Below are 57486 nucleotides of genomic sequence, written 5' to 3'. Positions count from 1 at the left end.
ATGGGGCGTCAGCCCGACTGGGTGAAATCCGTGGGCGACGCCTTCCTGGCGCAGCCGGACGGGGTGATGGATTCGGTTCAGCGGCTGCGCACGCAAGCGCAAAAGGCCGGCAACCTGAAGAGCACGCCGCAGCAGACGGTGAAGTCCACGACCACCGACACCAACAAGACGGTGGTGGTGATTGAGCCGACCGACCCGCAAGTGGTCTATGTGCCCAGCTACAACCCGACGGTGGTGTACGGGGCGTGGTCCTATCCGTCGTATCCGCCTTATTACTATCCCCCGCCTCCGGGCTCGGTATTTGCGACCGCGCTTGTATCCGGCATCGGGTTTGGCCTGGGGGTGGCGGCCGTGAATTCGATGTGGGGCGGATTCAACTGGGGACACAACGACGTTGATATCGACGTGAACCGCTACAACAACATCAACGTCAATAACCGGATCGACAACGCCAGAAACAACAACGTGTCGTGGCAGCACAACCCGGCCAACCGCGGCAACACGCCCTATGCGGATGCGGGCAACCGCCAGCGTTTCGACAGCCAACGCCAGGCGGGTTTGCAGAACCGTCAGGCAGCGCAGGGTCAGAGGCAAGGGCAGGGGCTTGGGCAGAGCCAGGGCGGCCGCGCTGCCGGCGCCGCGCCCGCTGCGAATTCCCGGGAAGCCGCACGTGACCGCGCCGCGCAGTCTTTCGAGGGGCGCACGGGGCAATCGATAGCCGGTCATGAAGAACGGGGCGGGGCACGCGGCCAAGGCGCAGCGGGCCGGGGCGGCGAGGGCGCAGCCGGGCGAGGCGGCGAGGGCGCCGCAGGTCGAGGCGGCCAGGCTGCGGCGGGCCGGGGTGGTGAGGGTGCGGCAGCCCGGGGCGGTGACGCCGCGGCGAGCCGTGGACAAGGCGCCAACGCAGGCGCCGGGCAAGGCTCCCGCGACCGGGCGCAAAGCGGCGCCAACCACACACCACGTTCTTCCAGCGTTTCCACGCAGGACCACCAGGCAGCGGCCCAACGCCAGCGCGCGGACGAATCCGCCGCCCGCGATCGTGCCCGCGCCTCCAACAGCAGCAGCGCGCTGCACGACGCCGGCAACGGCGACCGGATGCGCCAGCAGAGCCAACGCAGCGAGATGAATCGGGGCGGCGGCGGTGGCGGACATCGGGCTAGCGGCGGCGGCGGACGTGCGGGTGGCGGCGGCGGCGGTCATTTCGGCGGCCGGAGGTAAGCACCATGGACAAGGGAGCTTTCATGACGAATGCCTGGGTTCTTGCCCGTACGCTAAGCGCCGCAACATTGTTGGCGCTGGGCTTGGCCGCGCCGGCGGCGGCGCAAAGCGTGTATCCGACGTCGCAGGCCGCGGCCGACGCCTTCGCCGACGCGCTGGCCACCAGCGATTCCGCCGCCATGGCCAAGGTGCTGGGGCCAAACCATAACCAGATCGTGCCGGGCGGCGTGGCGCAGGACGACATCTACCGATTCCTGTCGGCCTGGGCAAAGACGCACGAGATCATCGCCGACGGCGGCCGTTCCTGGCTGGCGGTGGGAGATTCCGGCTGGACGATGCCCGTGCCGATCGTGCAGTCGGGCAAGGGTTGGCGTTTCGACCCGGCAGCGGGCAAAGCGGAAATCCAGCGCCGCACGATTGGCCGCAATGAATTGAGCGCCATCGAAGCCTTGAAGCAATTGCAGGCGGCGCAGACCCGGTACATGCAGGGCGTGGGCCAGGGCCGTTATGCGAGCCGCCTCGTCAGCCGGCCCGGCAGCATGGACGGCCTGTACTGGCCCGAAGTGCCCGGCGCGCCCGAGCAGGCGTTTGGGCCGGACGCGCTCGTCATGGGGCCGGAAACGCCGGTGGCGGATGCCTATTCCGGTTATCGCTTCAAGGTGTTGCCGGGCAGCCAGGACACGGCTTACCGCATCGTCGCGTGGCCCGCGCAGTACGGACGCACCGGCATCGGCACCTTTGTCATCGGCCCGCAAGGCGGGGTGCTGGAATCGGACCTGGGGCCGTCATCCGCATCCCGTGCAGCGGCCTTGCGCGAACGCGATATCACCGCTGGCGCGTGGGTCGACGCTGACGCGCAACCCGTTGGAACCAAATGATTTTTTGGCGATTCGGGGGACGCTTCGGGCAGGGGTTGTTGCTGGACGGCAACAGGCGCATTCGTTTGTCGCCAAACCCCTGCTTGTTGCCCTTTTGAAAGGCCGCTGTGCCTAAAATGGCGACCATTGGGATCGGTGCCCGATCCTTACTTGCCGGACCTTGAAATTGAATCTCATGCATTTTGTCCGCTACGCCCTGGCAGGCGTGGGGATGGCGCTTAGCGCAGCGGCGGCATCGGCCCCGATTTTCGTCCTGAATTCCCTGGACGCCAACGTCAGCATCATCGACCCGGTCACCTACAAGGAAGTGCGGCGCGTGCCCACCGGCAAAGAGCCGCATCACCTGTACCTGACGCCTGATGAGAAGTCGCTGATGGTGGCCAACGCTACCGGCAACACCATCACGATGATGGACCCCAAGACGGGTGAAGTGCAGCGCACGCTGACCGGCATCGTCGACCCCTACCAGTTGCAGTTCTCGCCGGACATGAAGTGGTTCGTCACGGCGGCCAACCGCCTGGATCACATCGACATCTACGCCTGGCAGCCGCAGCAAAAGGGCGCCGAGCTGAAACTCGTCAAGCGCGTACCGGCGGGCAAGACGCCCAGCCACATCATGATCGACAAGAAAAGCACCACGGCCTACGTGACGCTGCAAGACAGCGACCAGCTGATCGCCATCGATCTGGCCACGCAGACGCCCAAGTGGACGGTGTCGGTGGGCAAGACGCCGGCCGACGTGTTCCTGACGCCCGACCAGAAGACCCTGCTGGTGGCGCTGACGGGCGACTCCTTCGTCGAAGCCTATGACGTCAGCAACGGCCCGGCCAAGCTGGTCAAACGCATCCCGACTGCGGCCGGCGCACACGCGTTCCGCGCGCAGGGCGACAAGCGCCACCTGTTCGTCAGCAACCGCACCGCCAACTCCATCAGCCGCATCGACATGCAGACGCTGACGGTTGCCGATACGTTCCCCGTGCCGGGCGGCCCGGACTGCATGGATGTGCTGGCCGACGGCAAGACGCTGCTGGTCACGTCGCGCTGGGCGCGCAAGCTGACGGTGGTGGACCTGGAGCAGAAGAAGGTCGTGAACCAGGTGACGGTGGGCAAGTCGCCTCACGGCGTCTGGACGCTGAACCATGCGCCAACGCGTTAAAGGCCCCCACGCCGCGCCCGCTGTCGCGAGCATGCTGCCCCCCAAGGGGGCTTTTTCGCCTTGGGGCGGCCCGGCGGCGAAAAGCGTTCTGGCCATCTGTCTCGCTATTGCCGTCCCGATGGCAAACGCCGCCCCGGTGCAGGCCACCTGCGACAAACCCGTCTACCTGACGTTCGACACCGGCCACATGGGTGTTGCGCCGTTGATCGCCGACGTGCTCAACCGCCATCACGTGAAGGTCACGTTCTTCCTGGCCAACGAACGCACGAAGACCGAGGGCTCGAGCCTGGACGACGTGTGGGCGCCGTGGTGGAAGGCGCGCGCGGCCGAAGGCCACGCCTTTGGCTCGCACACCTATGACCACGTCTACTGGCAGGGCGACCTGCCCGGCGGCAAGTTCCGCGTGAAGCCCAGCGCCGGCCCCGACACGGGCAAGACGGCGCAGTGGACGGCCGAGCAGTACTGCGCCGAGATCAAGCGTTCCGCCACCCGTTTCCATCAGATGACGGGCCAGAACATGCTGCCGATCTACCGTGCGCCGGGCGGCAAGACCTCGCCCGCCTTGCTGAAGGCGGCCAAGGCCTGCGGTTACGAACACGTGGGCTGGGCGCCTGCCGGCTTCCTGGGCGATGAGTTGCCCAGCGACAAATTCCCCAATGCCAAGCTGCTGGACCAGGCGCTGCGCACCATCAAGCCCGGCGACATCCTGTTGGCGCATCTGGGCATCTGGTCGCGCCAGGACCCCTGGGCGCCCGCCGTGCTGGAGCCCTTGATTGTGGGCTTGCAGCAGAAGGGCTATTGTTTCGCTACCTTGAACACGCATCCCGCTTATCGCGATTGGATCGCTACGCATCATTGATTATGGATACGCTTAGTCAATTCTTCGGGGCTTGCCAGCAATGGCTCTTCGAGACGCTGATCCAGCCCGCTCTGTTCCATTTGGGGCTGAGCAACTTCATCGAAGACGGCTACGACGCCACCATGTGGCTGCTGGTCGGCCTGGTGCAGATCGCCGTCCTGGTGCTGGTGTTCGGCCCGCTGCAACGCCTGCGGCCCGTTGAAGCCGTCACCGACCGCCGCCAGATCGGCATCGACGTGCTCTACACGCTGATCCATCGCCTGGGCGTGTTCCGGCTGGCGCTGTTCTTCACGATCGATCCCTTCTGGGACAGCGTGTTCGGCCAGTTGCACATCTGGGGCTTTGCGCCGTTTCAGCTGGACCAGTACTGGCCCGGCGTTACCGACAAGGCCTGGGTCAGCCTGATCATCTACCTGCTGCTGTTTGACGCGGTCGATTATTTCTACCATCGCGCGCAGCATCGTTTCGGCTGGCTCTGGGCGTTGCACGCCGTGCACCACAGCCAACGCCAGATGACGATCTGGAGCGACGACCGCAACCACTTGCTGGACGACATGCTGCGCGACGTGCTGGTCGTGTTCGTGTCGCAACTGGTGGGCGTGCCGCCCGCGCAGTTCGTGATGGTGGTGGCCATTACTCAGCTGGCGCAAAGCTTTTCGCACGCCAACCTGCGCATGCACTTCGGCGCGATTGGCGAACGTTTGCTGGTCAGCCCGCGCTTTCACCGCCATCACCATTCCATCGCCTACGACGCCTCGTCGCCGGGTCCGGTGGGCGGCTACAACTTCGCCGCGCTGTTCCCCATCTGGGACGTGCTGTTCCGTACCGCCCGCTTCGGCGTGGGCTACGGCCCCACGGGCATCCACGACCAGCAGGCGGAATTGGGCGGGCGCGATTACGGCCGCAGCTTCTGGTCGCAGCAATGGCTGGGATTGAAACGCATGGTGGGCCGCGACCGCGAGCCCGCATCGGCGCCACCCGCGCCTCCTGGCGCGGCAGAACGCGCTTGAGTGCGCAACAGGTTGGTAGGGGCGACGCCATTTGGCGTCGCCTTTTTTTGTTTTTGGGGTGATGGGCGGGACTGAAAAAGCAGGACAGAAAAAGTGGGACTGAAAAAGCGTGACTAAGAAGTCGGGCTACGAATCAGAGTTCTCCAATAGTTTTTTTCTGGGGTTGATAGCACCCTGGCGCGTTGAGATTAGCTCGCGCAAGGCTACGCAGTCTTCCATGGCCATGTGCGCGCACACTTGGGAGCCCGCCATGACCGACAACGCCCCAACCGCACGGCGTTACGCCCCGATGTCTTTCGACGCCCGGGGCCAGCCCTTGTTCCACTGGAGACTCACGCCTACGGCCCTCTGCGATCCGGTCATCCTCCTGGTTCCGCCAGCTGCAATACTGCCGGTCATATTCATCCCAGGCATCATGGGGTCGAATCTGAAGTCAGCGCCAGATGCGGGCGAGGCCGGCGAACCGGTGTGGCGTCTGGATGCGGGTCTGGCAGGCAAGCCTTTGGGGCTGTTCAAGCGTTGGAGCGATGAGTACGCGGGTACACGCCAGACCGTTTTGCATCCCAAACGGGTCGCGGTGGACCCCGACGGAGCCGTCCCCGCACGGGGCGCGGGTTCCGTGATCGAACCTCCTGGCGAATCCGCGGCGCAACGCAAAGACGCGGTCATCGCCCGCTATCGTGAAAGAGGCTGGGGGGAGGTCAGCGAAAGCAGCTATCACGCGTTCTTGCTGTGGCTCGAAGACACCTTGAACAGCGCCTACCTGCCGCATCAGTGGCCGGCGTTCCAACTGAAGTCCATGCATCTGGACATGCCCGACAATGGCTCGCCCCACCCGATCCTCAAGCCCGGGCTCGATGTGCCGCTGGCAGGGCTGGGTGAACGGCTTCTGCGTGAGTTGCCGCATCTGAAGACGGACGAGCTGTCGGCGCGTGCGGCGTACCGGATGCCGGTCCACGCGTTTGGCTACAACTGGCTTGAGGACAACGAAGACGCGGCGGCAAAACTGGCCGTGCGGATCAATGAGATACGACGCCAGTACGGCGGGAACTGCCAGCAAGTCATTCTGGTCACGCATTCCATGGGAGGGCTGGTGGCGCGTCGTTGTGCGCAGTTGCCTGGCATGGCCGACGTGATCGCGGGCGTGATGCATGGCGCTATGCCGACCAATGGCGCCCCGGTGGCGTACCGCCGATGCAAGGTGGGAATGCAGCAAGAAAGCGCGATGGCCGGCGCGGTGATCGGCAGGACCGGCAAGGAAGTCACCGCCGTCTTTGCCCAGGCGCCCGGTGCGCTGCAATTGCTGCCCACCAAGCGCTATGCCTTGGGCTGGCTGCGCTTGCGGGACCAGCACTACGCGCCCGCCATGCCTGCCCGCCCCGAAGCGGACCCGTATGCCGAAATCTATCTGCGCCGTGATCGCTGGTGGGCGTTGCTGCGCGAGGAATGGCTGGCGCCTGAGGAGGGGACCCCTATCGAATGGGTCGACTACGCCGGGAACATCAGGGAGGCGAAGCGGTTCCACGAAAAGATAGGTGGCGCCTATCACCCCAACACCTATGTGTATTACGGGGCTGACGACAAACAGCCGAGTTTCGAAACCATTACCTGGCAAATGCACCCCGGTCGAGGCTACCCGGAGAGGCCCTTGGGCGTACCGCCGGACGCCTTCGTGGTATCCACCATGCAGATGGTGGATGTGCGGGATGAAGGGTCCAGCCCCCTGTACGTGGGGGGAGGGCGCGCTGAACACGCCGCGCGTCTCAGAGGGGAATGGCCGACCCAACCCATGGAAGTCAGCCATTGGGAACTGCACTGCTCCATGCAGGATGGCAGCGGCGACGGCACGGTTCCCGTCAGCTCGGGCAAGGCGCCTGCCATGCAGGCACGCGAGGGCCAGGTGCGGGCGCAAGTCGGCGTCACCGGCTTTGACCACGAGGGCGCATTCGGCGTCGTGCAGACGCGGCACTTCACCCTGTACAGCCTGATAAAGATTGCAGCCCAAGCCAAGCGTCCGCTATGCGCCGCCTGATCCCGCTGCTCTGCCTATTGTTGGGGCTGGCCGCTGGCGCGATGGCCCTATTCCACTTCAAGGAGAAGCCCGCCATGACCGCGATCACCTTACCCATGCAGACTTGGTCGGTGGGCAGGCTGTTGATCGAACTTCCCGTCAACTGGGGGCCGCCTTCCAGCAGTCGAGCCATCCTGTATTACGGACTGGGCGCTGATCACAAACGCGTCGAAGTCGATCTGCTGGGGCAGGACATCACGCAAGCGCAATTCGACGAGGCCTTGGCGGAACGCGCACAGCGCATCCGCGCCGAGGTCAGTTCAGCAACCGGAAAGTCCATGCTTCTGGGCGCGCAGGAGTTATCGCCGGGCACGTGGCTGCTCCAATTTCACAAGAGCAGGGTGGGCACGTGGTCGCAAACCTATGAATTGCATCTGCTGGTGAAAGGCACGCACGTCTTGCTGGCGGCAAACTCGTATGAGGGTTCGAACCCACAAGTGGAATCGCGGCTCGCCGAACTGGCCCCGCAGGTGGTTGCGGTTGGCCAAGCAGAAACGGCGGGTCCCGGGGTGTCGTTGGGGCCTGTCATCATCCGCGGCACGCATGACCATGAAATGGGCATTGTGAGCTTCATGGCGCGAGGTTCGAACGTGAAGTTGCAGATCACATTCAGTGCCGTCACGCCCGATCAGTCGCCACGCGTCATCGCCCGCATGGTCCGAAACTTTAAGACGTTTCGCGCGGAAAACCATGACTTGCTGCGCAAGGGGCCAACCACCCTGGCGGGCAACCCGGCCGAAGAATACCTGTTGGGATACGAGGCGGAAGACCATCGCGAGCTGCTGTTTGTGGCCGAAAACTACCGCGACAACGGTTCCTTGGCGAACCCGTCGATCAATTTTCGTTTGACGGCGGGCGGAGCGCTCAGAAAGCATGTCGACCCGGACATGACGCCAGACAAGATGCTGAATTGGTATCTGCCCAACTTCGTGGATAGGCGCGACCCGCCGTTATGGCAACGCAAGGCGCCGCCGCCGCAAGTAGATCCCGTGCTGAGCAATGCGGAAATCGTGGCGATCTGGGATCACGCCATGCGGTCCGTGCGGCCGCGCTACGGGGCCGTGGCGCCGCCTCGGGTTGAGCCAGAACGATCCTATCGGGGGCCCACTCCCGCGCAAGCGGAAGCAGACCGTAAAACTCTGGATGCGTTTATCGCAAGCGAACCTGGCACCGAGAAATAGCCAAAGGATCAATCAGGCCTGCGGCGTGTCGTGCGTGGTTTCACGTTTGATCTGATCGTGGCGGCGCTCCATTTCCTGGCGCAGTTCGCGGCGCAGGCCGGCGGCTTCGAAGCGTTGCCGTTCTTCCAGGTTGCGCGGTTCCAGCGGCGGCACGGCGGTGGGCGCGCCCTTGTCGTCTACCGCCACCATCGTGAAGTAACAGCTGTTGGTGTGGCGCACGAGTTTCTTGCGGATGTCTTCGGTGACGACCTTGATGCCGATTTCCATCGACGTGCGGCCGGTGTAGTTCACCGCCGCCAGGAACGTGACCAGTTCGCCCACATGGATGGGTTCGCGGAATACAACCTGATCCACGGACAGCGTCACCACGTATTGGCCGGCGTACCGGCTCGCACAGGCATAAGCGACCTGGTCCAGATACTTGAGGATGGTGCCGCCGTGTACGTTTCCTGAAAAATTCGCCATGTCCGGCGTCATCAGGATGGTCATCGTCAGTTGGTGGCTAAAGGCGTCGTCCATGGCGGGCGCTCATCATTCGTGAATAAAACGCCTATGGTAGCGGCAGGCGCCTGTCATTGCGCCGACATTCGTACGGCGATCAGGGTTTCTTGGGCGTGGCGGTTGACGGTTTGGCGGGGGCGGCAGCGGGCGCGGCGACAGGCGGCGCGGCCTGCACCAGCGGCGCGGTCTCCGCAGCCGGGGCGGGGGCAGGTTCCATGTGGGGGGCGAGTTCGGATTGGGGTTCGGGTTTGGTCTCCCCTTCATCGCGCACCATTCCCGGCGGCATCCACAACCCGTCCAGCAAGGCCGGGCCCGGCTCATAGACGCGCAGCAGCAGCGTCACGGGGCCCACGGCCGGCACGGGCAGCCAGTTGGCCTGGACTTCAGGCGCGGGCGGCAGCGCGCTGACATGCACGTCCAGCGATCCGTCGGCGTTGTAGGCCAACGGCGCGCGGTCTCCCAGCGCGTAGCGGTTCAGCATATTGGCCACCGGCATGCCCTGGCCGTCGTACACGGCCAGCGACCACAGCGCGCCTGCGGGCGGCAACTGGCCGCTTTCAAAATGCAGCGTGTAGCGGTGCGCGCCGTCGATCGGCGCACCGTGGCTATCAGCCGCCAGCAGCAACACGCTCAGGTCTTCGGGCAGGCCGGCGCCGGGCTGGGCTTGGGCCGCCAGCGCGCGGCGCAAATAGCCATTGCCATAGACGCCGACGCTGCCCGTTTCCTGCTGCCAGCCGTTCAGGTTGCGCAATGATTGGCCGGCGGCGGCGTCCATGCGTTCGCGCGCGGCGCGCAGGCCCCGGCGCATGCCTTGCTTGGCGGGGTGGTCAAGCTTGTCGAAGTCGAAGGTGCGGCCGGGGATGATGCCCACCCGGCGCAGCTGCGCCAGCACGGGCTGGTCGGTGGCGTGCGGCGGGTGCTTGCGCATCAGCTCGGCGGCGTAGGTGAAGAAGGCGTCGGTCGGCATGGATTCCACCTGTTCGCGCACGGCAATCTTCAAGTCCAGGTTCGGGTCCGACTTCACGCGTTGCGATTGCGCGGGCAGGTTCCATTGCGACAGCGGCGTCAGCGTGAAGCCGTCTTGCAAGGCGTTGACGGCAGAAAGGTCCGCCTGCCCGTCAGCCTGGATCAGGATCTTTGCCCACACGTGCGCCGTGGGGGCGTCTAGGCGCGCCATGCCCGAGGGCAGGGTGCCCGTCCAGCCGGGCGGCACGATCACGGTGTTGCCCTTGGCCGTGCCGGTGGTGCGCTTGCCCAGCGTGGCGAAGACGTCTGTCCACATGTCCAGCAGGCTTAGCGTGTACAGACGGCCTTGCGTATCGGGCGCCGACAGCACCACGGGGCCGGCAGTCAGGTCCAGCCAGCCCGTGCTGCGCAGCATGTCGGGGTTGGCCCACGGCGCCGCCGTGCCGGGCTGGGGCAGGGTGCGGCCATGCAGAAAGGTGTTGGCGGGGGCGCCCTGAGCCCCTTGCGACGGGTGGGTGAACTGGCGCCGCGTCAGGTCCATGGTGACCAGCGGGTAGAAGTACAGATAGCCTTCCATCGCCGCCTGCTGCGCGGCTTCGGTGGCGGCCGCGGCGGGACTCAGCGCGGGCCGGGCGGGGGCGGCCAGGGCGGCGGGGGCGGTGGTCCATGCCAGGGCGGCAAGAGACAGGGCCAACGGGGCAAAGCGGCGCATCGGCGCTCCAGCGATCAGGCAAAAAGGGGCAACAGGGGCAAGCAGGGGACAAGCAGGGGACAAACAGGGGACAAGCAGGGACAAACAGGGTGCAAGCAGCGGTGCAAGCAGGCGTGCAGGCGTGCAGGCGTGTAGGCGTGCAAGCGAGCGTGCAAGCGGGGGGCAAGCGGGCCAAGAACCACGCCGCTGCACATTACGACAGCCGGCAATGGTAGCAGCCGGCCGACCGTCCAAAATCTGCAAACAACTCCCATTTCGCCTGTAAATCCGCGCAGAAAAGGGGGATAGACCCATGGCATGCTGGGACGGCTTCGGAATATACTCATTGAAATATCCTTGGAAGCTGTAGGGCTTCTTCCTTCGGGCAGGCCTCCGGCTTTCTTCATTCACCAGGAGAGGAGTGCTTCATGGTCAACATGAATCGCCGCCAGTTCTTCAAGGTGACAGGTGCAACCCTGGCAGGCTCCAGCCTGGCATTGCTCGGGGTTGCTCCCGGCACAGCCATGGCCGAAGTTCGCCAGTACAAACTTGCGCGCATGACTGAAACGCGCAACACCTGTCCCTACTGTTCGGTCGCCTGCGGTTTGCTGATGTACGGTCTGGGCGACGGCGCCAAGAACGCGCGCGCCAGCATCATGCACATCGAAGGCGACCCCGATCACCCCGTCAATCGCGGCACGCTCTGTCCGAAGGGCGCAGCCCTGATCGACTTCATCCACAGCCCCAACCGTCTCAAGTTCCCGGAATACCGGGCGCCCGGGTCGGACAAATGGGTGCGGATGTCGTGGGACGACGCCCTGACGCGCATCACCAAACTCATGAAAGCCGACCGCGATGCGAACTTCGTCGAGAAGACCGCGGACGGCAAAACCGTTAACCGGTGGCTGACCACCGGCATGCTGGCCGCCTCGGCAAGTAGCAACGAGGTGGGCTACATCACGCACAAAACCGTGCGCAGCATGGGGATGTTGGCATTCGATAACCAAGCCCGTGTCTGACATGGCCCGACGGTGGCAGGTCTTGCCCCGACGTTTGGCCGTGGAGCGATGACGAACCATTGGGTCGACATCAAGAACGCGGACGTAGTACTGATCATGGGTGGCAACGCCGCCGAGGCCCACCCGTGCGGGTTCAAATGGGTCACGGAAGCCAAAGCCCATAACAAGGCGAAGCTGATCGTCGTGGACCCGCGCTTTACGCGCTCGGCTTCCGTGGCGGACTTCTACGCGCCCATACGCACCGGCACCGACATCATCTTCCTGGGTGGCGTCATCAAGTACCTGTTGGATCACGACAAGATCCAGCACGAGTACGTGCGCAACTACACCGACTTTTCCTACATCGTGCGCGAGGACTTCACGTTCGACGCGGGCCTGTACTCCGGCTACAACGCCGAGAAGCGCACGTACGACAAGGCAAGCTGGGACTACGAGCGCGGCGATGACGGCTTCGTCAAGACGGACCCGACGCTGACGCATCCGCGCACCGTCTACCAGCTGATGAAGAAGCACTACTCGCGCTACACCGAAGACATGGTTGAGCGCGTGTGCGGCACGCCCCGCGACAAGTTCCTGAAGGTGTGCGACATGCTGGCCTCTACGGCCACGACGAATCGCGCCGCCACCATCCTGTACGCGCTGGGCTGGACGCAGCATTCCATCGGGTCGCAGATCATCCGCACCGGCGCAATGGTGCAGCTGCTGCTGGGCAATATCGGTATCGCCGGCGGCGGCATGAACGCGCTGCGCGGGCACTCGAACATTCAAGGCCTGACTGACCTGGGCCTGATGTCGAACCTGCTGCCCGGCTACATGACGCTGCCCAACGAGCCCGAGCAGGATTACGCCAAGTACATCGAGACGCGTGCGTTAAAGCCCTTGCGCCCGAATCAGCTGAGCTACTGGCAGAACTACGGCAAGTTCCACGTGAGCCTGATGAAGGCCTGGTGGGGCAAGTCGGCCACTGCCGAGAACAACTGGGCGTTCGACTATCTGCCCAAGCTCGACAAGATGTACGACATGCTGCAAGTCTACGAGCTCATGGTCCAGGGCAAGATGAACGGCTACATCGCGCAGGGTTTCAACCCGCTTGCGGCGGCGCCGAACAAGAGCAAGCTGAACGACGGCTTCGCCAAGCTGAAGTACCTGGTCATCATGGACCCGCTGGTCACTGAGACCTCGGAGTTCTGGCGCAACGCGGGCGAACACAACGATGTGGATTCGTCCAAGATCCAGACCGAAGTCTTCCGCCTGCCTACCACCTGTTTCGCTGAAGAAGATGGCGCGCTGGTGAACTCCGGACGCTGGCTGCAATGGCACTGGAAGGGCGCCGAGCCTCCGGGCGAAGCCAAGAGCGACATCGAAATCATGTCGCTCATCTTCACGCGCCTGCGCAAGATGTACCAGGAGGAAGGCGGCAAGTACCCCGACCCCATCGTCAACCTGTCCTGGCCGTACTCCAACCCGCAGAACCCCACCGCGGAAGAGTTGGCCAAGGAATATTCGGGCAAGGCGCTGGTGGACGTCATGGACCCCAAGGACCCCACCAAACTCGTGCGCAAGGGCGGCGAACAAGTGGCGGGCTTTGCGGAATTGCGCGACGATGGCTCCACCGCCAGCGGCTGTTGGATCTTCGCCGGCGCCTGGGGCCCCGGCGGCAACCTGATGGCGCGTCGCGACAACAGCGACCCGACCGGCATCGGCCAAACCCTGAATTGGGCGTGGGCGTGGCCGGCCAACCGCCGCATCCTGTACAACCGCGCATCGTGCGACGTGTCGGGCAAGCCATTCAACCCGCGCCGCAGCCTGATCTCGTGGAACGGCAAGATCTGGACGGGCGCCGACATCCCCGACTTCAAGGGCGATGAAAACCCCGATGGCGGCATGGGGCCGTTCATCATGAACCCGGAAGGGGTGGCGCGCTTCTTCGCGAAGGCGGGCATGGCCGAAGGGCCGTTCCCCGAGCACTACGAACCCTTCGAGACGCCGCTGGGCTACAACCCGCTGTATCCGAAGGCCAAGGGTGTCACCAGCAATCCGGCCGCGCGCGTCTTCAAGGACGACCTGGCCGCGATGGGCACGGTGGACAAGTTCCCCTATGTGGCCACCACGTACCGTCTGACGGAGCACTTCCACTACTGGACCAAGAACGTCCGCATCAACGCGATTCTCCAGCCGGAGCAATTCGTTGAAATCGGCGACGCGCTGGCCAAGGAACTGGGCATCGCCAACGGGTCACGTGTGAAGGTCTCGTCCAACCGCGGCTACATCAAGGCCGTGGCGCTGGTCACCAAGCGCCTGCGCGCGCTGACCATCGAGGGCAAGACCGTGCACCACGTAGGCATACCCATCCACTGGGGTTTCGTGGGCCTGGCCAAACCCGGCTTCCTGACCAACACGTTGACGCCAGTTGTGGGCGACGGCAATTCCCAAACACCGGAATTCAAGTCGTTCCTGGTCAAGGTCGAGAAGGCTTAGGAGAACCGACATGTCCCTGCAATCCCTAGACATCAAGCGGCGCTCCGCCACCACGACCCCGCCGCCGGGCATCCGTGAACCCATCACGGGCTCGGTGGCCAAGCTGATCGACGTCTCCAAATGCATCGGGTGCAAGGCTTGCCAAAGCGCCTGTATGGAATGGAACGATCTGCGCGACGAGATCGGCACCAACGTGGGCGTCTACGACAACCCGGCCGACCTGACCGAGCATTCCTGGACCGTCATGCGTTTCTCGGAATACGAGAACCCCGCAGGCGACCTGGAATGGCTGATCCGCAAAGACGGCTGCATGCACTGCGAGGACCCGGGCTGTTTGAAAGCCTGTCCTTCGCCGGGCGCCATCATCCAATACACCAATGGCATCGTGGACTTCCACGAAGAAAACTGTATTGGCTGCGGCTACTGCATCACCGGCTGCCCGTTCAACGTGCCGCGCATTTCCAAGAAAGACCACAAGGCGTACAAGTGCACCTTGTGTTCCGACCGCGTGGCCGTCGGCCAGGAGCCGGCGTGCGTCAAGGCCTGTCCCACCGGCGCCATCGTGTTCGGCACCAAGGAAGACATGAAGCAGCATGCCGAAGAACGGATCGTGGACTTGAAGTCCCGCGGTTTCGATCAGGCCGGCCTGTATGACCCGCAAGGCGTGGGCGGCACCCACGTCATGTATGTGCTGCATCACGCCGACCAGCCCGGGCTGTATCACGGGCTGCCCAAAGACCCGCATATCAGCCCCATGGTGTCGTTGTGGAAGGGGCTGGCCAAACCGCTGGGCGTGGCCATGATGGCCCTGACCGCCTTGGCGGGCTTCTTCCACTACGCCCGCGTGGGCCGCAACGAGGTCTCGGAAGAAGACGAACGCCGTGCCGAAGAGGAGGTGCGCCATGAGTGAAGACCACCGTCACCGCCGGATCAAGCGCTATACGCCGGGCGAGCGCACCAACCACTGGATCATTGCCCTCACGTTCATCTTGTTGGCGTTGTCCGGGCTGGCGCTGTTTCACCCGTCGATGTACTGGTTGTCCAACCTGTTTGGCGGCGGCCCCTGGACGCGCATCCTGCACCCCTTCATCGGGGTGGTGATGTTCGCCTGCTTCGTCGTGTTCGCCGGCCACATGTGGCGGCACAACCTGATGACGAAGGCCGACCGCCAGTGGTTGAAGCAACTGAACGACGTGGTCGAGAACCGCGAAGAAAAGCTGCCCGAAGTCGGCAAGTACAACGCCGGCCAGAAGCTGCTGTTCTACGTGCTGGTGCTGTGCATGCTGGGGCTGTTTGCCAGCGGCATCGTGATCTGGCGCGAGTTCTTCGCGTTCTACTTCCCCATCTGGGTGGTTCGGGTGGCGTCCGTCGTGCATGCCGTGACGGCGCTGGTGCTGATCTGCTCGATCATCGTGCACATCTACGCGGCCATCTGGGTCAAGGGATCGCTCACCGCGATGCTGCGCGGTTATGTCACCGCTGGCTGGGCGTGGAAACACCACCGCGCCTGGTTCCGCGAACAGATCCGAAAGTAGCGCCAGTTTTATCCTGACCGCACGGCTGCTATCCTTCTTCGAAGGCTGGCAGCCGTGTTTGTTTTCTTGGAGACGCAATTGCAGCGAATTCTTCCGCGCGGCGAGATCGAAGCGCTAGACCACAATGTCATCCCCCGCGTCAGCCTGCCCGACCGCGCGTCGGTGTTTGCGACGCGTGCCGCGCGCTTGCGGCAATTGGCGGCCGACAGCCCCGTGGCTGACTATCTTTTGCTGATGGCGCAATTGGTTGACGCCCAGCAGCGCGCGCTGAAAGACTGTGCAGCGCCGGGCGCATCGGAAGATCGCCTTGCCCTGGCGCAGGCGCACGGCATGCCGCCGTTGCAAGCCGTGGGCTGGCCGCGCGACCCGATGTGGCGCGGCATCCTGGCGCAATTGGTGGACGACGTTGCGCGCGGCCAGAACGTGCCCGCCGAAGCCGTTGACGTCTGCCGTGCGCTGCGCCGCGCGGTGGACGAAGACCCCGAATCGCTCGAAGACCTGGCCGAAGCCGTGCTGTCCGAACAGGACCAGGGCGTGGACGGCGCCGCCGCCCCGTTTGTGATGGCGGCCTTGCAGGTCTACTGGACGGACCTGGCCAGCCGCTTTGACGACAAGCAATTGCCCGTGGTCAGCCCGTTTGGCGTCTGCCCCGTGTGCGCCAGCCTGCCGGTGGCCAGCGTGGTGCGCGTCGGCGGCCAGTACGAGGGCTACCGCTACCTGTGTTGCAGCCTGTGCGCCACGCAATGGCACATGGTGCGTGTGAAATGCTCGCATTGCGAAGACGTGGAATCGGTGGCGTATCAAGCCATCGACGGCCGCTCGCCCGCCATCAAGGCGGAAACCTGCGACCACTGCCACACCTATCGCAAGATCTTCTACCAAGACAAAGACCTGTACGTAGAGCCGGTGGCCGATGACCTGGCCAGCCTGATGCTGGACGTGCTGGTGGGCGAGGCGGGCTATTCACGCGCAAGCGGCAACCCCCTGCTGTGGCACGGCAACGAGGAATAGCATGGCCCAGCACCCGTCAGAAGGCAGTGTGGCCGCCGTTTCCGATATTCCCCCGCTAGACCGCTTGCTGAATGCCGACGCGTTGCGCACAGCGCTCGACACGCATGGCCGCACTCAAGTGGTTGCGGCGTTGCGGCGCGATCTGGATGCCTTGCGCCAACGGGCGCTGGCGGGCGGCTTGATGCGCCAGGAACTCGATGCGCCGGTTGTTGCGGCCCGGGTGTCGGCGGCATTGGATAAAGCGGCCCAGCCGCGTCTGCGCGCCGTCTACAACCTGACCGGCACGGTGCTGCACACCAACCTGGGCCGCGCGCTGCTGCCCGAGGAAGCGGTGGCGTCCGTATTGCGCGCGCTGACCACGCCCGCCAACCTGGAGTTCGACCTGGACACCGGCGGCCGGGGCGACCGCGACGATCTCATCGACGAGCTGCTGTGCGAACTGACGGGCGCGGAAGCGGCCACCGTCGTCAACAACAATGCGGCCGCCGTGCTGCTGATGCTGAACGCGCTGGCCGACAAACGGGAAGTGGTTGTGTCACGCGGCGAGCTCGTCGAAATCGGCGGCGCGTTTCGTATCCCCGACATCATGAAGCGCGCGGGCGCCAAGCTGGTTGAAGTGGGCACCACCAACCGCACGCACGCCACCGATTACGACACCGCCATCGGCCCGCGCACCGCGATGCTGATGAAGGTGCATTGCAGCAACTACGCGGTCACCGGCTTCACCAAGAGCGTGAGCGTGGCCGAGGTAGCGGCGCTGGCGCACGCCAAGGGTTTGCCGGCCACGGTGGACCTGGGCAGCGGCACGCTGGTGGACCTGACCCAATTCGGCCTGCCCAAGGAAGACACCGTGCGCGAGACCATCGAGGCTGGTGCCGACCTGGTTACCTTCAGCGGCGACAAGCTGCTGGGCGGCCCGCAGGCGGGCCTGCTGGTGGGCCGCGCCGACCTGATCCGCAAGATCAAGAAGAATCCGCTCAAGCGCGCGCTACGCGTCAGCAAGCTGACGCTGGCCGCGCTGGAACCCGTGCTGGGCCTGTACCGCGCACCGGAATTCCTGTCGCAACGCCTGACCACGCTGCGCCTGCTGACGCGTCCGCAACGCCAGATTCAGCCGCAAGCCGAAGCCCTGCGCGCCACGCTGGCGCATGCCGTGGGGCCGAACTACGCGGTGGAAGCCGTGCCGATGTTCAGCCAGATTGGCAGCGGTGCGTTGCCGGTGGACCAGTTGCCCAGCTACGGCCTGGCCGTGCGCTACACGGGCAGCGGCCGCCCCGGACGCCATCTGGATAAGCTGGAAGCGCAGCTGCGCCGCTTGCCCACGCCCGTTATCGGCCGCATTGCCGACGACGCGCTGTGGCTGGATTTGCGCTGCCTGGAAGCGCGCGACGAAGCCGCGTTTGCGGCGCAACTGGCGGAGCCGTTGGCATGATCATCGGCACCGCGGGGCATATCGACCACGGCAAGACCACCTTGGTACGCGCGCTGACGGGCGTGGACACCGACCGCCTGAAGGAAGAGAAAGCGCGCGGTATTTCCATTGAACTCGGCTACGCCTACACGCCGCTGGCCAATGGCGACGTGCTGGGCTTCATTGACGTGCCCGGCCATGAAAAGCTCGTGCACACGATGGCGGCGGGCGCCAGCGGCATCGACTTCGGCTTGCTGGTGGTGGCGGCGGACGACGGCGTGATGCCGCAGACGCGCGAGCATCTGGCCATTCTGTCGTTGCTGGGCGTGGCGCAAGGCGCCATCGCCCTGACCAAAGCCGACCGCGCCGACGCCGCGCAACAAGCTGCCGTGCACGCGCAGATTGCCGAGCTGACGGCAGGCACGTTTCTGGATGGCGCGCCGGTGTTCGCCGTGTGCGCGTCACAACCCGGCGACGCCGCCACGGCCGAACTCAACACCTATTTGCACGCGCAAGCCGAAGCGTTGCGTCAGCGCGATGCGGCGGGCCTGTTCCGGCTGGCCGTGGACCGCGTGTTCACGCTGGCGGGCCACGGCACGGTGGTGACCGGCACGGCGCACGCGGGGCAGGTGCGCGCGGGCGACGACGCAGCCGATCTGCGCCTGATGCCCGCTGGCACACGCGTGCGGGTGCGCAGCATCCATGCGCAGAATCAGCCCAGTGAAACCGGCGTGGCAGGTCAGCGTTGCGCCTTGAATCTGGCCGGCATCGACAAGCAGGCCATCGCACGCGGCGACTGGATTGCGGATGCGCGCTGCTTTCTGCCGTCGCGCCATGTTGATGTGGCGTTGACCCTGCTGCCGTCCGCCGATGCGCCCGTGCGCGCCTGGGCGCCGCTGCATGTGCACATCGGCGCGGCGCGCCATGTGGCGCACGTGGTGCCGCTTAGCGCCGAAACCTTGGCGCCCGGGCAGTCAGGCTGGGTGCAGTTGGTGTTCGACGAACCCGTCTGCGCCATGCCGGGCGACCGCTACATCGTGCGCAATGCGCAGGCCACGCGCACCGTCGGCGGCGGCCGGGTGCTGGACCCGAACGCGCCCGACCGCAAGCGCCGCGCCGCCTCGCGCCTGCAAGGCTTGCAGGCGCTGTCCGACATGCTGGATGGCGGCGGCCTGGCGCCGGTGCTGGAGCATGCGCCGTTGGGTCTGGACGAAGCCACGTTGCAATGCCTGACCGGCAAGCCGGTACGCGACATCGAAGCGCCGCACGGCGCTTTGTGGCTCGAGACACGCAATGCCCAAGCCCCGCGCACCTTGATCTTGTCTGCCCATTGGGACGCGCTGCGCGCGCGCGTGGAACAAGCGTTGGCGGCCTTCCACCACAGCGCGCCGGATGAACCCGGCCCCGATGGCGCGCGCTTGCGCCGGATGGCGATGCCGGTGGGGCCCGACGCGTTGTGGACGGCGGTGCTGGATGCGCTGCAACGCGATGGCCGCATTGTGCGCAACGGGCCGTGGCTGCATCTGCCGGCGCACACATCCACGTTGGCGGATGCCGAAATCGCCCTGGCGGCGCGGCTGTTGCCGCTGCTGGAGGCCGGTGCGTTTGATCCCCCTTGGGTGCGGGATCTGGCGCGATCACTGGAAGCGTCCGAAGAGCAGGTGCGGCAGTTGCTGCGCAAGCTGCTGCGGCGCGGCGAGGTAGCGCAGGTGGTCAAAGATCTGTTCTATCACCGCAATCAGGTGCGTGTGTTGGCGGGGTTGGCAGCGGATCTGGCCGCGCAGCCGGGCGGTTTGAACGCAGCCGTGTTCCGTGACGCCACCGGGCTGGGCCGCAAGCGCGCCATCCAGATTCTGGAATTCTTTGATCGCGTGGGCTACACGCGGCGGGTGCGGGACACGCATGTGCTGCGCGCCGAAAGCGCGTATGCCGTTGCGCAAGGGGTGCAGCAAGAGCGTCCGTAGTACGGACGGCAAGAGCGGCTGCAAAAATCGCAGCAGCCGGTATCATAGGCGGTCCGCTGCGGAAGGCATTCGTGCCCGGCGGCACGGCTGGGCTTCAAACCCAGTTGGGGGCGTCAGACGCTCCCAGGTAGGTTCGACTCCTGCTGCCTTCCGCCACGTTGTTTCATCCGCGCACTTCAGCTGCGCAGCATCCGCGTCACCACGCTCGTCACGCGCGCCGACGTCCAATCCAGTTCCCCCAAGTGCCAATACCGGATTGATCCGCCTCGGTCCACCAGGTAGTTGGCGGGTAACCCAATCGCTTCCCACTTCTTTGACGCTGCGCTGTTGCGGTCATGCAAGACCGTGCCGGCCACCGGCCATTTCGCCAGAAAGGTCGACACCTTGCCCAGCGCTTCGCCCACGTTCACCGCAACCAGCCGCAGGCCTTCTTCGCGATGGCGCTTGGCCATGGCCGACATCAACGGAATTTCATCGCGGCAGGGATCGCACCAGGTCGCCCAGAAGCTGACGATGACGACGTTGCCGCGCCACGCCGACAGCTTCTGTTCGCGGCCGGAAAGGTCAGGAAGGATGAGCGGGGGGGTGGGCGCGGTCCAGGGCGCCCAGTCGGGGCCGGTGGCGGTTTTCAGCGCAGAGTCGGTGGCGGCCCGCACCCAGGCAGGCACGGCCGCCAACGACAGGCCGGATTGAAGCAGACGGCGACGACTGATCAAGGCGGCTTCCTCCGCAGGGGTCAGATGGACACGGGTTTTGCCGTGAGCGTGTAGCTGAAGCTTGCCGGGTCCAGGCTGTCCAGACGCCCGGCGGCCGTCTCGCCGTTGGGGTACATCAGGAACGGCACGGGGTCATGCGCGGAACCGGGCAGGACGACATCGTGGCCGTGGTTATAGGCGACCCAGTTCATTTCCCAGGCGCCAAACAACATGACGCGCGCGGCGCGCACCTTGGCGTCGGTCAAGGGCAATTCGCCGGGCGGCTCTTCCAGCATGACCTTGCGCACGTCCGCCGGGTCGACCGGCACCCAGCCATAGCCCGACGCATAGAACTCGGCGCGGCAGTGCTGCGCCTTGGTGACGTCGCCCGCTTTGCCCAGGCTCTTGTAGCCCAGCTCGGAATTCGCCACGCGCAGGCCGTAGGCATCGCGCGCGGGAATGCCGGCCGCACGCGCCAAGGCCACGAACAGCGCGTTGATGTCGGCGCACTTGCCGTTCAGATCATTGGCCGTGAGCATATAGCGCACGTCGCCCACGCCGCAGCCGCGCGTGGATGCCGTGCGGCAGGTGTTTTCAACGACCCATTCGTAGATGGCGCGCGCACGCGCCACGTCGCCCTGATGGCCGCGTGTGATTTGGTCGGCGGTGGTTTTGACGATGCCGTCGGTGGGCAGCAGCGCGGTGGGCTTCAAGTATTCGCGCAGCGCGTCGGGCGTTTCCAAGACGGCATCGGCGGACGGTGGCGCGGTCAGGTCCACGCGGCGGTTGCGCGTCTGGAAGCGGCTTGTCATCGTGACCGCGCGCGGGGTCTGTGCATCGGGCCATTGCACGGCCAGCATCTGCACGTCGTAGCCCGGCGCCCGCATTAACTGGGCGGTGCCGCCGCCGCTGACTTGCCACGTGGTTTGCGCGCCGCGCTGGTAAGCAGTGTCGGTGGCGTAAGGCACCGGAATCCAGATGCGCGTGTGTGCGCCGGGGTCGGTGACTCGAATATCGGTGGTGAGTTCGAAGCTGCGCCAACCGGCGCTGACGGGCGCCTGCTGCGCGCGCAGCGCTTGCGGCAAGGCGGTTGTGGCGGCGCACAACGCGCCTGAGAAACGGAGAAAGTGTCGGCGATCCATGAAGCCCCCACGCACGGTGAAGATTGGCTGTCGGTGCGCCCGGAGCCGGGCGGCCGTCCGTTGCTGCTGAATGCGATGCGATCTGCCAAAACATCATAGGGCCAACAGCGGGGCCGATGCTATCCTTTTTCGATTGATCCACGGAGACTGAAATGACCCAGGACGTCGCGGCCCCGCCCGCACCGCGTTTGACTTCGCTTTCGCACGGTGGCGGCTGCGGCTGCAAGATTGCGCCGGGCGTGCTGTCGGAATTGCTCAAGCGTTTCGGGCCTGCCGCCAGCTATCCAAATTTGATGGTGGGCACTGAAACCGCCGACGATGCGGCGGTGTATCGGCTGAACGACGAGCAAGCGCTGATCGCCACCACTGATTTCTTCATGCCCATCGTTAACGACCCGCACGACTTCGGCCGCATCGCGGCCACCAACGCGCTGTCGGACGTCTACGCAATGGGCGGCACGCCCATCATGGCGCTGGCGATCGTCGGCATGCCGATCAACGTATTGCCGCACAGCGTCATCGCCGACATCCTGCGCGGCGGCGAATCGGTGTGCGCGGAGGCCGGCATTCCGGTGGCGGGCGGCCACAGCATTGATTCGGTCGAACCCATTTACGGCTTGGCGGTGATGGGGCTGGTGCACCCGGATCGCGTGAAGCGCAATGCCGATGCGCGCGCGGGCGACGTGCTGATTCTGGGCAAGGCGCTTGGGGTGGGCATTTTGTCGGCCGCACTGAAAAAGAATCGGCTGGACGAGGCCGGCTACCGCGTCATGATCGACACCACCACCCGCTTGAACCGGCCCGGTGCGGCGCTGGCCACGCTGGATGGCGTGCACGCGGTGACCGACGTGACGGGCTTTGGTTTGCTGGGCCACGCGCTGGAGATGGCGCGCGGCGCAAAGCTGACGGCGCGGCTGCATCTGGATGCCTTGCCCTGGCTGCCGGGCGTGGAAGCCTTTGCGGCCGAAGGCATCATCACCGGCGCGTCTGGCCGCAACTGGGCGTCGTATGGCGACGCCGTGCGTTTGGGCGCTGGGGTCACCGACACACAGCGCGCCTTGCTGACCGATCCGCAAACGTCGGGCGGTTTGCTCGTGTCATGCGCGCCCGAGGCCGCGGAATCGGTGCTGGCGCTGTTCCGCAGCCAGGGCTTTGATCAGGCGGCGGTGGTGGGCGAGATGATCGCGGGCGACGGGCAGGTGCAGGCGGGCTGACCCGCCTCAGTGCCGCGCTTGCGATTGCACCTGGTGGTTGATCTGCCAGAGCATCAGCTTGGGGTAGGCGGCCAGCCGCGCCTGTTCTTCGCGCTGCGCCGGCGTGGTGGCCTGTTCGCTGTCTAGCGCCAGGCCCGTTGCGTTGGCCCAGGGCAGAATCTTGCCCGGCTGGTTGCGCCGGTAAGCGCCGTCTTGCGTGATCGTGACGTTCGGGTCATTGATGCCAAAACACCAGACCGGGTCCGGCTGCGCCGCCAACATATCGCAGCCGCTGCGAAAGTAGGGCGTGCCGGGCAGGCTCAGCTGATACAGCGTGGGCATGATGTCTTTGTGGCTGCCCACGCGGGCCGGGTCAAACACGGCGCGGCTGCGGTACTCCTGCGGCACGTACAGGTAGAACGGCACGGCGCGGGCCAGCGCGGCGTCGCGCTCGTCCGGGTAATGCAGGCCAAGCAGGTTGTGGTCGCCCGTTGCTGCAACGATGGTGCGGGCGCCGCTGGGCGATGCCTTGACGCGAGTCAGGAAGCGGCCCAACTGGTCGTTGGCGTAGCGCAGCGTGTCAAAGACGTCTTCTGCCGAATCCCAGGATTTGAAGTACGGCAGGCGCGTCACATCGTTCAGCGCCAGGCCGCCGCGTGGGGCGCCTTTGGGCGTGATGAAGGGCGGGTGGTGGGTCGTGGACAGCGCGATGATGAACAGCGGCGTGCCGTCGCGGTCGGCGTCGGCCAGGCGGCTTTCGATGTAGCGGAACATGTATTCGTCGGGCACGCCCCAGGTGCCGGCTTCGGCCTCGGGATACTTGGCGCGCAACGTCTGCTGGTCGATGAATTCGTGCGCGCCCAAGTGCGTGGCGAAGGTGCCCAGGTTGCGCCAGGTGGCGGCGCCTGACGTCACGAACAGCACGCGGTATCCGCGCGCCAGATACGGCGTGAAGGCGTTGCTGGCGAAGGTGTCGTCGGCGGCTGACGATTGGCCGATGGCTGGCACCGGGCTGCGCACCAGCAGACGGGACAGCGAATCAATCGTGCCATTGCCTTCCGACAGGAAACGGTCAAAGCGCCAGTCCTGTTCCCAGTGCGGGCGCAGCGCGCCCAGCAGATCCCGCCCCGGCTGATCGTAGGTGTTCAGGTGATGGCCCATGCTTTCCATGACTTGCAGCACCACGTGCGGGGGCCGCGCCTGCGCGGCGGGGTGCGCGCCGGTGACGGCCATGAACGGTTGCAGGTCAGGCGTTCCCGGCGCCCCAAGAAAGCGCGCGTACAGCGCTTCGCCTTCAGCCGCCGTGACCGGCAGAAAGCGCTTGTCGTTGCCGCGTTCGCCCAGCGCCCAGAAAAACGCGGAGATGCCGTTGGGCGCAATGGCGTTCAAAAAGCGCATGTTGGAAATGCTGGTGTCGTCCCGGTTCAGCGGAAACCGCCCCACCGACCCGCGGCACGCCAGTACGGTGATGGCCAGGATGAGCAGCAGTTGCAGCACCGTCGGCAGCAGCCCCCGGCGGCGCAAGGAAATGCGCATCACGTTGCGCCGCCAGCGCGACCCCAGCCACCAGGTGCAGGCCAGCACGGCCGAGAGCAGCAGGCCCGCCTGCACCACGGGGTAGCCGTGCCACAGCGTCATCAGAATGGCGCGCGTGTCGTCGTCGACCATGCCGAACACGAAGATGTCGATGGACCGCGAGAACGTGGCGAAGTAGCAGACGCTTACGACAGTGGATGCGGCAAACAGGGCGGCCAGGCCCGCGCCGACCCCCGGCGCCAGCCGCAGCCAACGCGCATACAGCGGCCGGCTGCCCGCCGCCAGCATCGCCATCGCCAGCAAGGCCGAGAACACGATGCTGGCCACTTTGATGTCAAACAGCAGCCCGATTCCCAGGGTGCGGCCAACATCTTGCGGCAGCGTCGTATAGGTGGCTGAGGGGGCGTACTTCACCAGCAGATAGCTGCGGCCAATGAACTGCGCCAGCACGCTGACCAGCCAGGGCGCCAGGATCAGCAGGAAGGCGCGCTGAACATTCAGAAACCAGTCTTGCCACGCGTCGGTGAGACGTAAACGCTTCATCTGCATCAATGGGGTGGGCTAAGCAAAAACGCCGATAACGGCGACAAAACGCCCTTGGCCCCAGTCTCGGGGGCCTTCAAGGGAAGGGATGCATGCAAGAAACTCCGGCCCCAATATCAGGGACAGCACCGGGAAGGGGCGCCGGAATGGCTGGAGCAATCAGCGGTGATCGTGGTTCGGGTTATGGCCGCTGTTCGCCATGCAGCGCGAACTGTACTTGAGGCGCACCGGAAATGTACAAAGGTTTGTATAGCTTTGTGAGTGCCGTGTACCGGTGGGCCTGATTCAGGGGAACCGCAGAATCAGGGGCCGTAGGGCCTCGGGGCGGCAGCGTCTGAGGCCCCTTTATTCAACGCAGATTCATCACGCAGATCGCGCTCGGTGGCCGCAGCTTGCTCCATCAGCCACTGCGCGACCACATCGGCGTCGGGTGTGCTGCGCCGCGCATTGCGCACCAGCCAGTACGCGTGTTCAGTGGCCAGGGCCGCCTGTCCGCCTACCGCGTGCAACCGGCCATCAGCCAGCATGGGCGCAATCAGCGCCACCCGGCCCAGGGCGATGCCGTGGCCGGCCAGCGCCGCCAGCACGATCTGGTCGTATTGGTTAAAGCGCAGCATGCCTTTGGCGCGCGCCCGGTTCAGCCCGCGCGCGTTCAGCCATTCCGACCATTGCAGCCAGGGCCGCGTCGGGTCATCGAATTCCAGCAAAACATGGCGTTGCAGTTCTCGCGCGTCTAGCTCGCGGGCGTCCAGCGACGGATGCGCCACTGGCACGACCGATTCGCCGAACATCCAGGCCGCGGCGTCTGGAACCATGGCTCGCAAGCTGTAGCGGATGGCGATGTCCACGCTTTCGCGGTCGATATCGATCAGGCGGTTGTCGGCCGCCACACGCACGTCGATATGCGGATGCGCCGCCTGGAACGCGCCCAGCCGAGGCAGCAGCCACAGCGAGGCCACGCCGATGGTTGTGGTGACGGTAACGGGCGTGCGGCGCTCGGGCGCGCGCAGTTGTTCGGTCAAGTCGCCCAGCTGGCTTAGCCAGACGTCGGCCATGCGAAACAGCTGCGCGCCTTCAGACGTAAACGACACGCTGCGAAATCCGCGCACCAGCAGCGGCACGCCCAGATGCGCTTCCAGCGCCCGGATCTGGCGGCTGACGGCAGACTGCGTCACATGCAGATCCTGCGCGGCAAGGGTGATGCTCATGCGGCGGCCCACGGCGACGAAGCCTCGGACCAGATCAAGGGGCGGGAGTTTGGCCAGCGGATATGACATTCGTAAAACTCATGCGTATCGGGCGGAAATGTCGCTTGAGCAATAGTACGCCGACGGCGTTCAATAGAAGCCTGCGACGGGCGCTTGGCCTTACCGCCTGCCCTTGCCGCCTGCCATAACCGCTTGTCCCTGCCGTTCGCCTCTGCCGTTCGTGTCGTTCGCCCCTACCTTTCGCGCCCCATTCCCGCCGGAGCCTTCCCGATGACCGCGCCTTCGCCTGACTCGCCCCGCATGCAGATGTGGTTCGATTTCGCCAGCCCCTACAGCTATCTGGCCATTGAGCGGGTCGGTGCATTGGCTGAAGCGGCGGGCGTCGTGGTCGATCTGCGCCCCTTTCTGCTGGGTCCGATCTTCCAGGCGCAGGGGTGGAATGATTCGCCGTTTCGCCTGTTTCCGGGCAAGGGCGCGTACATGATGCGCGACATCGCCCGTCTGGCCGACAAGTACGGCGTGACGTACAACCGGCCGCGCCTGTTCCCGCGCATGAGCGTGCTGCCCGCGCGCATTGCGCTGCTGGGCCAGGACGAACCGTGGGGCCGGGACTTTTGCGTGGCGGTGTTTCGCGCCAATTTCCAGCACGACCTGGACATCCAGGCCGAAGATGTCGTGCATCAGGTGTTGAAGGATCTGTCGCTGGACGCCGACATGCTGATCGAACGCGCCAAGACTGAAGCCGCCAAGGAGGCGCTGCGCCGCCAGGTGGACCGGGCGCGCAATCTGGGCCTGTTCGGCGCGCCGACGTTCTTTGTCGGCGATGAAATGTTTTGGGGCAATGACCGCCTGGAAGACGCCTTGGAGTGGGCTCGAAAATGAAGAATGCCAGCAGTGCTTATCGTGGCGCGCCCATGCCGGGCGGCCGCTCGTTCACGCAGTTCCGCGCCGCCCGCATTCGGCGGGTGTCGTTTCAGTGGGAGCAGGCAGCGCAGGCCGATTTGCAGCCGGCGATGCCGCAGCCGACGATGCCGCATGCAAAGGGGCCGCATGTAAAGGGGCGCCCCGGCGCCCATCGCGGCAAGGGCGGTTGATTCACCCCTTCGTCACGGGCGCCACTTGCGCCCATTCCTCATCGGAGTACAAGCGCGACCGCAGCAGGAAGCGTTTGCCTTCCGCGCTGTCCAGTGAGAATGCGCCGCCGCGCCCCGGCACGGCGTCGATGATGAGCTGGGTGTGCTCCCAATACGCGAACTGGTCTTCGCCCATGTAGAACGGGCAGCCCTCCAGTTCGCCCAGCAGCACGTCCGATCCGCCCACCATGAATTCGCCCAGCGCATAGCACATGGGCGAGCTGCCGTCGCAGCATCCGCCCGATTGGTGAAACATCAGCGGGCCGTGCTTCGTGCGCAGCGTGTCGATCAGTCGGCGCGCTTCGTCGGTGGCGACGACGCGTGGCGTGGGTTCTGCCATGTTGTGACTCCTGTCTGGCGTGTGTTCCGATGCACTTCGATTCCGCTTCGGCGTCGGCGTCGGCTTCCGCTTCCGCTTCCGCTTCCGCCTCCGCCTCCGCGTGCCTTGCCCGCGCGCCAGGCCCGAAGGCCCGGCGCGCGGATTGCGGCAGGTGCAGGATGCGCGATCAGAAGAAACCCAGCTTCTTCGGCGAATAGCTCACCAGCAGGTTCTTCGTCTGCTGATAGTGGTTGAGCATCATCTTGTGATTCTCGCGTCCGATGCCCGATTGCTTGTAGCCGCCAAAGGCCGCATGCGCCGGATACGCGTGATAGCAGTTGGTCCACACGCGTCCGGCCTTGATGGCGCGTCCCATCCGGTAGCACGTGTTGGCGTCACGCGACCACACGCCGGCGCCCAGGCCATAGAGCGTGTCGTTCGCCAGCGCCAGCGCGTCATCGGCGTCCTTGAACGTCGTCACGGCCACGACCGGCCCGAAAATTTCCTCCTGGAACACGCGCATCTTGTTGTGGCCCTTGAAGACGGTGGGCTGCACGTAATAGCCGCCTTCCAGCGCGCCTTGCATCTGCGCGCGCGAGCCGCCGGCCAGCACGTCGGCGCCTTCCTGCTTGCCGATGTCCAGGTACGACAGGATTTTTTCCAGCTGCTCGGTGGACGCCTGTGCGCCCAGCATGGTGTCGCCGTCCAGCGGGTTGCCCTGCTTGATTTCGGCCACACGCTTGAGCGCGCGTTCCATGAACTTGTCGTAGAGCGATTCCTGGATCAGGGCGCGGCTGGGGCACGTGCACACTTCGCCTTGGTTCAGCGCGAACATCACGAAGCCCTCGATGGCCTTGTCCAGGAAGTCGTCGTCTTGCGCGGCCACGTCGGCGAAGAAGATGTTGGGCGACTTGCCGCCCAGCTCCAGCGTGACGGGGATGATGTTCTGCGACGCGTACTGCATGATCAGCCGGCCGGTGGTGGTTTCGCCGGTGAACGCGATCTTGGCGATGCGCTTGCTTGAGGCCAGCGGCTTGCCGGCTTCCAGGCCAAAGCCCGTCACCACGTTCAGAACGCCCGGGGGCAGGATGTCGCCAATCAGCTCCATCAGCAGCAGGATGCCCAGCGGGGTTTGCTCGGCGGGCTTGAGCACCACGCAATTGCCCGCGGCCAATGCCGGCGCGAGTTTCCACGCGGCCATCAGGATGGGGAAGTTCCACGGGATGATCTGGCCGACCACGCCCAGCGGTTCGTTGAAGTGATAGGCCACGGTGTCGCTGTCGATTTCCGACAGGCCGCCTTCCTGGCTGCGGATGCACGAGGCGAAATAGCGGAAGTGGTCGATGGCCAGCGGGATGTCGGCGGCGCGGGCTTCGCGGATGGGTTTGCCGTTGTCCCAGGTTTCGGCGGTGGCCAGGCGTTCCAGGTTGGCTTCCATCACGTCGGCAATCTGCATCAGCATGCGCGCGCGTTCGGCGGCCGGGGTCGCACCCCATTTCGGCGCGGCACGATGCGCGGCGTCCAGCGCCAGGTCGATGTCGCGTTCCTTCGAGCGCGCGTTGCGGCTCAGCACCTGGCCCGTGACCGGGGTGACGTTATCGAAGTACTCACCGTCTGCCGGCTTCTGCCACTTTCCATCAATGAAATTGTCGTACTGCGTTTTCAGGTCCAGACGGGTGCCATACGAGTCCGGGGTGATGCGGGTCGCGATGTCCATACTTGTCTCCGATATTGTTGGGATAGCGGCAGTCGGCTGCCTATCCCTTACCAAGCAAGGACCATGCCAATGTGCGGGCTTCCCCGCTGGACAGCGCGCGCCCCGGCGTGCGAAAGTTGACCAACCCGCGCAACGGACTCGGCGCGGGCAACATCCAGTGCCGTTTTTTGCGACATTGTCGCGGAACAGGTGTCGCAGAACGCCTGTCCTAGGAGACACGCATGGCCACTCACTCCCGTCAGCACGCGCTGACGCAAGCGCGCCTGCTGTTCAACCAGCAGGGGGCGGTGCCGGGCGGCATCGTCGCGGAACCCATCCTGCGATCCTGGCGGCGTTGTGCTGATCTGGGCTTCGACATGCGGGGTGTGCGCCGCGCCGAACTCATGACGCAAGGCGAACTGCGCGAAGCCCAGCAGCGCAATGAAGCGTTGCGCCGGCTGTCCGAACCCGCCATGTCGTACCTGCGCCGCGAGGCGGGCGGCAGCGGCAACCTGGTGATTCTGTCTGACGCCCAAGGGCTGGTGCTGGATAGCGACGGCGATGCGGGGTTCGCCAGCCGCGCGTCGCGCGTGGCGCTGATGCCCGGAGCACCGTGGGACGAAGCTGCCGCAGGCACCAACGCCATCGGCACCGCGCTGGTCGAAGGCCGGCCCATCACCGTGCATGGCGCGGAACATTACTTCGAACCCAATCGCATCCTGACCTGCGCCGCGGTGCCCATTACCGATAGCGAAGGCCGCACGCTCGGCGTGCTGGATTTATCCAGCCAGGCGCGCGATATCCGCCCTGACGTCCTGGAGCTGGTGCGCGCCGCGGTTGATCTGATCGAACACCGCTTGTTCGAACAAGCCTATGACCACCATGCCGTGCTGCGGCTGCACGACCACCATTCCGGCCTGGGCGCGCCGGGCGAAGGCCTGCTGGCGTTTCAGGGCGATGTGCTGATCGGCGCCAACCGCCGCGCCTTGCAGGCGCTGGGGCTGGCGGCAACGGCGTTGGGGGTGTACCGCTACAGCGATGTTTTCGATGGCGCACTGGAACGTTGCCCCGATGCCGCGGGCCGCGTGCATACACGCACCGGCACGAGCTATCACGCGCGGCTGCGCTTGCCGCGTTCGCGTCCGCCGCAGCCGGTGGCGCCGGCCTTGCCAAGCGCCGATGCCACGCGCCCGGCCGTGCCCAGTTTCGACGCCGCCACACTCGGCGCACTGGCGCGCGCCGTGCACCTGTCAGACGCGGGCGTGTCCATTTTGCTGCAAGGCGAAACGGGCGTGGGCAAAGAGGTCTTCGCGCGCCAATTGCATGCGCGCGGCAAGCGGGCGGCCGGCCCGTTCGTGGCGGTGAACTGCGCCGCCTTGCCCGAAAGCCTGATCGAATCCGAATTGTTCGGCTATGAAGATGGCGCGTTCACGGGGGCGCGGCGTCAAGGCAGCAAGGGTTTGCTGCGGCAGGCGCACGGCGGCGTGCTGTTCCTGGATGAGATCGGCGACATGCCGCTGATGCTGCAATCACGGCTGCTACGCGTGTTGCAGACGCGAGAGGTGTCGCCACTGGGCGCAGCGCGGCCGGTGCCGGTGGATTTTGCGCTGGTGTGCGCCACGCACCGTCCGCTGGCCCACGAAGGCGCCGATGCGCCGGTGCGCCCCGACCTGTATTTCCGTATCGCCGAATACACCGTCACGCTGGAGCCGTTGCGCACGCGCGCCGACCGTCTGGAGTTGCTGCGGGCGCTCTGGGCAGCGCAAGGCGCTGGGCCGGTGTTGCCGCCGCCCATCGAAGCGCTGCTGGCTGCGTACCCGTGGCCGGGCAATTACCGGCAGCTGGTGGCCGTGCTGCGCACCTTGCATGTGTTGGCGGGGCCGTCGGGCGTGGTCGATGCAGACATGCTGCCCGCCGAACTGCGGCCCGTGACGAATAACGCGCATGCCAGCGCCGCCGCGCCGCCCGAAGGCGGTACGGCAGATCTGCAATCGATGACGGATGCCGCCGTTCGCGGCGCACTGGCCGCGCATGGCGGCAATGTCAGCAGAGCGGCGCGGGCGCTGGGTGTGCACCGCAGCACCGTGTACCGGCGCGCGGCGGCGTTGGGTTTGCCGCGCGCGCGATAGCCTGGGTAAGCGGCGTTAGCCGACCAGGCGTGCGAGTTCGGCGCCCGGGTCTTTGGCGCGCATGAATGCTTCGCCCACCAGGAATGCGTTGACCTTGTGGTCGCGCATGAGCTTGACGTCTTCCGGCTTGAGAATGCCGCTTTCGGTCACGACGCGCTTGCCTGCCGGGATGTTGGGCAGCAGGTCCAGCGTGTTCTTCAGGCTGGTCTCGAAGGTGCGCAGGTTGCGGTTGTTGATGCCCAAGAGCGGCGTCTTCATGGTCAGCGCCACGTCGAGCTCGCGGGCGTCATGCACTTCCACCAGCACGTCCATGCCCAGTTCCATCGCCAGCGTTTCGTAGTCACGCAGTTGTGCGGGCGTGAGGGCGGCCACGATCAGCAGCACGCAGTCGGCGCCCATCGCGCGCGCGGCGATGATCTGGTACTGATCGATCACGAAGTCCTTGCGCAGCACCGGCAACGAGCAGGCGGCGCGCGCCTGGCGCAGGTGGTCGTGTGAACCCTGGAAGAATTGCACGTCGGTCAGTACCGACAGGCAGGCCGCGCCGTGCACCGCGTACGTCGACGCGATGTCGGCGGGGGCGAAGGTCTCGCGCAGCACGCCTTTGGACGGCGATGCTTTCTTGATTTCGGCGATGACGCCGGCTTTGCCCTGCGAGATCTTGTCTTCGATGGCTTGGGCGAAGCCACGCACGTCCTGCCGCGCCTGCGCTTCGCGCAAGACTTCGGCTTCGCTGCGCATCTGGCGAGCGGCGGCGACTTCCTCAACCTTGACGGCGAGGATCTTCGCGAGAATATCGTTCATTTCAGGAATTTCCGGGTGGTTGCGCAGAATTCTTCCAGCTTGGCTCGCGCCGCACCGGTGGCAATCATTTCAAATGCTAGCGCTAAGGCTTCGGGAATGGAATCGGCTTTATTGCCGGCGTAGATGGCGAGACCTGCGTTCAGGGCGACGATGTCTCGGGCGGTGCCCTCGACATTTTCCAGCGCCTCGATGACAAGTTCGCGTGACTGCTCGCGATTGGACACCTTGATAGACCGATTGGACATCATGGATAGCCCGTAGTCCTCGGGGTGGATTTCATATTCCCGTATTTGACCATCTTTCAATTCACCGACCAGCGTGGCCCCGCCCAGCGACGCTTCGTCCATGCCGTCCTTGCCGTGCACGACCAGCACATGGCGCGATCCCAGCCGTTCCAGCACGCGCACCTGGATGCCGACGAGGTCGGGGTGGAACACGCCCATCAGCTGGTTGCCGGCGCCGGCCGGGTTGGTGAGCGGCCCCAGGATGTTGAAGATGGTGCGCACGGCCAGTTCCTTGCGCACGGCGGCCACGTTCTTCATCGCGCCGTGGTGGGCGGGGGCGAACATGAAGCCGATGCCGGTGGTCTGGATGCACTCGGCGACTTCTTCCGGCGTCAGCACAAGGTTGGCGCCCAGCGCTTCCAGCACATCGGCGCTGCCGCTGGAGGACGACGCGCTGCGGTTGCCGTGCTTGGCGATCGGCACGCCGGCCGCCGCCGCCACGAACATGGCGGTGGTGGAAATGTTGAACGTGTGGCTGCCGTCGCCGCCCGTGCCGCACATGTCCAGCAGGTCTTCGGGGTTGGGGGTGACGACAGGGGTGGCGAACTCTCGCATGACCTGGGCGGCCGCGGTGATCTCGCCGATGGTTTCCTTCTTGACGCGCAGGCCCATCAGCAGCGCGCTGGCGATCTGCGGCGTCATCTCGCCGCGCATCAGCATGCGCATCAGATGCAGCATTTCGTCGTGGAAAATTTCGCGGTGTTCAATGCAGCGCGTCAGGGCTTCGGTGGGGGAAATGGTCACGATGCGTCCTTCTTGTCTTAGGCGAGGTTCAGAAAATTGCGCAGCAGGGCGTGGCCGTGCTCGCTGAGCACCGACTCCGGATGAAACTGTACTCCGTACAAGGGCAGCGTCTTGTGACGCACGCCCATGATGTCGCCGTCGGGCGCCGTGGCCGTCACGGCCAGGCAGTCGGGCAGGGTGGCGGGGTCGATCGTCAGCGAGTTGTAACGGATCACCGTGTACGGCGTGGGCAGGTCCGTGAAGATATCGGTGCCGGTGTGCGAGATGCGCACGGTCTTGCCGTGCATGATCTGCTGAGCGCGCACGATGTCGCCGCCGTAAGCCGCGCCGATGGCCTGATGGCCCAGGCATACGCCCAGAATGGGCTTCTTGCCGGCAAAGGCCTGAATGGCGGCAACCGAGATCCCGGCTTCAGCCGGCGAGCACGGGCCGGGCGACACGCAGATGCGGTCCGGGTTCAGGGCGGCAATCTCTTCCAGCGTGATCTGGTCGTTGCGCGCCACGCGCACGTCTTCGCCCAGTTCGCCAAAGTACTGGACCAGGTTGTAGGTAAAAGAGTCGTAGTTATCGATCATCAACAGCATTTTTTTCTCCGTGCGGGCAGGGTTCGTTTTGGCCGTGGCCGGAATCAGATGGGTTCGTCCAGGCCGTGCTGCACCTGCTCGGCGGCGCGCAGCACAGCGCGGGCCTTGGCTTCGGTTTCGGCGTATTCGGCTTCGGGGTTCGAATCAGCCACGATGCCGGCGGCGGCTTGCACGTACAGCGTGCCGTCCTTGATGACGCCGGTGCGGATGGCGATGGCCACGTCCATTTCGCCGCCGTAGCTCAGGTAGCCGGCCGCACCGCCGTAAATGCCGCGGCGCACGGGTTCGAGTTCGTCGATGATCTTCATGGCTTCAACCTTGGGCGCGCCCGTCAGCGTGCCCGCCGGGAACGACGCGCGCAGCACGTCCATGCTGCTCATGCCCGGGTTCAGGTTGCCGGTCACGTTGGACACCAGGTGCATCACGTGCGAATAGCGTTCGATGACCATGGTGTCGCTGACCTTCACCGAGCCCACTTCGGCTACCCGGCCCACGTCGTTGCGCGCCAGGTCGATCAGCATCACGTGTTCGGCCACTTCCTTGGGGTCGGCCTTCAGTTCGGCGGCAAGCGCCGCATCTTCCTCGGGCGTGGCGCCGCGCTTGCGGGTGCCGGCCAGCGGGCGGATGGTGATCTGCGACTTCGGCACGCCGTTGTCCACCACACGTTCCTGGCGCACCAGGATCTCGGGCGACGCGCCCACCACCTGGAAGTCACCGAAGTTCCAGAAGTACATATAGGGGGAGGGGTTCAGCGACCGCAGCGCGCGGTAGAGGGACAGCGGGGAATCACGGAAAGGCTTGGCGATGACCTGGCCGATCTGGACTTGCATCAGGTCGCCAGCGGCGATGTGTTCCTTGGCGCGCAGCACAGCCGCCAGATAGTCTTCTTTCTTGAAATCGCGACGCTCTTCGGTCTGCATGCTGGCGTGGCTGTACGGAATTTCCACGGGGCGTCGCAGGCGGGCACGCAGATCATGCAGTCGCTGCTGCGAGCGGCTGTAGGACTCGGGCTGGCTGGGGTCGGCATAGACCATCAGGTAGATACGGCCGGCCAGGTTGTCGACGATGACCAGTTCGTCCACGTGCATCAGCATCAGGTCGGGCGTGCCGCCGTCCATGCCGGCCGGGAAGGGCTTCACGGCCGGACCCAGGCAGGGCTCGATGTGGCGCACGGTATCGTAGCCGAAGTAGCCGGCCAGACCGCCGCAAAAGCGCGGCATGCCGGGGCGCAGCGCCACCTTGAAGCGGCTTTGGTACTGCTCGATGAAGGCCAGCGGGTCGCCTTCGTGCGTTTCCACGACCTGGCCGTCGTGCAGCACTTCCGTCAGCGTGCCGCTGGCGCGGATGACCGTGCGGGCGGGCAGGCCGATGAAGGAGTAGCGGCCGAAGCGTTCGCCGCCCACCACCGATTCCATCAGGCAGGTCATGCGGCCAGCCAAGGGGCCTGCATGCGCCAGCTTCAGGTAGATGCCCAGCGGCGTGTCCAGGTCGGCATAGGTTTCGGCCACCAGCGGGATGCGGTTGTAGCCTTGGGCGGCGAGGGCTTTGAATTCGATTTCGGTCATGGCGGGTCTCGTAAGCGATTTTTGATTTGCTTTCAGACCGGGCGCACAACAAAAAAGCCCGGTCCAGGTAACTGGTTCCGGGCTTGGCTCTGTGTTTACACAGCTACGGCACTAGGCGGCATACGCGTCCAGGGCCGGGAGGGATCATCGCCACCCGGAAGACAAACGCCACCAGCGCCACGAGGCGCCGAGCATTTGGTTCTGGGGGTAAGCGTTCATTGATCCGGGTGTGTGTATTCAGGTGTTCGGGTTGCCGACACCGATTCAGGGGGGAAATCAGGAAGCGATTTTTGCGGCGTTCTGGTTTTGGTTCCAGAGCGCTACCCACTGAGCGGCGTTCACAAGCGTGTCCACTATACCATCGACATCCAGCTCGCACACGTCACGGCCTTCGTTGTAGCCGTAAGGCACCACCAGCACCTGCGTGCCGGCCGTGCGCCCGGCCTGGGCGTCGTTGATCGAGTCGCCGATGGTGACGGCTTCGGTCACGGCCACGCCCAGCAGCTCGCAGGCGTGCAGCACCTGGTCGGGGTCGGGCTTGCGGCGCTCGCAGGTGTCGCCGCAGACGACCGCGTCGAAAAAGCCCGCCAGGCCGGTGCGTTGCAGCAGCGGCAGCGTGAATTCGGTGGGCTTGTTAGTGACGACGGCCAGCTTCAGGCCCTGGTCGCGCATGTGCTTTAAGCCATCAAGCACACCGGGGTAGACCTGCGCGCGTTCGCCGTTGACCAGGTGGTAGTGGCGGTAAAAGGCCTCGCGGGCGCGGGCGAAATCTTCTGCCGACGGGTCGGCGGCGTCCAGGCTGCCCGCCAGACTGCGGCGCACCAGGTTGTCCACGCCCTTGCCCACGAAGGTGGCCACCACGTCTTCGCGCAGCGCGGTCATGCCAAGTTCCACGCGCATGGCGTTGGCGGCGAAGGCCAGGTCGGGAATGGAGTCGAGCAGGGTGCCGTCCAGGTCCAGCAGCGCGGCGCGAAAAGCGGTCATGTCGATTCCTGATTAAACGGCGGTGGTTTCGCCGATGGCGATCTGTTCGCGCATTGATTTGATGATGCCGGCGTAGTCGGGCTTGCCGAAAATGGCGGAGCCGGCCACGAAGGTGTCGGCGCCCGCGCGACGGATCTCGGCGATGTTGTCGATTTTGACGCCGCCATCCACTTGCAGCATGATTTCCTGGCCGCCGGCCTGCGTCCAGGCGTCGATGCGGGCGCGCGCTTCGCGCAGCTTGGTCAATGCGCCGGGAATGAAGCTCTGGCCGCCAAAGCCCGGGTTCACCGACATGATCAGGATCAGGTCGATCTTGTCCATGACGTAGTCCAGGTAGGACAGCGGCGTGGCGGGGTTGAAGACCAGGCCGGCCTTACAGCCGTTTTCGCGGATGAGCGACAGCGTGCGGTCCACGTGGCGGCTGGCGTCCGGATGGAAGCTGATGTAGTCGGCGCCGGCCTTGGCGAACATCGGAACCAGGTCGTCCACCGGTTCAACCATCAAGTGCACGTCGATCGGCACTTCGACGTGGGGGCGGATCGCCGCGCACACCATCGGGCCGATGGTCAGGTTGGGGACATAGTGGTTGTCCATCACGTCCACGTGAATCCAGTCGGCGCCTGCGGCGACGACGTTGCGGACTTCCTCGCCCAGGCGGGCGAAGTCAGCCGACAGGATGCTGGGGGTGATGCGAGTGGAGGCCGTGGAGGATGACATGATGTTCGGGATCGGGGAGGGCATAATGTGCCATTATTGCAGTTTGGGGCGCGGGTTCGGGAAAGACCCGGTTCCGCGGGCCGAAAACTGCGTCTTCAAAACGCTCAGGCGCCGCGCTTCGGCCCCCGCGTCCAGCAGCCACACAGGGAAGGACTGTGAAACCTTACGACCTTAGCGTCTCTGTCACTCCGCGCTTCGTGCCTGAACAGTCCGATCCCGGCGAACAGCAATTCGTGTTTGCCTATACCGTGCGCATCACCAATACGGGGGAACACCCCGCCCAGGTGATCAGCCGGCACTGGGTCATCACCGACGGCAACCAGCGCGTGCAAGAAGTGCGCGGGCTGGGCATTGTTGGCCAGCAACCGTTGCTGGCGCCCGGCGAGACCTTCGAATACACCAGCGGCTGTCCCTTGCCCACCCCGGTGGGCACGATGCGCGGCACGTACCACTGCGTCGGCGAGAACGGCATTCCGTTCGAAGTGCCGATCTCCGAATTCGTCCTGGCCATGCCTCGCACCCTGCATTGAATGGCCCGGCCCGTCGCCCGTTTTTCCAATTGCTCATGAAGCGCATTCTTAGCCTGTCCCTGCTGCCGATTCTGCTGGCGGCATGTTCCACGCCCTCGGAAGTCCCCCCTGAATCTGGCGCGCCCGGCACCCCCGGCGTGCGTACCCCGGCGGCTGACGGCCCCTTGGTGGTGCCGTCGCTGTCGGCCTTGCCCGATACCCCGCCGCGCGCCCTGGCCGGCAAATTCAAGGCCGGCACCTGGTCTGAAATGCCCGGCTGGAGCACCGACGACCTGACCCAGTTCTGGCCGCTGTTCCTGCGCAATTGCCGTGGGCTGATGCGGCCCACCAGCGGCAACCTGGCCGCACCCGCCCGCGCCACCCCGCGCGCGTGGCAGCCGGTGTGCGCCGCCGCCATCGACCCGTCCCGGGCGCCGGCGGCAGGCGATGCCGAAGGCGTGCGCCGCTTTCTGCAAACCTATCTGCAACCGTGGCGCCTGAACGCCGCAGACGGCAAACCGGCCACCAACACGGTCACCGGATACTACGAACCGCTGGTGCGCGGATCGCGCCGCCAGGGCGGCAACTATCAATGGCCGCTGTACGCGGTGCCGGCGGATCTGCTGACGATCGACCTGGGCGCGGTGTACCCGGACCTGGCTGGCAAGCGCGTGCGCGGCAAGCTCGAAGGCAAACGTGTGGTGCCTTACGACACCCGCGCCGCCATCGAATCGTCTGGCCGCCGCCCGCCCGTGGTGGTCTGGGTGGACGACCCGGTGGATAACTTCTTCCTGCAAGTGCAGGGGTCGGGCCGCGTCCAGCTGACCGACGGGCCCGACACGGGCAAGACCATCCGCGTGGCCTATGCCGACCACAACGGCCAGCCTTATGTATCGATCGGCCGCTGGCTGATCGACCGCGGCGAGCTGACTGCCGACCAGGCGTCCATGCAGAACATTCGCGCCTGGGCGCAGCGCAATCCCAAGCGCGTGCCGGAAATGCTGAACGCCAACCCGGCGGTGGTTTTCTTCCGCGAAGAGCCGGTGATTGACCCCGAACAAGGGCCCAAGGGCGCGTACGCGATTCCGCTGGCGCCCAAGCGCTCGATTGCGGTCGACGCCACCTTCGTGCCGCTGGGTACGCCGGTGTATTTGGCCACCACGTTCCCGGCGTCTGACCGGCCGCTGCAACGCCTGGTGTTTGCGCAGGACACGGGCACGGCCATCCGGGGCGCGGCGCGCGCCGACTTCTACTGGGGTTACGGCGAAGAAGCCGGCCAGCAGGCGGGCCGCATGAAACAACGGGGCCAGATGTGGGTGCTGTGGCCCAAGCAAGCTGGGGAGCCCTCGGCACGATGAGCCATCAAATTGTTGTTTGCGGGGCCGGCATCGTCGGCCTGTCTACGGCCCTGGCGCTGGCCCGGCGCGGCCAGCGCGTGGCCGTCCTGGCGCCGCGCACGGCCGTGCCCGCCGCCGACCCCAACCGCTACCACCCGCGTGTCTACGCCATTTCGCCCGCCAGCCAGCGTTTTCTGGCTGACCTGGGCGTCTGGGACGCCATGCCCTCGGGCCGGTTGATGCCGGTCGAGGCCATGGAAATCCATGGCGACGCCGACGGGCAGGTCAACCTGAACGCCTGGCAGGCGGCGCTGCCGCAGCTGGCCTGGATTGTGGAGTCCGGCGAGATCGAGCGCGTGCTGATCCAGGCCGTGCGGATGTTTGGAATCCCCTGGCTGGAAGACCGCTGCACGGGCTACCGGGATGGCGAGATCGATACCGAAAGCGGTGCACGCATCCAGGCTGAATTGTTCGTGGGCGCTGATGGCGCGGCCTCGCCGCTGCGCACGGCGGCCGGCATGAAACATGACGCCGTGTCCTACGAGGACACGGGCTTGGTCGTGCATTTGGACGCCGAGCGCGCCCACCATGGCACGGCCATCCAATGGTTCCGCGACGACGGCGTGCTGGCTTTGCTGCCGCTGCCCGATACGGCGGACGGCCCGCAGGTGTCGATGGTGTGGTCCATGCGCAATGAACCGGCCCAGGCGCTGCTGGCGTTGCCGCCGGAAGAACAGGCCGCCCGGCTTGAAACCTTGTTGGCCCAAGCGGCCGAGGGCCGGTTGGGCCGCCTGAAGGTGCGCAGCAAGTTGCATGGTTTTCCCTTGACGCTTGAACGTGCGCAGATGGTTGCGCCCGGGATCGCGCTGGCGGGCGACGCCGCGCACCGGCTGCATCCGCTGGCCGGCCAGGGCTTGAACCTGGGGCTGGGCGACGTCGAAGCGCTGGCCCGCACGGTGGCGGGCCGCGAGCCTTACCGCACGGCGGGCGACTTGCGCGTGCTGCATCGGTACCAGCGCGCGCGCGCCGAACCGGTGCTGGCCATGCGCCTGGCAACCGACGGCCTGCACAAGCTGTTCGCCTCGCACGCGACCCCGCTGGTGTGGCTGCGTAACGCCGGCATGCACTGGGTGGAAAAGGCCCCGCTGATCAAGCGCCGCCTGATCGCGGGGGCATCGGCCAACTGACGGGGACGGATGCCGGTTTGAGACATCGGGGTGTAGAAATTCCGGTTGGAGGCATCCTGGTTTGAGAAGTCCGGGTTTGAGAAATCCTTTTGGAACCTTGAGGGCGGGCAGACGTCTGACAGACACTGCACCCCTCTCTCTCAAAACCATCCCGGCTCAGCCCCCCGCCCGGATGCGTTACGCTTCCCACCAAAGAACACGATAAGTACAGGAGTACAAATGAACTTCCGCATCTCCGCCACGCTGGCGGCATGTTTCCTGGCCGGTGGCCTGGGACTGACCGCCACCGCCCACGCGCAAGCGCCCGCCAAGGGTGACAAGGCCGTCTCCACGCAGTCCGTCGGACAGCCGGGCAAGGGCGAAAAAAGCGTGTCCACCACGCAGATCGACCCCGTGGCGGAGGCCGTGAAGGAACGTTTCCAGCAGCGCTTCACCGGCATGGACGTCACCACCGTGCGCCAAACGCCCTATGGCCTGTTCGAAGTCCAGTTGGGCATGGACCTGATCTATACGGACGAAAAGGTTACCTGGGTCATGGAAGGTCCGTTGATAGACGCGATGACCCGCCGCGACGTCACCCGTGAATCCCAGGAAAAGCTCAGCGCCGTCACGTTCGACCAGTTGCCGCTGGAACTTGCCATCAAGCAGGTCAAGGGCAATGGCGCGAAGAAGGTTGCGATCTTCGAAGACCCCAACTGCGGCTACTGCAAGCAATTGCGCCACACGATGGAAGAGCTGGACAACGTCACCGTGTACACCTTCATGTACCCGATTCTGTCGCCGGATTCCAAGACGAAGGTGCGTGACGTCTGGTGCGCCAAGGACCAGGGCAAAGCCTGGGACGACTGGATGGTGCGCGGCAAGAAGCCGGCTACCGCCAGCTGCGACGTGCCCGAAGACAAGCTGCTTGCCCTGGGCCAGCAACTGATGGTGCGCGGCACGCCCACCCTGTTCTTTGCCGATGGTTCGCGCGTCAGCGGCGCCATCCCGCTGGACCAACTCAAAGCCCGTTTGAACTGACCGGCGCCTCGCGCGCCGGCCGGGTGGCTGGCGCGGCAGGCGCCTCGCCACCCGGAGACATGACTTGAAAATCGCAATACTCGACGATTACCACGACGTAGCCCGGCGCTATGCAGATTGGACCTCGCTGGGCGGTGACGCCGAGGTGCAGATCTTCAACAACTTCATTCCGGCCGAACAGGTCGACGTCACGCTCGAATCTTTTGACGTGATCGTGGCGATGCGGGAACGTACGTCGTTCCCCGCCGAGCGCATCCGCGCGCTGCCCAAGCTGCGCCTGTTGATCACGACCGGCATGCGCAACAACGCCATCGACATGGCCGCCTGCACCGAGCAGGGCATCGTCGTGTGCGGCGCACCCGGCAGCGCCGACGCCAATACCGCCACCGCCGAACTGGCGTGGGCGCACATCCTGGGCCTGTTCAAGCATCTGACCACCGAAGACGCGGCGATGCGTCGCGGCATGTGGCAAACCGCCATGCCCGAGCCGCTGGCTGGCAAGCGGCTGGGTGTGTTGGGCCTGGGCAAGCTGGGCGCTGCCGTCGCCAAGGTGGGGCAGGCGTTCGGCATGGATGTCGTGGCCTGGAGCCCCAACCTGACCGACGAACGCGCCGAAGCGGCGGGCGTGAAGCGGGTCGACAAGCATGAACTCTTTGCCACGTCCGACGTGGTCAGCCTGCACCTGATTCTGTCTGACCGCAGCCGCCACGTGGTGGACGCGGCGGCGCTTGCCGCGATGAAGCCGACGGCCTATCTGGTGAACACATCGCGCGCCGGCCTGGTGGACCACGAAGCGCTGATGGACGCACTGGTCAAATTCCGCATCGCGGGCGCCGGCCTGGACGTCTATCCCGAAGAGCCGCTGTCGCCCACCGACACCGTGCGCGATCTGGACAACGTGATTCTGACGCCGCACCTGGGCTATGTCAGCCGCGAGAATTTCGAGGCGTTCTACCAGAACGCGCTGGACGCCGTGAAGGCGTTTCAGGCGGGCAAGCCGATTCGGGTGCTGAACGCGTAGCGGGGAGTCCGGGCTTGAACCCCGGACCCGCACCCGCATCACCGCGCGTATTATCCCCGGGGTATCACACGGCCCATCATCCACCCGGGCCGAATGCTCCACCGGTCGCGACGGCCTCCTCCAGATATTTCCATAAGCGATTCAGCACCGGCCCTTGCGGCCGGTCGCTGCGCCGCGCCGCCACCAGCGCTTCGATGCTGCCTGGCAGATGGCGGCTGGTGATGTCCAGCAGCCGCCCATCGCGCAATTCATCCTCGATCAAAAAGCGCGGCAGGTGGCCCCAGCCCATGCCTTGCAGGATGACCTCTTTTTTCATCTGCTGATCCGCCACCGTGCATTGGTGCGCGCCTTCGATCATGAAGTAATTGCGCGCGGGCGTGTGGCGCGCGGTGTCGCGCATGACGCACTGCGTGTAGTCGCGCAGCAAACGCGGCGTGATGGGTTGCTGGGCCGTCGCGGGCAGAAAGCCCGGCGCCACGACGGGCGTGAACGGCACCGCCAGCAAATCCAGGCACTCGATGCGGGACTCGCCGCCATCCACCCGGTGCAGGATCAGGTCGGCATCCCCGTCCAGCAAGCGTTCCACCGGCCCGCCCACCGCCTCGAAGTGCAGGTGCAGGCGCGTGGCCGGACACTGCGCGAAGAAGCGGCTCAGCAGACCCAGCATCTGCGGCCGTGGACACAGATCGCCAATCACCACATGCAGCTCGCTTTCCTCACCCATTGCCAATTGCGCGGCATGGGTGCGCAAGGCGTCCAGCTCGCGCAGCAAGCCTTGGGCGTGCCGGTGAAACGATTTGCCTGCCGGCGTGGGCCGCACGCGGTAGCCGCCGCGGTCGAACAGCGTCAGGTCCAGTTGGCGTTCCAGCTTGGCTACCGAGGCGAACACGGCGGGATGCGAGCGGTGCAGTGCAGCCGCCGCCGCCTGGAATCCGCCCAGGCGCACCACGGCGTCAAAGCACTGGAGGTCGTGCAGGGTGAAGTCGCTCATGTCTGCTTTTCCGACAAAGACTGTGCGAACTTTGTAATTTCTTCTTCAATCCGCCGCAACTACGCTGTGCATCATGTTCAACGCTCAAGGCGGATTCCTCATGCAAGCACGCTCCACGTTCACCACCGGCGATGGCGTCCGAATCGCCTACCAGATTGACGGCGGCGATCGTCTGCCCGTGCTGGTGTTATCGAATTCCATCGGCACCACGCTGCACATGTGGGACGGCCAGATCGACGCGCTGTCCCAACGCTTCCGGGTGCTGCGTTACGACACGCGCGGCCATGGCGCATCCGGCGTGCCGGCGGGCGCGTATTCAATGGACCGCCTGGGCCGCGACGTGATCGAGCTGCTCGACGCATTGGGCATTGCCCGCGCGCATTTTCTGGGGCTGTCGCTGGGCGGGTTCATCGGCCAGTGGCTGGGCGTGCATGCGCCCGAGCGCATTGACCATTTGATTCTGGCCAACACGTCTTCCTACCTGGGGCCCGCGCCACAATGGGACGCGCGCATCGCCGCGACCTTGCAGGCGCCGGACATGATGGACACCGCCGCGATGTTTCTGGGGAACTGGTTTCCGGCAGCCATGTTGAAAGCGGGCGGCCCGGTCATTGATCACTTCCGCACCATGCTGCTGGCGACGAACCCCCAAGGTCTTGCGGGCGCCTTCGCGGCAGTTCGGGATGCAGACTTGCGACGCACGATTGCCCTGATCAATCGCCCGACGCTGGTGATTGCCGGCCGCGACGATACGGTCACCGCCGCGAGCCATGGCGCACTGATCGCCGCCACGGTGCCGGGTGCGATGTGGGTGGAAATGCCCACCGTGCACTTGTCGAACATTGAACGGCCCGCAGAATTTGTGGACGCGGTGCTGTCGTTCTTGCCGCGGCCTTGAATCAATTCTGGCCATGAAAAAGAGAAGGGCCGCTGTGGGCGGCCCTTTCTCGTGACTTGCTTGCGTGGCCTGTTCTCCGAGTTTTGTCTCGGGGCCTGGCCTTTTACTGACGCGTGAACATCACTTTCTTTTCAACAATCGCACCCGGCTCCAACGCTTCGGGCGTGTCGCCGCAGGCTTCGTCCGCGTCGTCATCCGGGTCCACCGCGTCAAACGCCGTGTCGCCATTGGCGTCCGGCACGCCGGTGGGCTTTAAGCCCACGAAGTCGAACAGGTCGCGGTCCATCAAATGCGACGGCACCACGCGCGACAGCGCATTGAACACATTCCACGAACGGCCCGGATGCTGCTTGTCCCAATCCTTGATCATCCGGCCCACTTCCTTGCGCTTCAGGTTCTCCTGCGAGCCGCAGAGGTTGCACGGAATGATCGGGAATTGCTTCAGTTCGGCATACGCAATCAGGTCCGTTTCGGCCACATAAGCCAGCGGGCGGATCACCGTGTGGCGGCCGTCGTCGGACACGAGCTTGGGCGGCATGCCCTTGGCCTTGCCACCGTAGAACAGGTTCAGGAAGAACGTGGCCAGGATGTCGTCGCGGTGGTGGCCCAGCGCAATCTTGGTGGCGCCCAGCTCAGAGGCGACGCGGTACAGAATGCCGCGGCGCAAGCGCGAACAGAGCGAGCACATCGTCTTGCCTTCTTCCAGCACGCGGGTCACGATGGAATACGTGTCCTGCGTCTCGATGTGGAAGGGCACGCCCAGATCTTTCAGGTACTGGGGCAGGATATGGTCGGGAAAGCCCGGCTGCTTCTGGTCCAGGTTGACCGCGATCAGCTCAAACTTGAACGGCGCGCGCTTTTGCAGCTGGAGCAGGATGTCCAGCATCGCATAGGAATCCTTGCCGCCCGACAGGCAGACCATGACGCGGTCGCCTTCTCCGATCATGTTGTAGTCGGACAGGGCGCGCGTGGTTTCGCGCGCCAGACGCTTGGTCAGCTTGTTGCCTTCGTGGCGGGCTTTTTCTTCTGCTTCCGTGCGGAAGCGGATGCCAGGGGGAGCGATATCGTTCATGGTCAACGCGTGATCTGAATTTCCACGCCCACCGCCGCACAGTCGGAAAAGGCCATGGGCTTGCTGATGCGCAGGCGCAGCGAGCGGATTTCCTGGAAGTCGGCCAGCAGGCGCGCGGCAACTTGTTCGGACAGGGTTTCGATCAGGTTCACATGCGCCTGCGTGCATTCTTCAACGATGGCTTCGCGCAGGCGGCGGTAGTCCAGCACGCTGTGGATATCGTGGTCGTCGACCGAGCGCTGGATATCCACGTCGAATTCGGCGTCGACATGCAGGGGCTGGGTAGCGCGGCGCTCGTGCTCGAGAATGCCGATGCGGGCGTCGAGCGCAAGCCCGGAAAGGATGATGCGGCGTGTGGGCATGATGGAAACCTGGTGGGACAGCCGGAATTGTAAAGGGACAGCGGATCGGGGGCGGCGCGCTGGCTACAATTCGGCCATGTCCGGGCGCCCGAGAGACGCCGGCGCAGTCAATAAGGGGTGAAATGCAACAGTTGCACGATGCGGTCATTGTAGGCGGCGGGCCGGCGGGCGCTTCCTGCGCGCTCTGGCTGGCCAGACTTGGTTTGTCCCCATTATTGGTGGAAGCCAGCGCCCGCCTGGGCGGTTTAAGCAGTGACAACCCGTTTTCCGACGACTGGATCGCCGTCTTGCCCGGCGTGACCGGCCAGCAGGTGGCGGCCAATATCGACACCAGCGTGCGCGCGGCCAATGTGCCGCTGCGGCTGGAAACCCGCGTAACCCGCGTCTTGCCCTGCAAGGGCGGCATCCAGGCCACGCTGCACGGGCCGGATGGCGAAACGTCCGTGCGCGGCCGCACCTTGGTGATCGCCTCGGGCGTGCGCGCCAAAGGCCTGCCGGATCACCCGCCGGGCGCCAATTGGCCCGGCGTGCTGATCGGCCCGGGTTCGCCCATCGTCGCGCAGGACTATTCCGGTTTGTCGGTGGCCGTGCTGGGCGGCGGCGACAACGCGTTTGAGAATTACGTCTACGTGCGCAATCGCGGCGCGCGCGCCGTGCACCTGTACGCCCGCAGCGTCCGCGCGCAGCAGCAATGGGTGACGCGCGCCGGGCGGGATGGCGTGCGCATCGGCCCCTATACCGTCGACCCCGCGACCCGCAGCGTGGATGGCCGTCAATACGATCTGATCCTGGTCTTCTACGGCTGGGAACCGCAAGCCGCCTTCGCCGACAGCCTGCAATTGGCCCGCGACGAACGCGGCTATATCCGCACCGACTTCGCTACCGCCGAAACCAGCGTGCCCGACATTTATGCCGTGGGCGAAGTGGCGCACCGCATGCATCCTTGCGTGGTGACGTCGATGGCGGATGGCGTGGTCGCGGCCAAGGCCATCCAGCGCCGGTGGGAACGGGCCGCAGGGTAAGGCGAGGGCAGAGGCGGCGGTTGAAAGGGCCGCAGGGTAAGGCGAGGGCAGAGGCGGCGGTTGAAAGGGCGGGCCGACGCGCGTTCAGCTCAGGCGAAGCCTGACCTCCACATTGCAGAATAGGCATTTGCCAGCGCGGCGCACACACTCCTCCCACAAGTTGATCAATCAATGATCACGTCGGGAGACAAGCATGTTGCACTCGCATCGCTGGCTGGCTGCCGGCGCGATGGCCTTCGCCTTGGCGGGCCCCGCGCACGCCGCCTGGCCTGAACGGCCAATCACCCTCATCATTCCCGCCGCACCCGGCGGCACCACCGACATCGCTGCGCGGCTGATTGCCGACAAGCTGGGCGCCAAGCTTGGCCAGCAGGTCATCGTTGAGAACCGCGCGGGGGCCGCCGGCATCATCGGCGCGCAAACGCTGGCCCGCGCCAAGCCCGACGGCTACACGCTGCTGATGGGCAACATTGGCCCCAACGCCATCAACTACGCGCTGTACAAGACGCTGCCCTACAAGCCCGCGGACTTCGCACCCGTCACGCTGGTGATCTCGGTGCCTAACGTGCTGGTCGTGAATGAAGCGTCACCCGTGCGCTCGGTGGCGGACCTTCAGGCGCAGTCCAGGCGGGACCCGTCCAAGGTGTCGTTCGGAAGCTCCGGCGCCGGCCAATCGCCGCATCTGTCGGGCGAACTCTTCAAGCAACGCGCGGGGGTGGCCGGCACGCATATCCCGTACAAGGGCGCCGGCCCCGCCGTGGCCGCGCTGCTGGGCCAGCAGTTCACCTTCATGATCGACAACCTGCCCAGCTCCATGCCGTACATCCAGTCGGGCAAGCTGCGTGCGCTGGCCGTCACCAGCGAGCGGCGGCTGGCTGAATTGCCCGACGTGCCGACCATGGCCGAAGCCGGCGTGAAAGACATGGTGGTGACCGCCTGGTTCGGGCTCATCGCCCCGGCTGGCACGCCAGAAGACGTGGTCGGCAAGCTCTACGCCGCCACGCGCGATGTGGTGCAGAGCCCCGATATCTCCGACCGCTTCAAAGCCATGGGCGGGCGGGCAGGCGGCAACACGCCGGCCGAGTTCACGGCCTTCATCAACCAGGAACGCACCCGCTGGAAACAGATCGTGGACGCGGCCGGATTGGCGCAGGAGCAATAAGTGATCGACAAGATTCAAGCATCCATGGCCGACGCCATTGCCGTCATTCCCGATGGCGCGTCCGTGCTGGTGGGCGGGTTTGGCGAAGCGGGCGTGCCTTACGAGCTTTTGCATTGCCTGGCGGAATCGGGCCGGCGCGATCTCACCATCATTTCGAACAATGCGGGCACCTTCGAACGGGGCATCGCCGCGCTGCTGATTCGCAAGCAGGTCAGAAAGATCATCTGCTCGCATCCGCGTCCGCCCAATTCCGACGCCTTTGCGCGCGCCTACCGCGCGGGCGAAGTCGAACTGGAATGCGTGCCGCAAGGCACCTTGGCTGAACGCCTGCGCGCGGCCGGCGCGGGCCTGGGCCCGTTCTACACGCCCACGGGCTATGGCACCGAGCTGGCCGAGGGCCGCCGCCAGGAAGTGATCGACGGCGTGGGCTACGTGCTGGAACACCCCCTGCGCGCCGACTACGCGCTGATCCGTGCGCACTTGGGCGACCGCTGGGGCAACCTGATGTACCGGCACGCCGCGCGCAACTTCAATCCGGTGATGTGCATGGCCGCGGGCCACGCGATTGCGCAGGTGGACGAAGTGGTGCCGTTGGGCACGTTCGTGCCAGAGCAGGTCATGACGCAAGGCATCTTCGTGAAATCCGTGGTGCGGGTGGAGGCCTGACATGCAACACACACAAGGCACACAAGACACGCAACCCATCACGGGCCTGACCCGGCAACAGATCGCGCAGCTGCTGGCCAGCGATATCCCCGACGGCTCCATCGTCAACCTGGGTATCGGCATGCCCACGCTGGTGGGCGACTACCTTCCGCCCGACAAAGACATCCTGCTGCACAGCGAAAACGGCATCCTGGGCATGGGCCCCGCCGCCAGCGGCGAGCACGTGGACCCGGACCTGATCAACGCCAGCCGCCAGCCCATCACCTTGCTGGCCGGCGCATCCATCACCGAGCACACCATCTCGTTCGCGATGATGCGCGGCGGCCATCTGGACTACGCGGTGCTGGGCGCGTTTCAGGTGTCGGAAACGGGCGATCTTGCCAACTGGAAAACCGACGCCGCCGACGCCATTCCCGCCGTGGGCGGCGCCATGGACCTGGCGGTGGGCGCCAAGCAGGTGCTGGTCACGATGGAGCATCGCGGCCGTGACGGCACGCCCAAGGTGCTGCGCCAATGCACGTATCCGCTGACGGGCAAGGGCGTGGTCACGCGCATCTATACCGATTTGGCCGTGATTGATGTGACGCCAGAGGGGCTGAAGGTTCACGCCATGACGGCGGGCGTCAGCGCGGCGTATCTGCGTTCGGTCACGGATGCGCCGTTGAACTTCCCCGAGACACCGCGCGTGATCGTGCTGGATGCCGCCGGCGCGCCGCGTTACGCCTGACGGCGGGGGCATGGAGGCGCCCGCGCTCCGATCCCGCCCTTCGATCCCCGCCCCTTCGATTCCGGCCCTCGGGCCAAGGAGACTGCTGATGATCCGTTCCCTGCTGGCCGCAGCGTCGCTGTGCGTGTTGTCCATCGGCGCCGCGCAGGCCGCCCCGGTCTACCCCGACAAGCCCATCACCCTGCTGATTCCGTATCCGCCCGGAGGCAGCGCCGACATGCTGGCGCGTCCCTTGGGGGCGGAGCTGCAAAAGAAGTGGGGCCAGCCCGTGGTGCTGGAATACAAGCCGGGCGCGGGCGGGGCGATCGCGTCGGCTCAACTGGCGCGCGCCAAGCCCGATGGCTACACCTTGCTGATGGTGCTGGCGGCGCACGCCATCAACCCCAGCCTGTATCCGTCTTTGCCCTACGACACGCGCAAGGATTTTGCGCCGGTCTCGCTGGTGGCGACCTTGCCGATGCTGGTGGCCGCGCCATTGAATACGCCCGCCAACACGGTTCCCGAACTGATCGCCTACGCCAAGAGCCATCCCGGCAAACTCAGCTTCGCGTCTGCCGGCAACGGCAATACCAGCCATCTGGCCGCCGAAATGTTCAAGCACCAGACGGGCATCGACATGATGCATGTGCCGTACAAAGGCAGCGGCCCGGCGGTTGTCGCCTTGCTGGGCGGCGAAGTCTCGCTGATGTTCGACAGCATTTCCACATCGCTGCCCCAGGTGCAGGCCGGCAAGCTGAAGGCCATTGCCGTAACGGGCGAACGGCGTTCGCCTTTGCTGCCCGATGTGCCGACGGTGGCCGAAAGCGTGCCGGGCTTCGTGGTCAATGGCTGGTACGGCGTGTTGGCGCCTGCTGGCACGCCGCCTGATGTCGTCAACGCCCTGAGCCGGGGTATCGCGGACGCGGTAGCGCTGCCTGCCTTGAAGCAGCAGTTGGCGGGCTACGGATATGAAACGGTCGGCTCCACGCCCGCTGAATTTGCGGTGCATATCGACCATGAGTTGGGGGCATGGAAAGAGGCGGTAGAGGTGTCGGGAGCCAAGCTCAACTGATATTTCTGTAATGCCCTGCGCAGATGTGTTGTGCATCGTCCTCACCGCAGGGCCGCAAAATTTTCTTTGAGAAATTTCTCGTATTTCACGACCGACGGATTCGAAACAATGCTTCTGGTCCTCTGCTCTGATCAAGTGACGGCTTCGTCCTGATTCTGCGCGGCGGACCAAGGCGTGGCAGGTCGCCCGCCTTGGTGAGAAGTCAGTCGGAGAGTGCGGTGAATAAGAAGATTGTTGCGGCAGGCCTGGCATTGTCGTCATTGGTACTGTGCGGCAGTGCGTTGGCGGCGGATGTGAAGTTGGTGTTCAAGGGCGAGGTGTCTTCCTCCACCTGCAAAATCGAGGGCGTGGCCAGCGAAGGCGTCAAACAGGTGTCGCTTGACCCCGTCAGCGTCAGCGCTCTGGCTAACCAAAATGATGTCGCCGGCCGTAAGCTCGTCGAATTGAACCTGACTGGCTGCACGGGCAGCAAAGTGACAACGCGCTTTAACCGTGATTCGAACGTCGATCCTTCCACGGGCGCCTTGATCAACCAGGCGGCGTCCCAAGATGGCAAGGATGCTTCCAGCGCGCAGGTGCAGTTGCTGAACAGCAAATATCAGCCCATCAACCTGTTTACGGGCGATGGCGCTGAAACGGTCAGCATCGATGCTGGCACGGCAAAGCTCGAGTTCTACGCCCAGTACCTGGCCGCAACCGCAGCCACCACGGCGGGTCTCGTCCAGACCGAAGTGCTGCTGGACCTGATCTACGAATGAAGCCGGCTCCCCTTGAGCGCACGCTCAGGGGGCTTTCAGATTCCGCCAGCCGGGCCATGCTCCGCCATCTATGCGCGGCGCTATGCCTGGCTTGTGCGACCCTGCTGCCCCCTTCCGCCCAGTCCAACGTGGTGATCGGCGGCACGCGCATCATCTATCCCGCCCAAGAACGCGAAGTCACCTTGCGCTTGACCAACGACGGCGGCCAGCCAGCATTGGTGCAGGCCTGGATCGACGACGGCGACGCGAACTCCACCCCGGATGAAGTGAACGTGCCGTTCATGATCATGCCGCCGCTTGCGCGCATCAACCCGGGCAAGGGCCAGACGCTGCGCATCGCCTATGCGCCGTCATCTGGCGTGCCTTCCGACCGCGAATCCGTTTTCTGGATGAACGTGCTCGACGTCCCGCCGCTGCCGGGCGCACAAGTGGCGAACCACATGCAGCTGGCCTTCCGCAGCCGCATCAAGCTGTTCTTCCGCCCGATGGGCCTGCCCGGCACGGTGGGCGAGGCAGCCGCGCAGTTGCAATGGCGCATCGTGCAAGGCAGCAACGGCCCGACGCTGCAAGTGCGCAATGACAGCGCTTTTCATGTGTCATTGACCACCGTCGAACTGACGCTGCAGAATGGGCGCGCCCTGCCGGTGCCGAGCCGCATGCTGGCCCCAAAGTCCGTAACGGAACTGGGCGGCGGAAAACTGCCGAACGCGGCGGGCGCCAAGGGCGCCGTAGTGTTCGAATGGATCAACGACTACGGCGCCACGGTTCGGCGCGAAAGTCGCCTTGATTCTTAGCGGCGTCATGTTCCGCCGTCTACGCATCGGCCATTGGCTTCTACTTGGGTCCGGTTTGGCAAGCGCAGCGGCCCAGGCCAGCGAGTCTGTCGAATTCAACCCCGCATTCTTTGGCAGCCGCCGAGGGCAAACGGTGGACTTGTCGCGCTTCCAGCGCGGCAATTCCCTGGAGCCGGGTGTCTACCAATTGGACCTGTACCTGAACGGAAACCGGGTGGGCCGTGAGCAGATCTATGTCAAGGCCATGCCGCCGCCCACGTCCCCGGGCCAGCCGGCGGTGCAGCCCTGTCTGCCGGCCAAGGTCTATGAGCGGCTGGGGGTCAACCTGGCAATGTTGGCCACGCCCTCGGGCGCTGTGGAGCAGGAAACTGATTGCCTGGGCGTCGACAGCCTGCCGCCCGCGAGCCAATTCGATGTCGATTTGGGTGACCTGCGCGCCGATCTTTCCATTGCTCAGCTCTACCTGAAGTCGGTGGCGCGCGGTTACGTGCCGCCGGAAGAATGGGACTCGGGCGTGGATGCCGGCTTTCTGGGATACGGGCTTAACCTGTCGTCCAACCGTGTCGGCAATCGCACGCAACGCCGCTTCTACAGCAGCGCGAACGCGGGCCTCAATCTGGGCGAGTGGCGCTTTCGGCATAACGGCTCTTTCAGCTATACCGACGACCCCGGCGCATCCGAGCGCAGCCGCTATCAGGCATTGAGCACCTACGTGCAGCGCGATGTGACGGCGGCCAGTGCGCAACTGACCCTGGGTCAGTTCTACACGCCGGGCAATCTCTTTGACAGCGTGCCGTACACCGGCGTCCAGCTCAGCAGCGACGAACGCATGCTGCCGGACTCGATGCGCGGCTTTGCACCGGTGGTGCGCGGCGTGGCCGACACCACAGCCAAAGTCAGCGTGCGCCAGGGCAACAACCTGCTATACGAAACCACGGTATCGCCCGGGCCATTTGCCATCGACGATCTGTACAACACCGGTTACGCGGGCGATCTTGACGTCACGATCACCGAAGCGGATGGGCGCAGCAAGCACTTCGTGGTGCCTTATGCGTCGGTAGCGCAGTTGCTGCGCCCCGGCAGTTCGCGCTTCAGCGTGACGGGCGGCCGGTATCGCGACGACGCCCTCAGTACGCCGCCCGCGTTTGTGCAGGGCACGTATCAGCGTGGCCTGTCCGATACGGTGACGGGCTATGGCGGCGTCATCGCGGCGCAGCAGTATCGGGCAATTCAGGCCGGCGTGGCGGTGAGTACGCCGCTGGGGGCGTTGGCGGCGGATCTGACGCAGTCGCACGCAACGGGTCTGGGCGGGCGATGGGGGCAGTTGAACGACCTGTCGCGTGACTCGGAAAATGACGCGGCAACCCGCGTTGCAGACAACCCTGCCGGCAGCTCTTCAAGCGGGCGCAGCGTGCGGCTAAGTTATAGCAAGCTGCTTGAGCCCACTTCCACAAACTTCAGCGTGATGGCGTATCGGTTTTCAAGCGAGGGCTATCTGGGCTTTGGGGAATTCGCACGGGCGCGTGAATCGCGCGGCGCATGGGCATACGGCGGCAAAGAGCGCAGCCGGTTCCAATTCAATGTCAGCCAACCCTTGGGCGATGGCTGGGGGCACGTGACGCTATCTGGCATTGCGCAGAACTACTGGAACCGCAACCGCCGCGATACGAGCTACTACACCAGCTACTCCAACGGCTACGCATGGGGCAGTGTCACGATCAGCATGTCGCGCACGCGCGACGAGCGCGGCCGCTTCGGTAATCAGTATTTGCTAAGCCTGAGCCTGCCATTGGGACGCGGCGCGAATGCGGCGTATCTCAGCACATCCATGAATCTTGAAGGCAACGGCAAGCGCAGCGCCAACGCGTCTGTCAGCGGGTCCGCAGGCGATACGGGGCAGTTCGGCTATGGCGTTTACGGATCGTATGACCGCACGAACGGCCAGGGCAGTGGCAACCAGGGCGGCAGCCTGCGCTACGACACCGCGCACGCCAACTACACGCTGTCTGGCAGCGGCGGCACGGGCGGCAGCGGCGGTAGCAGCTATCGCCAATTCGGCGCAGGCATGCGCGGGACCTTGATCGCCCACGCGGGAGGCATCAACGCGACCCAGGCCCAAGGCGAAACCATGGCGGTGCTTGAAGCACCCGATGCCCATGGCGCCGGAATTGTCTCGGGTTCGCGTGGCCGCATCGGTCGTAATGGATACGGCGTCGTGGCGGGCCTGATGCCCTACCGCCGCAATGAAGTCGCGCTTGATCCCAAAGGCACGTCGCGAGATGTCGAATTGGCAATGACGTCGCAGCAAGTATCACCGCGCGCGGGCGCGATCGTGTTGTTGCGCTATCCCACCGTGGCGGGCCGGCCCATCCTGTTGAAACTGGTGCGCGACAACGGCGCAACCATTCCCATGGGCGCCGAAGTCATCATCCCGGGCATGGATGCCATCACCCTGGTGGGTCAGGGCGGCCGGGCTTTCGTGCGTGGCTTGCAGGGGCAAGGGCAACTGGCGGTCAAGTGGGGAGAACAGGCCGATCAGCAATGTCAGGCCATCTATCAGGTCGACGAGCAAACGGCGTCCGAAGACGCGCATTACTACCCGCAGCTGGAGTTGCCATGCACGCCAGTCCAACCATCGTCACGACAGGATTCGGCATCATGAAAACAACCTTGCGACTCGCGGCCTTCGGGTTTGCATTGTTGATGTTCGCGGGCCGTCCAGCGTGGGCGGCATGCACTGGTGAGTCCCTGTCTACGACCATTACCGCGCAGAATCTGCAAGAAATGAAACCGCCGCGAGACGCGCTGGTGGGCAGCACGATCTACACGAAATTCATCGACGAGGGCATTGGCTATCTTCGCTGCACCACCAACGGCGAGTGGTTCGCGTATGGTTTGCAACCGGGCGCGAAGGCGGTGCCGGGCTACGAACACGTGTATGAGTCCGGCATTCCGGGTATCGGCATGCGGATATTCTGGACGCACGAGGGCGGGGTCTACATGAACTACCCGGGACATCGGCACCGGATCAGAAACTGGCAGTATTACCCGCCGCAGAAGTTCGTGTTTGAACTCATCAAGATCGGCCCGATCAAATCCGGCGTGTCCTTCGCGCATCGCGCTGAAGTCTATTACGGTGCGTTGCGCAGCAATATGGTGGACTTCAGCAACGTGGCTTACGAGGCCAGCAGCATTGGTTGCACGGTCAGCGAGAAAACGGTAGAGGTGGAGCTCCTGACGATCAACAACCGTCACCTGGGTCATCGCGGCGCCACGGCCGCGGACAAGGCGTTTGACATCAAGCTGGAATGCGATCAAGGCGTCAAGGTGGCCTATCGGATCGATGCGGACGGCACGCCCGAACACGTCATCAAGAACGCCCAAGGGGGCGATATGGCGCGGGGCGTTGGCGTGCAATTGCTGCAGGGCGAACTCGGCAGCAATGTCATCCAACCGCTTGCGACCCGCACTGAATTCACGACCGCCGTGACGACGGTTGACAAGGAACAGCTGACGATCCCGCTGGTGGCGCGGTACTACCAAACCGATGACACACTGGTGGCGGGGCACGTCAACGCTACCGCCACCGTGACGCTGTTCTACGAATAAGGACCCGTGAACAGGGCGGGCCGAGAGATCGGCCCGCCTGCTTTCTTACACCGTCAGCACGCAGTCCAGCGCTTCAGGCGCGCGCAGCTTCACGCGGTACGCGCGCAGCTCATCGCGGCGGAACACGTGCACGATCACGCGGTCGCCGGGCCGGTATTGCGCCAGCAGCAGATCCAGGCCGGCGGGCGCATCGACCCGCAACCCCCCCACCGCGACCAGCACATCGCCCGCCGACAGCCCGGCCTGATGACCCGCGCCGCCTTCCAGCACCGTCGCCAGCGTCAGCGTGTCGCCCTGCTTGCGCGTGCGCACATCCATCGACGGAATGTTGGCCGTTGCTTTCCAATGCATCGAAATGCCGTGGGGCGCCAGCAGTTCCGCCAGCGGGACATCCGCCGTGCCATAGGCGTGGCGCGCGATGAAGCGGCGGGTATCAACGCCCGTGGCCTCCTGAATCAGCGCAGGCAAGCCGTCTTCCGGCAGGCCTTGCGGCTTGCCCTGATAGAAGTCGCGGCCATAACGGTCCCATAGCAGGCGCATCACGTCATCAAGCGAGTGGACGCCCGCGCTGTCGCGGCGGATCAGCAAGTCCAGGCCCAGGGCCACCAGCGCGCCCTTGGTGTAATAGCTGACCAGCGCGTTGGGCGAGTTCTCGTCCTGCTTGTAATAGCGTGTCCAGGCGTCGAAGGAACTTTCCGCCACCGATTGCTTGGCCCGGCCGGGCGTGCGATGCACGCTGGTGATGGTCTTGGCCAAGAGGCGCAGGTAGTCGGATTGTGGGATCACGCCCGAGCGCAGCAGCAGCAGGTCGTCGTAATAAGACGTGAAACCTTCAAACACCCACAACAGACGCGTCAGGTCGGGCTGCTCAAGATGGTAGGGCGCAAACGCCTGCGGCTTGATCCGCTTGACGTTCCAGGTGTGGAAGTATTCGTGGCTGACCAAGCCCAGAAAGCCGCGATAGCCTTCGCCCTGGCCTTGCTGGCCCAGCACGGGCAAGTCCTTGCGCGAGGTCATCAGCGCGGTGCTGGCGCGATGTTCCAGGCCGCCGTAGCCGTCGCCGGTGACCATCGTCATGAACACGTAGCGATCAGCGCTGTCCAGGAACGGCGCGCGTTTGGTGCGCGGTTCAAAGAACTCAATCTGGGTTTCGCAGATTTTCTTTACGTCGGCCGTGATGCGCGCCAGATCCAGATTCGCGGCAACGCCGGTGAACACCAGTTCATGCTCGGCGCCATGGGCGGTAAAGCGGGCGACTTGCGGCGTGCCCATTTCCACGGGGTGATCAATCAGCGCGTCATAGTCCGGCGCCAGGTACAGGCCGAAGCCGTGGCGGCGCGCCGCGCCCTGATGGCCGCGCGCTTCCGGCAAGCTGGTGTAGACCTTCCAGCCGTCCAGGCCACGCGGCGGCGCCAGGTCGACGAGGCAGGGCAGATGGTCCTGTTCATGCACGCGCAGGAAGACGCTGGTGCCGTTGAAGAAGCCGTGGCTGTCATCCAGATGCGCGCCGCGCACCGACAAGTCCCAGGCGTAGACGACGTATTCGATTTGCAGCGGGCCGTCGCATGGCGCGGCCTGCCAGGTGTGGTTGTCAATTTTGTCGACATTCACGCGCTTTGAGCCGGCACGCGCCGAGACGGATTCGATTTGGCGGGAAAAGTCGCGGATCAGGTAGCTGCCCGGAATCCAGGCCGGCAACGACAGGCGCTGGCCGTCGGGCGAGGGCGTATCGATCGTTAGGGTTATCCGGTAGCGGTGTCCGGCGGGATCATGAGGCTCAAGGCGGTAAAGTATCGGAAAAGCGGCATCTGATTTTTTCATGCTTCTATCTTATTACTGGAGACATTCAATGAGCGAGTCGTTTGTACTGGTCGAAACCCGGGGCCGCGTTGGGCTGTTGACGCTGAACCGCCCCAAGGCGCTCAACGCGCTGAACGATCAACTGATGGATGAGCTCGGGGCGGCGCTGCTGGCGTTTGAAGCCAATGCCGACGTCGGCTGCGTGGTCATCACCGGCAGCGAAAAGGCGTTTGCCGCCGGCGCCGACATCGGCGCCATGAAAGATTGGTCGTACA

51 protein-coding genes and 1 tRNA gene (2 of these 52 running past the window's edge) are annotated in these 57486 nt (G+C 65.1%); 34 read left to right on the top strand and 18 right to left on the bottom strand.

Going from position 1 to position 57486, the window contains the following annotated elements; genetic code table 11:
• The 7 genes from HV765_RS18745 to HV765_RS18715 all read left to right on the top strand — a co-directional run.
• A protein-coding gene (locus tag HV765_RS18745; RefSeq protein WP_175170591.1) for a DUF3300 domain-containing protein crosses the window boundary here: on the top strand, positions 1-1218 show its 3' portion. Its footprint begins 312 nt before the window's first position; only the last 1218 of its 1530 coding nucleotides appear in the window; its start codon lies beyond the left edge, outside the window; its stop codon occupies positions 1216-1218.
• A 5-nt stretch (positions 1219-1223) separates the two neighbouring features.
• Positions 1224-2096 carry a DUF2950 family protein gene (locus HV765_RS18740; protein WP_175170590.1) on the top strand — a complete coding sequence of 291 codons (873 nt, stop codon included), beginning with the start codon at positions 1224-1226 and terminating at the stop codon, positions 2094-2096.
• A gap of 175 nt (positions 2097-2271) precedes the next feature.
• Entirely contained in the window at positions 2272-3252 is a 981-nt protein-coding gene (locus HV765_RS18735) for a YVTN family beta-propeller repeat protein (RefSeq protein WP_054421177.1), read from the top strand.
• Between the two features lie 118 nt (positions 3253-3370).
• Positions 3371-4111, top strand: a complete 741-nt coding sequence (locus HV765_RS18730; protein WP_175170589.1) for a polysaccharide deacetylase family protein — start codon at positions 3371-3373, stop codon at positions 4109-4111.
• Between the two features lie 2 nt (positions 4112-4113).
• Positions 4114-5121, top strand: coding sequence for a sterol desaturase family protein (locus HV765_RS18725; RefSeq protein WP_054421178.1), 1008 nt, complete (start codon positions 4114-4116; stop codon positions 5119-5121).
• A gap of 289 nt (positions 5122-5410) precedes the next feature.
• Positions 5411-7153: a PGAP1-like alpha/beta domain-containing protein gene (locus HV765_RS18720; protein ID WP_217483374.1), complete on the top strand. Its 1743-nt coding sequence runs from the start codon at positions 5411-5413 to the stop codon at positions 7151-7153.
• A 74-nt stretch (positions 7154-7227) separates the two neighbouring features.
• Complete coding sequence (locus HV765_RS18715; RefSeq protein WP_175170587.1) at positions 7228-8373, top strand: T6SS immunity protein Tli4 family protein; 1146 nt, start codon at positions 7228-7230, stop codon at positions 8371-8373.
• A gap of 12 nt (positions 8374-8385) precedes the next feature.
• On the opposite strand, the gene HV765_RS18710 is transcribed toward HV765_RS18715, so the two are convergent.
• Together HV765_RS18710 and HV765_RS18705 are read right to left on the bottom strand one after the other, a co-directional pair.
• Complete coding sequence (locus HV765_RS18710) at positions 8386-8892, bottom strand: acyl-CoA thioesterase (protein WP_054421179.1); 507 nt, start codon at positions 8890-8892, stop codon at positions 8386-8388.
• A gap of 79 nt (positions 8893-8971) precedes the next feature.
• Positions 8972-10552 (bottom strand): DUF1254 domain-containing protein, encoded by a 1581-nt coding sequence (locus HV765_RS18705; RefSeq protein WP_175170586.1) that lies wholly within the window; start codon positions 10550-10552, stop codon positions 8972-8974.
• A 407-nt stretch (positions 10553-10959) separates the two neighbouring features.
• Here HV765_RS18705 and fdnG point away from each other — a divergent pair, with 407 nt between their 5' ends.
• From fdnG to HV765_RS18670, 7 genes are all read left to right on the top strand, one after another.
• Complete coding sequence (gene fdnG, locus HV765_RS18700; RefSeq protein ID WP_156336342.1) at positions 10960-14028, top strand: formate dehydrogenase-N subunit alpha; 3069 nt, start codon at positions 10960-10962, stop codon at positions 14026-14028.
• 10 nt (positions 14029-14038) lie between these two features.
• Entirely contained in the window at positions 14039-14938 is a 900-nt protein-coding gene (gene fdxH, locus HV765_RS18695) for a formate dehydrogenase subunit beta (RefSeq protein ID WP_175170585.1), read from the top strand.
• Complete coding sequence (locus HV765_RS18690; RefSeq protein WP_054421183.1) at positions 14931-15563, top strand: formate dehydrogenase subunit gamma; 633 nt, start codon at positions 14931-14933, stop codon at positions 15561-15563. Before fdxH ends, HV765_RS18690 begins: the two co-directional genes overlap by 8 nt.
• 78 nt (positions 15564-15641) lie before the next feature.
• Positions 15642-16574, top strand: coding sequence for a formate dehydrogenase accessory protein FdhE (gene fdhE, locus HV765_RS18685; RefSeq protein ID WP_054421184.1), 933 nt, complete (start codon positions 15642-15644; stop codon positions 16572-16574).
• A gap of 1 nt (position 16575) precedes the next feature.
• On the top strand, positions 16576-18006 hold the full coding sequence (gene selA, locus HV765_RS18680; RefSeq protein WP_175170584.1) for an L-seryl-tRNA(Sec) selenium transferase: 1431 nt from the start codon (positions 16576-16578) through the stop codon (positions 18004-18006).
• Positions 18003-19949: a selenocysteine-specific translation elongation factor gene (gene selB, locus HV765_RS18675; RefSeq protein WP_175170583.1), complete on the top strand. Its 1947-nt coding sequence runs from the start codon at positions 18003-18005 to the stop codon at positions 19947-19949. Before selA ends, selB begins: the two co-directional genes overlap by 4 nt.
• A gap of 60 nt (positions 19950-20009) precedes the next feature.
• Positions 20010-20105 (top strand) — tRNA-Sec (locus tag HV765_RS18670).
• A 20-nt stretch (positions 20106-20125) separates the two neighbouring features.
• Here the strand turns inward: HV765_RS18670 and HV765_RS18665 are convergent.
• Together HV765_RS18665 and HV765_RS18660 are read right to left on the bottom strand one after the other, a co-directional pair.
• Positions 20126-20665: a TlpA disulfide reductase family protein gene (locus HV765_RS18665; RefSeq protein WP_054421187.1), complete on the bottom strand. Its 540-nt coding sequence runs from the start codon at positions 20663-20665 to the stop codon at positions 20126-20128.
• 20 nt (positions 20666-20685) lie between these two features.
• Positions 20686-21786, bottom strand: coding sequence for a transglutaminase-like domain-containing protein (locus HV765_RS18660; protein ID WP_054421188.1), 1101 nt, complete (start codon positions 21784-21786; stop codon positions 20686-20688).
• Between the two features lie 152 nt (positions 21787-21938).
• Here HV765_RS18660 and selD point away from each other — a divergent pair, with 152 nt between their 5' ends.
• Positions 21939-23000, top strand: coding sequence for a selenide, water dikinase SelD (gene selD, locus HV765_RS18655; RefSeq protein ID WP_175170582.1), 1062 nt, complete (start codon positions 21939-21941; stop codon positions 22998-23000).
• Positions 23001-23006: 6 nt separating this feature from the next.
• On the opposite strand, the gene HV765_RS18650 is transcribed toward selD, so the two are convergent.
• On the bottom strand, positions 23007-25058 hold the full coding sequence (locus HV765_RS18650) for an LTA synthase family protein (RefSeq protein ID WP_175170581.1): 2052 nt from the start codon (positions 25056-25058) through the stop codon (positions 23007-23009).
• A 302-nt stretch (positions 25059-25360) separates the two neighbouring features.
• A complete protein-coding gene (locus tag HV765_RS18645) occupies positions 25361-26335 on the bottom strand; it encodes a LysR substrate-binding domain-containing protein (RefSeq protein WP_054421190.1) in 975 nt (324 codons plus the stop codon).
• Between the two features lie 201 nt (positions 26336-26536).
• Here HV765_RS18645 and HV765_RS18640 point away from each other — a divergent pair, with 201 nt between their 5' ends.
• Together HV765_RS18640 and HV765_RS18635 are read left to right on the top strand one after the other, a co-directional pair.
• Complete coding sequence (locus HV765_RS18640; protein ID WP_054421191.1) at positions 26537-27148, top strand: 2-hydroxychromene-2-carboxylate isomerase; 612 nt, start codon at positions 26537-26539, stop codon at positions 27146-27148.
• The gene (locus HV765_RS18635) at positions 27145-27360 is read left to right on the top strand and encodes a hypothetical protein (RefSeq protein ID WP_175170526.1); all 216 of its coding nucleotides are present in this window, start codon (positions 27145-27147) and stop codon (positions 27358-27360) included. The genes HV765_RS18640 and HV765_RS18635 overlap by 4 nt, the downstream gene beginning before the upstream one ends.
• A 1-nt stretch (position 27361) precedes the next feature.
• Here the strand turns inward: HV765_RS18635 and HV765_RS18630 are convergent, their stop codons facing one another.
• Positions 27362-27739, bottom strand: a complete 378-nt coding sequence (locus HV765_RS18630; protein WP_175170580.1) for a DUF779 domain-containing protein — start codon at positions 27737-27739, stop codon at positions 27362-27364.
• A gap of 166 nt (positions 27740-27905) precedes the next feature.
• Entirely contained in the window at positions 27906-29435 is a 1530-nt protein-coding gene (gene adh, locus HV765_RS18625) for an aldehyde dehydrogenase (protein ID WP_054421194.1), read from the bottom strand.
• A 221-nt stretch (positions 29436-29656) separates the two neighbouring features.
• Between adh and HV765_RS18620 the strand changes: the two genes are divergently transcribed.
• Positions 29657-31543 (top strand): sigma-54-dependent Fis family transcriptional regulator, encoded by a 1887-nt coding sequence (locus tag HV765_RS18620; RefSeq protein ID WP_175170579.1) that lies wholly within the window; start codon positions 29657-29659, stop codon positions 31541-31543.
• Positions 31544-31558: 15 nt separating this feature from the next.
• Here the strand turns inward: HV765_RS18620 and trpC are convergent, their stop codons facing one another.
• From trpC to rpe, 6 genes are all read right to left on the bottom strand, one after another.
• On the bottom strand, positions 31559-32347 hold the full coding sequence (trpC, locus tag HV765_RS18615; RefSeq protein ID WP_054421196.1) for an indole-3-glycerol phosphate synthase TrpC: 789 nt from the start codon (positions 32345-32347) through the stop codon (positions 31559-31561).
• Positions 32344-33375 (bottom strand): anthranilate phosphoribosyltransferase, encoded by a 1032-nt coding sequence (gene trpD / locus HV765_RS18610; RefSeq protein WP_054421197.1) that lies wholly within the window; start codon positions 33373-33375, stop codon positions 32344-32346. The genes trpC and trpD overlap by 4 nt, the downstream gene beginning before the upstream one ends.
• Positions 33376-33392: 17 nt before the next feature.
• Positions 33393-33959, bottom strand: coding sequence for an aminodeoxychorismate/anthranilate synthase component II (locus HV765_RS18605; RefSeq protein WP_054421198.1), 567 nt, complete (start codon positions 33957-33959; stop codon positions 33393-33395).
• Between the two features lie 44 nt (positions 33960-34003).
• Positions 34004-35524 carry an anthranilate synthase component I gene (trpE, locus tag HV765_RS18600; protein ID WP_054421199.1) on the bottom strand — a complete coding sequence of 507 codons (1521 nt, stop codon included), beginning with the start codon at positions 35522-35524 and terminating at the stop codon, positions 34004-34006.
• A gap of 276 nt (positions 35525-35800) precedes the next feature.
• Positions 35801-36508, bottom strand: coding sequence for a phosphoglycolate phosphatase (locus HV765_RS18595; protein WP_175170578.1), 708 nt, complete (start codon positions 36506-36508; stop codon positions 35801-35803).
• A 12-nt stretch (positions 36509-36520) separates the two neighbouring features.
• Complete coding sequence (gene rpe / locus HV765_RS18590) at positions 36521-37249, bottom strand: ribulose-phosphate 3-epimerase (RefSeq protein ID WP_054421201.1); 729 nt, start codon at positions 37247-37249, stop codon at positions 36521-36523.
• Between the two features lie 131 nt (positions 37250-37380).
• Between rpe and apaG the strand changes: the two genes are divergently transcribed.
• The 5 genes from apaG (at position 37381) to HV765_RS18565 (ending at position 42299) form a co-directional block, all read left to right on the top strand.
• Entirely contained in the window at positions 37381-37755 is a 375-nt protein-coding gene (gene apaG, locus HV765_RS18585; RefSeq protein ID WP_006227296.1) for a Co2+/Mg2+ efflux protein ApaG, read from the top strand.
• Positions 37756-37790: 35 nt separating this feature from the next.
• Complete coding sequence (gene mltA / locus HV765_RS18580) at positions 37791-39092, top strand: murein transglycosylase A (protein WP_054421202.1); 1302 nt, start codon at positions 37791-37793, stop codon at positions 39090-39092.
• Entirely contained in the window at positions 39089-40258 is a 1170-nt protein-coding gene (locus HV765_RS18575; protein ID WP_054421203.1) for a UbiH/UbiF family hydroxylase, read from the top strand. The genes mltA and HV765_RS18575 overlap by 4 nt, the downstream gene beginning before the upstream one ends.
• 219 nt (positions 40259-40477) lie before the next feature.
• Complete coding sequence (locus tag HV765_RS18570; RefSeq protein WP_054421204.1) at positions 40478-41278, top strand: DsbC family protein; 801 nt, start codon at positions 40478-40480, stop codon at positions 41276-41278.
• Positions 41279-41342: 64 nt separating this feature from the next.
• On the top strand, positions 41343-42299 hold the full coding sequence (locus HV765_RS18565; RefSeq protein WP_175170577.1) for a D-2-hydroxyacid dehydrogenase family protein: 957 nt from the start codon (positions 41343-41345) through the stop codon (positions 42297-42299).
• A 76-nt stretch (positions 42300-42375) separates the two neighbouring features.
• Here HV765_RS18565 and HV765_RS18560 read toward each other — a convergent pair whose 3' ends face one another.
• Positions 42376-43290 (bottom strand): LysR family transcriptional regulator, encoded by a 915-nt coding sequence (locus HV765_RS18560; RefSeq protein ID WP_175170576.1) that lies wholly within the window; start codon positions 43288-43290, stop codon positions 42376-42378.
• 100 nt (positions 43291-43390) lie between these two features.
• Between HV765_RS18560 and HV765_RS18555 the strand changes: the two genes are divergently transcribed.
• Complete coding sequence (locus tag HV765_RS18555) at positions 43391-44188, top strand: alpha/beta fold hydrolase (protein WP_175170575.1); 798 nt, start codon at positions 43391-43393, stop codon at positions 44186-44188.
• Between the two features lie 103 nt (positions 44189-44291).
• Here HV765_RS18555 and ttcA read toward each other — a convergent pair whose 3' ends face one another.
• Together ttcA and folB are read right to left on the bottom strand one after the other, a co-directional pair.
• The gene (gene ttcA / locus HV765_RS18550; RefSeq protein ID WP_175170574.1) at positions 44292-45260 is read right to left on the bottom strand and encodes a tRNA 2-thiocytidine(32) synthetase TtcA; all 969 of its coding nucleotides are present in this window, start codon (positions 45258-45260) and stop codon (positions 44292-44294) included.
• Between the two features lie 2 nt (positions 45261-45262).
• On the bottom strand, positions 45263-45622 hold the full coding sequence (folB, locus tag HV765_RS18545) for a dihydroneopterin aldolase (protein ID WP_006217044.1): 360 nt from the start codon (positions 45620-45622) through the stop codon (positions 45263-45265).
• A gap of 122 nt (positions 45623-45744) precedes the next feature.
• On the opposite strand from folB, the gene HV765_RS18540 reads away from it, so the two are divergent.
• The 9 genes from HV765_RS18540 to HV765_RS18500 all read left to right on the top strand — a co-directional run bounded on the left by HV765_RS18540 (position 45745) and on the right by HV765_RS18500 (position 55411).
• Positions 45745-46644, top strand: coding sequence for an NAD(P)/FAD-dependent oxidoreductase (locus HV765_RS18540; RefSeq protein ID WP_054421209.1), 900 nt, complete (start codon positions 45745-45747; stop codon positions 46642-46644).
• 193 nt (positions 46645-46837) lie between these two features.
• Positions 46838-47806: a Bug family tripartite tricarboxylate transporter substrate binding protein gene (locus HV765_RS18535; RefSeq protein WP_175170573.1), complete on the top strand. Its 969-nt coding sequence runs from the start codon at positions 46838-46840 to the stop codon at positions 47804-47806.
• Positions 47807-48472: a 3-oxoacid CoA-transferase subunit A gene (locus tag HV765_RS18530; protein WP_054421211.1), complete on the top strand. Its 666-nt coding sequence runs from the start codon at positions 47807-47809 to the stop codon at positions 48470-48472.
• Between the two features lies 1 nt (position 48473).
• The gene (locus tag HV765_RS18525; protein WP_175170572.1) at positions 48474-49199 is read left to right on the top strand and encodes a 3-oxoacid CoA-transferase subunit B; all 726 of its coding nucleotides are present in this window, start codon (positions 48474-48476) and stop codon (positions 49197-49199) included.
• A gap of 88 nt (positions 49200-49287) precedes the next feature.
• Positions 49288-50250, top strand: a complete 963-nt coding sequence (locus HV765_RS18520; RefSeq protein ID WP_175170571.1) for a Bug family tripartite tricarboxylate transporter substrate binding protein — start codon at positions 49288-49290, stop codon at positions 50248-50250.
• 218 nt (positions 50251-50468) lie between these two features.
• On the top strand, positions 50469-51008 hold the full coding sequence (locus HV765_RS18515; RefSeq protein ID WP_054421214.1) for a fimbrial protein: 540 nt from the start codon (positions 50469-50471) through the stop codon (positions 51006-51008).
• A gap of 56 nt (positions 51009-51064) precedes the next feature.
• Positions 51065-51802, top strand: coding sequence for a fimbria/pilus periplasmic chaperone (locus tag HV765_RS18510; RefSeq protein ID WP_175170570.1), 738 nt, complete (start codon positions 51065-51067; stop codon positions 51800-51802).
• 7 nt (positions 51803-51809) lie between these two features.
• Positions 51810-54464, top strand: a complete 2655-nt coding sequence (locus HV765_RS18505; protein WP_175170569.1) for a fimbria/pilus outer membrane usher protein — start codon at positions 51810-51812, stop codon at positions 54462-54464.
• On the top strand, positions 54461-55411 hold the full coding sequence (locus tag HV765_RS18500; RefSeq protein WP_175170568.1) for a fimbrial protein: 951 nt from the start codon (positions 54461-54463) through the stop codon (positions 55409-55411). Before HV765_RS18505 ends, HV765_RS18500 begins: the two co-directional genes overlap by 4 nt.
• A 45-nt stretch (positions 55412-55456) precedes the next feature.
• On the opposite strand, the gene HV765_RS18495 is transcribed toward HV765_RS18500, so the two are convergent.
• Complete coding sequence (locus tag HV765_RS18495; RefSeq protein ID WP_175170567.1) at positions 55457-57232, bottom strand: M61 family metallopeptidase; 1776 nt, start codon at positions 57230-57232, stop codon at positions 55457-55459.
• Positions 57233-57260: 28 nt separating this feature from the next.
• Here HV765_RS18495 and HV765_RS18490 point away from each other — a divergent pair, with 28 nt between their 5' ends.
• Positions 57261-57486, top strand: the 5' portion of a protein-coding gene (locus HV765_RS18490) for an enoyl-CoA hydratase (RefSeq protein WP_054421218.1). It continues 551 nt past the right edge of the window; the window shows 226 of its 777 coding nt (coding positions 1-226); it begins with the start codon at positions 57261-57263; its stop codon lies beyond the right edge, outside the window.

This window comes from Achromobacter kerstersii (assembly GCF_902859595.1).
In the GTDB taxonomy this organism is placed as follows: domain Bacteria; phylum Pseudomonadota; class Gammaproteobacteria; order Burkholderiales; family Burkholderiaceae_B; genus Achromobacter; species Achromobacter kerstersii.
Note: the sequence above shows the minus strand (reverse complement) of the source record. Positions and strands in the feature narration are given on the sequence as shown.

Excerpts from the sequence above, each read along its gene's own strand:
- HV765_RS18740 (WP_175170590.1), top strand. The coding sequence starts at position 1,224 with ATGGACAAGGGAGCTTTCATGACGAATGCCTGGGTTCTTGCCCGTACG.
- HV765_RS18735 (WP_054421177.1), top strand. The coding sequence starts at position 2,272 with ATGCATTTTGTCCGCTACGCCCTGGCAGGCGTGGGGATGGCGCTTAGC.
- HV765_RS18730 (WP_175170589.1), top strand. The coding sequence starts at position 3,371 with ATGGCAAACGCCGCCCCGGTGCAGGCCACCTGCGACAAACCCGTCTAC.
- HV765_RS18725 (WP_054421178.1), top strand. The coding sequence starts at position 4,114 with ATGGATACGCTTAGTCAATTCTTCGGGGCTTGCCAGCAATGGCTCTTC.
- HV765_RS18720 (WP_217483374.1), top strand. The coding sequence starts at position 5,411 with ATGTCTTTCGACGCCCGGGGCCAGCCCTTGTTCCACTGGAGACTCACG.
- HV765_RS18715 (WP_175170587.1), top strand. The coding sequence starts at position 7,228 with ATGACCGCGATCACCTTACCCATGCAGACTTGGTCGGTGGGCAGGCTG.
- HV765_RS18710 (WP_054421179.1), bottom strand. The coding sequence starts at position 8,892 with ATGGACGACGCCTTTAGCCACCAACTGACGATGACCATCCTGATGACG.
- HV765_RS18705 (WP_175170586.1), bottom strand. The coding sequence starts at position 10,552 with ATGCGCCGCTTTGCCCCGTTGGCCCTGTCTCTTGCCGCCCTGGCATGG.
- fdxH (WP_175170585.1), top strand. The coding sequence starts at position 14,039 with ATGTCCCTGCAATCCCTAGACATCAAGCGGCGCTCCGCCACCACGACC.
- HV765_RS18690 (WP_054421183.1), top strand. The coding sequence starts at position 14,931 with ATGAGTGAAGACCACCGTCACCGCCGGATCAAGCGCTATACGCCGGGC.
- selA (WP_175170584.1), top strand. The coding sequence starts at position 16,576 with ATGGCCCAGCACCCGTCAGAAGGCAGTGTGGCCGCCGTTTCCGATATT.
- selB (WP_175170583.1), top strand. The coding sequence starts at position 18,003 with ATGATCATCGGCACCGCGGGGCATATCGACCACGGCAAGACCACCTTG.
- HV765_RS18660 (WP_054421188.1), bottom strand. The coding sequence starts at position 21,786 with ATGGATCGCCGACACTTTCTCCGTTTCTCAGGCGCGTTGTGCGCCGCC.
- selD (WP_175170582.1), top strand. The coding sequence starts at position 21,939 with ATGACCCAGGACGTCGCGGCCCCGCCCGCACCGCGTTTGACTTCGCTT.
- HV765_RS18650 (WP_175170581.1), bottom strand. The coding sequence starts at position 25,058 with ATGAAGCGTTTACGTCTCACCGACGCGTGGCAAGACTGGTTTCTGAAT.
- HV765_RS18645 (WP_054421190.1), bottom strand. The coding sequence starts at position 26,335 with ATGTCATATCCGCTGGCCAAACTCCCGCCCCTTGATCTGGTCCGAGGC.
- HV765_RS18640 (WP_054421191.1), top strand. The coding sequence starts at position 26,537 with ATGACCGCGCCTTCGCCTGACTCGCCCCGCATGCAGATGTGGTTCGAT.
- HV765_RS18635 (WP_175170526.1), top strand. The coding sequence starts at position 27,145 with ATGAAGAATGCCAGCAGTGCTTATCGTGGCGCGCCCATGCCGGGCGGC.
- HV765_RS18630 (WP_175170580.1), bottom strand. The coding sequence starts at position 27,739 with ATGGCAGAACCCACGCCACGCGTCGTCGCCACCGACGAAGCGCGCCGA.
- adh (WP_054421194.1), bottom strand. The coding sequence starts at position 29,435 with ATGGACATCGCGACCCGCATCACCCCGGACTCGTATGGCACCCGTCTG.
- HV765_RS18620 (WP_175170579.1), top strand. The coding sequence starts at position 29,657 with ATGGCCACTCACTCCCGTCAGCACGCGCTGACGCAAGCGCGCCTGCTG.
- trpC (WP_054421196.1), bottom strand. The coding sequence starts at position 32,347 with ATGAACGATATTCTCGCGAAGATCCTCGCCGTCAAGGTTGAGGAAGTC.
- HV765_RS18605 (WP_054421198.1), bottom strand. The coding sequence starts at position 33,959 with ATGCTGTTGATGATCGATAACTACGACTCTTTTACCTACAACCTGGTC.
- trpE (WP_054421199.1), bottom strand. The coding sequence starts at position 35,524 with ATGACCGAAATCGAATTCAAAGCCCTCGCCGCCCAAGGCTACAACCGC.
- HV765_RS18595 (WP_175170578.1), bottom strand. The coding sequence starts at position 36,508 with ATGACCGCTTTTCGCGCCGCGCTGCTGGACCTGGACGGCACCCTGCTC.
- rpe (WP_054421201.1), bottom strand. The coding sequence starts at position 37,249 with ATGCCCTCCCCGATCCCGAACATCATGTCATCCTCCACGGCCTCCACT.
- mltA (WP_054421202.1), top strand. The coding sequence starts at position 37,791 with ATGAAGCGCATTCTTAGCCTGTCCCTGCTGCCGATTCTGCTGGCGGCA.
- HV765_RS18575 (WP_054421203.1), top strand. The coding sequence starts at position 39,089 with ATGAGCCATCAAATTGTTGTTTGCGGGGCCGGCATCGTCGGCCTGTCT.
- HV765_RS18570 (WP_054421204.1), top strand. The coding sequence starts at position 40,478 with ATGAACTTCCGCATCTCCGCCACGCTGGCGGCATGTTTCCTGGCCGGT.
- HV765_RS18560 (WP_175170576.1), bottom strand. The coding sequence starts at position 43,290 with ATGAGCGACTTCACCCTGCACGACCTCCAGTGCTTTGACGCCGTGGTG.
- HV765_RS18555 (WP_175170575.1), top strand. The coding sequence starts at position 43,391 with ATGCAAGCACGCTCCACGTTCACCACCGGCGATGGCGTCCGAATCGCC.
- ttcA (WP_175170574.1), bottom strand. The coding sequence starts at position 45,260 with ATGAACGATATCGCTCCCCCTGGCATCCGCTTCCGCACGGAAGCAGAA.
- folB (WP_006217044.1), bottom strand. The coding sequence starts at position 45,622 with ATGCCCACACGCCGCATCATCCTTTCCGGGCTTGCGCTCGACGCCCGC.
- HV765_RS18540 (WP_054421209.1), top strand. The coding sequence starts at position 45,745 with ATGCAACAGTTGCACGATGCGGTCATTGTAGGCGGCGGGCCGGCGGGC.
- HV765_RS18535 (WP_175170573.1), top strand. The coding sequence starts at position 46,838 with ATGTTGCACTCGCATCGCTGGCTGGCTGCCGGCGCGATGGCCTTCGCC.
- HV765_RS18525 (WP_175170572.1), top strand. The coding sequence starts at position 48,474 with ATGCAACACACACAAGGCACACAAGACACGCAACCCATCACGGGCCTG.
- HV765_RS18520 (WP_175170571.1), top strand. The coding sequence starts at position 49,288 with ATGATCCGTTCCCTGCTGGCCGCAGCGTCGCTGTGCGTGTTGTCCATC.
- HV765_RS18510 (WP_175170570.1), top strand. The coding sequence starts at position 51,065 with ATGCTCCGCCATCTATGCGCGGCGCTATGCCTGGCTTGTGCGACCCTG.
- HV765_RS18505 (WP_175170569.1), top strand. The coding sequence starts at position 51,810 with ATGTTCCGCCGTCTACGCATCGGCCATTGGCTTCTACTTGGGTCCGGT.
- HV765_RS18500 (WP_175170568.1), top strand. The coding sequence starts at position 54,461 with ATGAAAACAACCTTGCGACTCGCGGCCTTCGGGTTTGCATTGTTGATG.
- HV765_RS18495 (WP_175170567.1), bottom strand. The coding sequence starts at position 57,232 with ATGAAAAAATCAGATGCCGCTTTTCCGATACTTTACCGCCTTGAGCCT.